This is a genomic window from Bradyrhizobium sp. SRS-191 (assembly GCF_024586915.1).
In the GTDB taxonomy this organism is placed as follows: Bacteria; Pseudomonadota; Alphaproteobacteria; order Rhizobiales; family Xanthobacteraceae; genus Bradyrhizobium.
This window is the reverse complement of record NZ_JANBVS010000006.1, coordinates 1-56,959: the sequence shown is the minus strand read 5'-3', so window position 1 is coordinate 56,959 and position 56,959 is coordinate 1. Positions and strand designations below refer to the sequence as shown.

At 65.9% G+C, this 56,959-nt stretch carries 53 protein-coding genes and 1 other RNA gene (1 of these 54 cut by a window edge); 36 read left to right on the top strand and 18 right to left on the bottom strand.

The annotated features are described in order from the left end of the window. Window positions 1–538 carry the final stretch of a thiamine pyrophosphate-binding protein gene (locus NLR35_RS12890; protein WP_257166908.1) on the top strand. It extends 1,175 nt beyond the left edge of the window, so the window shows 538 of its 1,713 coding nt (coding positions 1,176–1,713); its start codon lies off the left edge, out of view; it ends in the stop codon at window positions 536–538. Window positions 539–897: 359 nt separating this feature from the next. Here the strand turns inward: NLR35_RS12890 and NLR35_RS12885 are convergent, their stop codons facing one another. Next, entirely contained in the window at window positions 898–2,205 is a 1,308-nt protein-coding gene (locus NLR35_RS12885; protein WP_257166907.1) for an MFS transporter, read from the bottom strand. A gap of 151 nt (window positions 2,206–2,356) precedes the next feature. Between NLR35_RS12885 and cyoA the strand changes: the two genes are divergently transcribed. The 7 genes from cyoA to NLR35_RS12850 are packed head-to-tail and all read left to right on the top strand — an operon-like array spanning window position 2,357 to window position 9,310. Beyond that, window positions 2,357–3,532, top strand: coding sequence for a ubiquinol oxidase subunit II (cyoA, locus tag NLR35_RS12880; RefSeq protein ID WP_257166906.1), 1,176 nt, complete (start codon window positions 2,357–2,359; stop codon window positions 3,530–3,532). A 25-nt stretch (window positions 3,533–3,557) separates the two neighbouring features. Further along, on the top strand, window positions 3,558–5,567 hold the full coding sequence (gene cyoB / locus NLR35_RS12875) for a cytochrome o ubiquinol oxidase subunit I (protein ID WP_257166905.1): 2,010 nt from the start codon (window positions 3,558–3,560) through the stop codon (window positions 5,565–5,567). Continuing rightward, the gene (gene cyoC, locus NLR35_RS12870) at window positions 5,564–6,193 is read left to right on the top strand and encodes a cytochrome o ubiquinol oxidase subunit III (RefSeq protein ID WP_257166904.1); all 630 of its coding nucleotides are present in this window, start codon (window positions 5,564–5,566) and stop codon (window positions 6,191–6,193) included. The genes cyoB and cyoC overlap by 4 nt, the downstream gene beginning before the upstream one ends. Then, on the top strand, window positions 6,190–6,561 hold the full coding sequence (cyoD, locus tag NLR35_RS12865) for a cytochrome o ubiquinol oxidase subunit IV (protein WP_257166903.1): 372 nt from the start codon (window positions 6,190–6,192) through the stop codon (window positions 6,559–6,561). The genes cyoC and cyoD overlap by 4 nt, the downstream gene beginning before the upstream one ends. Beyond that, on the top strand, window positions 6,561–7,391 hold the full coding sequence (locus NLR35_RS12860; RefSeq protein ID WP_257166902.1) for an SURF1 family protein: 831 nt from the start codon (window positions 6,561–6,563) through the stop codon (window positions 7,389–7,391). Before cyoD ends, NLR35_RS12860 begins: the two co-directional genes overlap by 1 nt. A gap of 46 nt (window positions 7,392–7,437) precedes the next feature. Continuing rightward, window positions 7,438–8,787, top strand: a complete 1,350-nt coding sequence (locus NLR35_RS12855; protein ID WP_257167160.1) for an ATP-binding protein — start codon at window positions 7,438–7,440, stop codon at window positions 8,785–8,787. Further along, window positions 8,777–9,310: a response regulator transcription factor gene (locus NLR35_RS12850; protein ID WP_257166901.1), complete on the top strand. Its 534-nt coding sequence runs from the start codon at window positions 8,777–8,779 to the stop codon at window positions 9,308–9,310. The genes NLR35_RS12855 and NLR35_RS12850 overlap by 11 nt, the downstream gene beginning before the upstream one ends. Window positions 9,311–9,364: 54 nt before the next feature. On the opposite strand, the gene NLR35_RS12845 is transcribed toward NLR35_RS12850, so the two are convergent. From NLR35_RS12845 to NLR35_RS12830, 4 genes are all read right to left on the bottom strand, one after another. Next, entirely contained in the window at window positions 9,365–9,637 is a 273-nt protein-coding gene (locus NLR35_RS12845) for a GCG_CRPN prefix-to-repeats domain-containing protein (RefSeq protein WP_257166900.1), read from the bottom strand. Window positions 9,638–9,898: 261 nt separating this feature from the next. Beyond that, a complete protein-coding gene (locus NLR35_RS12840; protein WP_257166899.1) occupies window positions 9,899–10,144 on the bottom strand; it encodes a hypothetical protein in 246 nt (81 codons plus the stop codon). Between the two features lie 117 nt (window positions 10,145–10,261). Beyond that, window positions 10,262–11,947, bottom strand: coding sequence for a SulP family inorganic anion transporter (locus NLR35_RS12835; RefSeq protein ID WP_257166898.1), 1,686 nt, complete (start codon window positions 11,945–11,947; stop codon window positions 10,262–10,264). A gap of 34 nt (window positions 11,948–11,981) precedes the next feature. Then, entirely contained in the window at window positions 11,982–12,899 is a 918-nt protein-coding gene (locus tag NLR35_RS12830; protein WP_257166897.1) for a LysR family transcriptional regulator, read from the bottom strand. A gap of 102 nt (window positions 12,900–13,001) precedes the next feature. Here NLR35_RS12830 and NLR35_RS12825 point away from each other — a divergent pair, with 102 nt between their 5' ends. Both NLR35_RS12825 and NLR35_RS12820 read left to right on the top strand, forming a co-directional pair. Then, entirely contained in the window at window positions 13,002–13,436 is a 435-nt protein-coding gene (locus tag NLR35_RS12825; RefSeq protein ID WP_257166896.1) for a DoxX family protein, read from the top strand. Window positions 13,437–14,019: 583 nt separating this feature from the next. Then, a complete protein-coding gene (locus tag NLR35_RS12820) occupies window positions 14,020–14,832 on the top strand; it encodes a class III extradiol ring-cleavage dioxygenase (RefSeq protein WP_257166895.1) in 813 nt (270 codons plus the stop codon). A 51-nt stretch (window positions 14,833–14,883) separates the two neighbouring features. Here the strand turns inward: NLR35_RS12820 and NLR35_RS12815 are convergent, their stop codons facing one another. After that, window positions 14,884–15,519, bottom strand: a complete 636-nt coding sequence (locus NLR35_RS12815) for a hypothetical protein (RefSeq protein WP_257166894.1) — start codon at window positions 15,517–15,519, stop codon at window positions 14,884–14,886. A gap of 937 nt (window positions 15,520–16,456) precedes the next feature. Between NLR35_RS12815 and NLR35_RS12810 the strand changes: the two genes are divergently transcribed. The 11 genes from NLR35_RS12810 (at window position 16,457) to NLR35_RS12760 (ending at window position 31,508) form a co-directional block, all read left to right on the top strand. Further along, window positions 16,457–17,761 (top strand): MFS transporter, encoded by a 1,305-nt coding sequence (locus NLR35_RS12810; RefSeq protein WP_257167159.1) that lies wholly within the window; start codon window positions 16,457–16,459, stop codon window positions 17,759–17,761. 71 nt (window positions 17,762–17,832) lie between these two features. Beyond that, entirely contained in the window at window positions 17,833–19,065 is a 1,233-nt protein-coding gene (locus NLR35_RS12805; protein WP_257166893.1) for a cytochrome P450, read from the top strand. Between the two features lie 174 nt (window positions 19,066–19,239). Next, a complete protein-coding gene (locus NLR35_RS12800; RefSeq protein ID WP_257166892.1) occupies window positions 19,240–23,019 on the top strand; it encodes an AsmA-like C-terminal region-containing protein in 3,780 nt (1,259 codons plus the stop codon). Between the two features lie 25 nt (window positions 23,020–23,044). Beyond that, window positions 23,045–23,986 (top strand): LysR family transcriptional regulator, encoded by a 942-nt coding sequence (locus NLR35_RS12795; RefSeq protein WP_257166891.1) that lies wholly within the window; start codon window positions 23,045–23,047, stop codon window positions 23,984–23,986. Between the two features lie 122 nt (window positions 23,987–24,108). Next, window positions 24,109–24,990, top strand: coding sequence for a shikimate dehydrogenase (locus tag NLR35_RS12790; RefSeq protein WP_257166890.1), 882 nt, complete (start codon window positions 24,109–24,111; stop codon window positions 24,988–24,990). 79 nt (window positions 24,991–25,069) lie between these two features. Then, window positions 25,070–26,209: an ABC transporter substrate-binding protein gene (locus NLR35_RS12785; protein ID WP_257166889.1), complete on the top strand. Its 1,140-nt coding sequence runs from the start codon at window positions 25,070–25,072 to the stop codon at window positions 26,207–26,209. Window positions 26,210–26,280: 71 nt separating this feature from the next. Beyond that, a complete protein-coding gene (locus tag NLR35_RS12780) occupies window positions 26,281–27,156 on the top strand; it encodes a branched-chain amino acid ABC transporter permease (RefSeq protein WP_257166888.1) in 876 nt (291 codons plus the stop codon). Next, the gene (locus NLR35_RS12775; protein ID WP_257166887.1) at window positions 27,153–28,151 is read left to right on the top strand and encodes a branched-chain amino acid ABC transporter permease; all 999 of its coding nucleotides are present in this window, start codon (window positions 27,153–27,155) and stop codon (window positions 28,149–28,151) included. The genes NLR35_RS12780 and NLR35_RS12775 overlap by 4 nt, the downstream gene beginning before the upstream one ends. Further along, window positions 28,148–28,891 carry an ABC transporter ATP-binding protein gene (locus NLR35_RS12770; RefSeq protein ID WP_257166886.1) on the top strand — a complete coding sequence of 248 codons (744 nt, stop codon included), beginning with the start codon at window positions 28,148–28,150 and terminating at the stop codon, window positions 28,889–28,891. The genes NLR35_RS12775 and NLR35_RS12770 overlap by 4 nt, the downstream gene beginning before the upstream one ends. 11 nt (window positions 28,892–28,902) lie before the next feature. Next, window positions 28,903–29,640, top strand: coding sequence for an ABC transporter ATP-binding protein (locus NLR35_RS12765; RefSeq protein ID WP_257166885.1), 738 nt, complete (start codon window positions 28,903–28,905; stop codon window positions 29,638–29,640). Then, window positions 29,637–31,508 (top strand): bifunctional sugar phosphate isomerase/epimerase/4-hydroxyphenylpyruvate dioxygenase family protein, encoded by a 1,872-nt coding sequence (locus NLR35_RS12760; protein ID WP_257166884.1) that lies wholly within the window; start codon window positions 29,637–29,639, stop codon window positions 31,506–31,508. The genes NLR35_RS12765 and NLR35_RS12760 overlap by 4 nt, the downstream gene beginning before the upstream one ends. A gap of 1 nt (window position 31,509) precedes the next feature. Here NLR35_RS12760 and NLR35_RS12755 read toward each other — a convergent pair whose 3' ends face one another. After that, window positions 31,510–32,433: a LysR family transcriptional regulator gene (locus tag NLR35_RS12755; protein ID WP_257166883.1), complete on the bottom strand. Its 924-nt coding sequence runs from the start codon at window positions 32,431–32,433 to the stop codon at window positions 31,510–31,512. 88 nt (window positions 32,434–32,521) lie between these two features. On the opposite strand from NLR35_RS12755, the gene NLR35_RS12750 reads away from it, so the two are divergent. Then, the gene (locus tag NLR35_RS12750; RefSeq protein WP_257167158.1) at window positions 32,522–33,310 is read left to right on the top strand and encodes an NAD(P)H-dependent oxidoreductase; all 789 of its coding nucleotides are present in this window, start codon (window positions 32,522–32,524) and stop codon (window positions 33,308–33,310) included. Between the two features lie 21 nt (window positions 33,311–33,331). Here NLR35_RS12750 and feoB read toward each other — a convergent pair whose 3' ends face one another. From feoB to ssrA, 7 genes are all read right to left on the bottom strand, one after another. Further along, window positions 33,332–35,209, bottom strand: coding sequence for a ferrous iron transport protein B (gene feoB, locus NLR35_RS12745; RefSeq protein ID WP_257166882.1), 1,878 nt, complete (start codon window positions 35,207–35,209; stop codon window positions 33,332–33,334). Window positions 35,210–35,227: 18 nt separating this feature from the next. Further along, complete coding sequence (locus NLR35_RS12740) at window positions 35,228–35,503, bottom strand: FeoA domain-containing protein (protein WP_006615021.1); 276 nt, start codon at window positions 35,501–35,503, stop codon at window positions 35,228–35,230. Window positions 35,504–35,610: 107 nt separating this feature from the next. Further along, window positions 35,611–35,907 carry a ribbon-helix-helix domain-containing protein gene (locus tag NLR35_RS12735; RefSeq protein ID WP_006615022.1) on the bottom strand — a complete coding sequence of 99 codons (297 nt, stop codon included), beginning with the start codon at window positions 35,905–35,907 and terminating at the stop codon, window positions 35,611–35,613. Then, entirely contained in the window at window positions 35,907–36,092 is a 186-nt protein-coding gene (locus NLR35_RS12730) for a DUF4169 family protein (RefSeq protein ID WP_035648592.1), read from the bottom strand. Before NLR35_RS12730 ends, NLR35_RS12735 begins: the two co-directional genes overlap by 1 nt. A gap of 238 nt (window positions 36,093–36,330) precedes the next feature. Then, window positions 36,331–37,755, bottom strand: coding sequence for a class II fumarate hydratase (fumC, locus tag NLR35_RS12725; RefSeq protein WP_257166881.1), 1,425 nt, complete (start codon window positions 37,753–37,755; stop codon window positions 36,331–36,333). Between the two features lie 96 nt (window positions 37,756–37,851). Next, window positions 37,852–38,370: an SspB family protein gene (locus NLR35_RS12720; protein WP_257166880.1), complete on the bottom strand. Its 519-nt coding sequence runs from the start codon at window positions 38,368–38,370 to the stop codon at window positions 37,852–37,854. Between the two features lie 288 nt (window positions 38,371–38,658). Further along, window positions 38,659–39,027: a transfer-messenger RNA gene (ssrA, locus tag NLR35_RS12715) on the bottom strand. Window positions 39,028–39,121: 94 nt separating this feature from the next. Here ssrA and NLR35_RS12710 point away from each other — a divergent pair. The 12 genes from NLR35_RS12710 (at window position 39,122) to NLR35_RS12655 (ending at window position 50,116) form a co-directional block, all read left to right on the top strand. Next, window positions 39,122–39,718 (top strand): chromate transporter, encoded by a 597-nt coding sequence (locus NLR35_RS12710; RefSeq protein ID WP_257166879.1) that lies wholly within the window; start codon window positions 39,122–39,124, stop codon window positions 39,716–39,718. Next, window positions 39,715–40,248 carry a chromate transporter gene (locus tag NLR35_RS12705; protein WP_257166878.1) on the top strand — a complete coding sequence of 178 codons (534 nt, stop codon included), beginning with the start codon at window positions 39,715–39,717 and terminating at the stop codon, window positions 40,246–40,248. The genes NLR35_RS12710 and NLR35_RS12705 overlap by 4 nt, the downstream gene beginning before the upstream one ends. 96 nt (window positions 40,249–40,344) lie before the next feature. Further along, complete coding sequence (locus NLR35_RS12700) at window positions 40,345–41,124, top strand: tripartite tricarboxylate transporter TctB family protein (RefSeq protein ID WP_257166877.1); 780 nt, start codon at window positions 40,345–40,347, stop codon at window positions 41,122–41,124. A 7-nt stretch (window positions 41,125–41,131) separates the two neighbouring features. Then, window positions 41,132–42,646 carry a tripartite tricarboxylate transporter permease gene (locus NLR35_RS12695; protein ID WP_257166876.1) on the top strand — a complete coding sequence of 505 codons (1,515 nt, stop codon included), beginning with the start codon at window positions 41,132–41,134 and terminating at the stop codon, window positions 42,644–42,646. Between the two features lie 115 nt (window positions 42,647–42,761). Beyond that, window positions 42,762–43,754 (top strand): tripartite tricarboxylate transporter substrate-binding protein, encoded by a 993-nt coding sequence (locus NLR35_RS12690; RefSeq protein WP_257166875.1) that lies wholly within the window; start codon window positions 42,762–42,764, stop codon window positions 43,752–43,754. A gap of 176 nt (window positions 43,755–43,930) precedes the next feature. Continuing rightward, window positions 43,931–44,725 (top strand): thymidylate synthase, encoded by a 795-nt coding sequence (locus NLR35_RS12685; protein ID WP_257166874.1) that lies wholly within the window; start codon window positions 43,931–43,933, stop codon window positions 44,723–44,725. A gap of 3 nt (window positions 44,726–44,728) precedes the next feature. Beyond that, window positions 44,729–45,214 (top strand): GNAT family N-acetyltransferase, encoded by a 486-nt coding sequence (locus NLR35_RS12680; RefSeq protein WP_257166873.1) that lies wholly within the window; start codon window positions 44,729–44,731, stop codon window positions 45,212–45,214. Next, window positions 45,211–45,723 carry a dihydrofolate reductase gene (locus NLR35_RS12675; protein ID WP_257166872.1) on the top strand — a complete coding sequence of 171 codons (513 nt, stop codon included), beginning with the start codon at window positions 45,211–45,213 and terminating at the stop codon, window positions 45,721–45,723. The genes NLR35_RS12680 and NLR35_RS12675 overlap by 4 nt, the downstream gene beginning before the upstream one ends. A 241-nt stretch (window positions 45,724–45,964) precedes the next feature. After that, complete coding sequence (hflK, locus tag NLR35_RS12670; RefSeq protein ID WP_257166871.1) at window positions 45,965–47,092, top strand: FtsH protease activity modulator HflK; 1,128 nt, start codon at window positions 45,965–45,967, stop codon at window positions 47,090–47,092. Continuing rightward, on the top strand, window positions 47,089–48,042 hold the full coding sequence (gene hflC, locus NLR35_RS12665; protein WP_257166870.1) for a protease modulator HflC: 954 nt from the start codon (window positions 47,089–47,091) through the stop codon (window positions 48,040–48,042). Before hflK ends, hflC begins: the two co-directional genes overlap by 4 nt. A gap of 122 nt (window positions 48,043–48,164) precedes the next feature. Further along, window positions 48,165–48,371, top strand: a complete 207-nt coding sequence (locus NLR35_RS12660; RefSeq protein ID WP_257166869.1) for a DUF2065 domain-containing protein — start codon at window positions 48,165–48,167, stop codon at window positions 48,369–48,371. 239 nt (window positions 48,372–48,610) lie between these two features. Beyond that, window positions 48,611–50,116, top strand: a complete 1,506-nt coding sequence (locus NLR35_RS12655; protein ID WP_257166868.1) for a Do family serine endopeptidase — start codon at window positions 48,611–48,613, stop codon at window positions 50,114–50,116. Window positions 50,117–50,553: 437 nt separating this feature from the next. On the opposite strand, the gene arsH is transcribed toward NLR35_RS12655, so the two are convergent. From arsH to serB, 4 genes are all read right to left on the bottom strand, one after another. Beyond that, entirely contained in the window at window positions 50,554–51,255 is a 702-nt protein-coding gene (gene arsH, locus NLR35_RS12650; RefSeq protein ID WP_257167157.1) for an arsenical resistance protein ArsH, read from the bottom strand. Between the two features lie 185 nt (window positions 51,256–51,440). After that, window positions 51,441–51,992 (bottom strand): N-acetyltransferase, encoded by a 552-nt coding sequence (locus NLR35_RS12645; protein ID WP_257166867.1) that lies wholly within the window; start codon window positions 51,990–51,992, stop codon window positions 51,441–51,443. Window positions 51,993–52,060: 68 nt separating this feature from the next. Continuing rightward, window positions 52,061–52,333, bottom strand: a complete 273-nt coding sequence (locus NLR35_RS12640) for a hypothetical protein (RefSeq protein ID WP_257166866.1) — start codon at window positions 52,331–52,333, stop codon at window positions 52,061–52,063. Window positions 52,334–52,836: 503 nt separating this feature from the next. Beyond that, window positions 52,837–53,727, bottom strand: coding sequence for a phosphoserine phosphatase SerB (serB, locus tag NLR35_RS12635; protein WP_257166865.1), 891 nt, complete (start codon window positions 53,725–53,727; stop codon window positions 52,837–52,839). A gap of 3 nt (window positions 53,728–53,730) precedes the next feature. Here serB and miaA point away from each other — a divergent pair, with 3 nt between their 5' ends. Together miaA and NLR35_RS12625 are read left to right on the top strand one after the other, a co-directional pair. After that, window positions 53,731–54,648 carry a tRNA (adenosine(37)-N6)-dimethylallyltransferase MiaA gene (miaA, locus tag NLR35_RS12630; protein ID WP_257166864.1) on the top strand — a complete coding sequence of 306 codons (918 nt, stop codon included), beginning with the start codon at window positions 53,731–53,733 and terminating at the stop codon, window positions 54,646–54,648. 522 nt (window positions 54,649–55,170) lie between these two features. Then, window positions 55,171–56,940, top strand: coding sequence for an acetolactate synthase 3 large subunit (locus NLR35_RS12625; protein WP_257166863.1), 1,770 nt, complete (start codon window positions 55,171–55,173; stop codon window positions 56,938–56,940). The last annotated feature ends 19 nt before the right edge of the window (window positions 56,941–56,959 follow it).

Here is a 56,959-nt window from a genome sequence, read left to right as displayed (position 1 = left end):
CGGTGATTTCCTGTCCTTTGCACGCGTCGGCCTCAGCGCGCCCCTGATGCTCGATCCCGGCCCGTTCGGCTGTATCGGCATCGGCGTGCCCTATGGCATCGCCGCCAGTCTCGCCTATCCCGACAAGCCGGTGGTGGTCGCGACCGGCGACGGCGCGTTCGGCTTCAACGCGATCGAGGTCGACACCGCCGTGCGCCACAAGGCGCCGGTGCTGATCGTGGTCGCCAACAACGGCGCCTGGCAGATCGAGGTCCACGACCAGACCGTGACGCACGGCAAGGTCGTCGGCACCAAGCTGCAATTCGCCGACCACGCCGCGATGGCCCGCGCCTTCGGCATGCATGCCGAGCGCGTCGAGACCGCGGAGCAGCTTGGGCCTGCGATTGAGCGTGCGCTGGCCAATCGCCCGGCGCTACTCGACATGGTGGTGACGCCGGAGGCGGTGTCGTCGGATGCGAAGACAGGACTTGCGTGGGTGCCGGACCTGCAGCCGCTGGCGGCGTGGGACGAGGCGGAACGGAAGTGGCGGGGGACTTGATGGCAGAGGGCCGAGCGACTGTTACTCGTTCGGTGCTGCCAGCAAGTATAGCCAATCCTTGTAGGCGCTCACAGCAGCCGCAGCGGCGGTGCACCCTCTCCCCTTGTGGGAGAGGGTGGTATGAGCGCGCAAAGCGCGATCATACCGGGTGAGGGGTCTCTCTCCGCAGACGCAGTCTTGCGTGCGGAGACAAACCCCTCACCCGAGCGAGTTTGACGCGCTTCCCTACATGCCCTCTCCCACAAGGGGAGAGGGCGCAATTACTGGCACTGCCGAGTGAACTCATTTCCTTCTTGGTGAGCGGTCGCCGAGCGCGGGGCTCGTAGCGAACCTTATCGAGGCATCACCTCGCGCGACGACTACGCCTGCTGCAGCTGCCGCGGCGCGCTGAGCCACAGCGCGAGCAGCGTGCACACCGCGCCCGACAGCAGATAGCCGCCGGCCGACAGCAGGCCGAAATACGACGCCAGCAACAGTGCCGCCAGCGGTGCGAATCCCGCACCGAACAGCCACGCGAGGTCCGCCGTCAGCGCCGATGCCGTGTAGCGATAGGTGCGGGCGAAGTTCGCGGCAATTGCGCCTGACGACTGGCCGAACGACAGGCCGAGCAGGATGAAGCCGAGCACCATGTAGATGGTCTCGCCGACCGGGCCGGCGTCGAGCAGCTGCGGGGCGAAGCCGGAGAACACTGCGATCGCGATCGCCGAGCCGATCAGCAGCGATTTGCGGCCGATTCGGTCGGCGAGCATGCCCGATGCGATGATCGCGATCACGCCGAACACCGCGCCGACGGCCTCGATGATCAGGAAGCGCGCCGGCGTCTCTTTGGTGAACAGGAACACCCAGGACAGCGGAAACACCGTCACCATGTGGAACAGGGCGAAGCTCGCCAGCGGCGCGAACGCGCCGATGACGATGTTGCGGCCCTCGTGACGGATGGTGTTGGCGACGCTGGCCGGCTGCAGTTCACGCGACTGGAACAGCTCGTCATATTCGGGCGTCACCACCATGCGCAGCCGCGCGAACAGCGCCACGACGTTGATGGCAAACGCCACGAAGAACGGATAGCGCCAGCCCCAGTCGAAGAAGTCGGCCGCCGAGAGATGGCCGACGAAGAAGGCAAACAGCGTGCTGGCGACGATCAGCCCGAGCGGCGCGCCGAGCTGCGGGATCATCGCATACCAGCCACGCTGATGCTCCGGCGCGTTCATCGCGAGCAGCGACGCGAGACCATCCCAGGCGCCGCCCCAGGCGAGGCCCTGGCCGATGCGCGCGAGCGCCAGCAGCCAGATCGCGCCGGCGCCGACGGTGTAGTAGCTTGGCAGGAAGGCGATCGCGACGGTGGAGGTGCCCAACAGGAACAGCGCGATGATCAGCTTGGCGCTCTTGCCGTAGCGGCGGTCGATCGCCATGAAGATCACGCTGCCGAACGGGCGCGCGATGAAGGCGAGCGCGAACAGCCCGAACGAATACAGCGTCTGCGTCAGCTCGTCGGCGAACGGGAAGACCAGGCGCGGAAACACGATCACGGAAGCGATGGCGTAGACGAAGAAGTCGAAGAACTCCGACGTGCGGCCGATGATGACCCCGATCGCGATCTCGCCCGGATTCGCCTCATGCCTGCGGGAGAGATCGGTCTCGCCGTCCATGGCCGCTGCCTGTGTCATCGCTGCTCGCAGTCCTCTCGCACTCTATCTCCGCCCGTAGATGTCTGCCCAGGCGTCGGTCCGGTATTGGACAAATTGTCCAATGTTGGGCGTGACGTCCGATCGCTACGTGAGGCCTCGTTCAGAGATCCGCGCTTCGACGAGGTTAATCGTGCGTTACTGGAAAACGTTGGCTTTGCTACCGCTAGGGTTTGCGCTCGGCGGCTGCAATCTGGTGGTGCTCGCGCCGTCAGGTGATGTCGCGGCCCAGCAGCGCGATCTCGTGATCATCGCCACCGTGCTGATGCTGCTGATCGTGGTGCCGGTGATGGTGGCCACCGCCATGATCGCATGGCGCTACCGCCAGTCCAACCAGGCGGCGACCTACACGCCCGATTGGGACCACTCGACTCAGCTCGAGCTCCTGATCTGGGCCGCCCCGCTGCTGATCATCATCTGCCTTGGCGCCGTGACGTGGATGGGCACGCATCTGCTCGATCCCTACCGCACGCTCGGGCGCATCTCGGCCGATCGCGCGGTCACGCCGCAGGACAAGCCGCTCGAGGTCAACGTCGTCGCGCTCGATTGGAAGTGGCTGTTCATCTATCCCGAATACGGCGTCGCCAGCCTCAACGAGCTTGCTGCTCCCGTGAATCGGCCGCTCGATTTCCGGATCACCTCGTCCTCGGTGATGAACTCGTTCTATATTCCGGCACTCGCCGGCCAGATCTACGCGATGCCGGGCATGCAGAGCCGGCTGCACGCGGTCATCAACAAGCCCGGCGTCTATCGCGGCTTCTCGGCGAACTACAGCGGCGCAGGCTTCTCCGGCATGCGCTTCGCCTTCCATGGCCTGTCGGATGCGGAGTTTTCGAGCTGGGTCGAGAAGGCCAAGGCCAGCGGCAATCAGCTCGGCAAGCCGGAATACCTGACCTTGGAGCGCCCGAGCGCCAACGAGCCGGTGCGGTACTACGCGTCCGTCGATAGCGACCTGTTCCGCGCCATTCTCAACATGTGCGTCGAGACCGGCAAGATGTGCATGAGTGAGATGATGGCGATCGACGCTCGGGGCGGCATGGGCATGGCTGGTATCAGCAACACGCTGCCGCTCGCCTATGACAAGTTCGCCGGCCGCGGCGCCGTGTTCGGCGCCGAGCCCAGCTTCGTGGCCGGCGGCGTTTGCCTGCCAGGCGACCAGGTCACGCGCATGGCCGAGGACTCCTCGCCGACCGTCCTGGCGCCGCTCGACTGGACTCCGTTGCAGGGACGCGGGTTGGACCGGCCCGGCCTGATGCGGCCGTCCAAGGCGTCGTTCATCCCGTTGCCGACCTCCAAGTCGAATTCCTGACGTTCGGATTCGTGAGGATCATACCATGTTCGACACTGCCAATCTCACCAAGCTCATCTTCGGCCGGCTGACCCTGGAGTCGCTGCCCCTGCATGAGCCGATCATCGTCGGCACCTTCGCGATGGTCGCTCTCGGCGGCCTCGCGCTGTTCGGCGCACTGACCTATTTCCGTCTCTGGGGCTATCTCTGGAAGGAGTGGTTCACCACCGTCGACCACAAGCGCATCGGCATCATGTACATGGTGCTCGGCATCGTCATGCTGCTGCGCGGCTTCGCCGACGCTTTGATGATGCGGCTGCAGCAGGCGATCGCGTTCAACGGCTCCGAGGGCTATCTCAATTCGCACCATTACGATCAGGTGTTCACGGCGCATGGCGTGATCATGATCTTCTTCGTGGCGATGCCGCTGGTCACCGGCTTGATGAACTATGTCGTGCCGCTGCAGATCGGCGCCCGCGACGTGTCGTTTCCGTTTCTCAACAATTTCAGCTTCTGGATGACCACGTCAGGCGCCGTGCTGGTGATGTGCTCGCTGTTCGTCGGCGAGTTCGCCCGCACCGGCTGGCTGGCCTATCCGCCGCTGTCGAACCTGTCCTATAGTCCTGACGTCGGCGTCGACTATTACATCTGGGCGCTGCAGGTCGCGGGCGTGGGCACCTTGCTGTCGGGCGTCAACCTGATCTGCACCATCGTCAAGATGCGGGCGCCCGGCATGACCATGATGAAGATGCCTGTCTTCACCTGGACCTCGCTGTGCACCAACGTGCTGATCGTCGCCTCCTTTCCGGTGCTAACGGCGGTGCTGGCGCTGCTGTCGCTCGACCGCTACGTCGGCACCAACTTCTTCACCAATGATTTCGGTGGCGATCCGATGATGTATGTCAACCTCATCTGGATCTGGGGCCATCCGGAGGTCTACATCCTCATCCTGCCGGCGTTCGGCATCTTCTCCGAGGTCACCTCGACGTTCTCGGGCAAGCGGCTGTTCGGCTACACCTCGATGGTCTACGCCACCGTCGTCATCACCATCCTCTCTTATCTGGTCTGGCTGCACCACTTCTTCACCATGGGCTCCGGCGCCAGCGTGAACTCGTTCTTCGGCATCACCACGATGATCATCTCGATCCCGACGGGCGCGAAGATGTTCAACTGGCTGTTCACGATGTATCGCGGCCGCATCCGCTTCGAGCTGCCGATGATGTGGACGGTCGCCTTCATGCTGACCTTCGTGATCGGCGGCATGACCGGCGTTCTGCTCGCGGTGCCGCCGGCCGACTTCGTGCTGCACAACAGCCTGTTCCTGGTCGCGCACTTCCACAACGTCATCATCGGCGGCGTGCTGTTCGGCCTGTTCGCCGGCATCGCCTACTGGTTCCCGAAGGCGTTCGGCTTCAAGCTCGATCCGTTCTGGGGCAAGATGTCGTTCTGGTTCTGGACCGTCGGTTTCTACTTCGCCTTCATGCCGCTCTACGTGCTCGGCCTGATGGGTGTGACCCGTCGCCTGCGCACCTTCGATGATCCGAGCCTGCAGATCTGGTTCATCATCGCCGGCATCGGCGCTTTCATGATCCTGTTGGGCATCGCGAGCTTCCTGATCCAGATCGCCGTCAGCGTGCTGCGTCGGGAGCAGCTCGTCGACACCACGGGCGATCCCTGGGATGCGCGCACCCTTGAATGGGCGACGTCGTCGCCACCGCCGGCCTACAATTTCGCTTTCACGCCCGTCATTCACGACAATGACGCGTGGTGGGACATGAAGCGTCGCTTCTATGCCCGTCCGTTGACAGGTTTCAAGGCGATCCACATGCCGAGCAACACCGGCACCGGCGTGATCCTGGCGGGGCTCAGCACCACCATGGCGTTCGGCTTGATCTGGTACATGTGGTGGATGGCGGCCGGCAGTTTCGTCGCGCTGCTGGCGGTCGCGATCGGCCACACCTTCAACTATCACCGCAGCTTCCACATTCCGGCCGATGAGGTCGTGAGCGTCGAGCGCGCCCGCACCGAGCTGCTCGCGGCAGGAGCCAAGTCATGACGATCGCAGCAGGCACCATGAAGGCCGGCGAGCCGGTCTTCTACGTCGTCGACGAGCACGATCATCCGGAAGGCAGCAGCACGATGCTCGGCTTCTGGATCTATCTGATGAGCGACTGTCTCATCTTCGCGATCCTGTTCGCCGTCTATGGCGTGCTCGGCGCCAAATATGCCGCCGGTCCGGCGCCGAAGGATCTGTTCGACCTGTCGCTGGTCGCGGTGAACACCTCGTTCCTGCTGCTGTCGTCGCTCACCTACGGCTTCGCGATGCTGTCGATGCAGCAGAACCGGCTCGGCGCGATGCAGGGATGGCTGGTGATCACCGGCCTGTTCGGACTCGCCTTTCTCGGCATCGAGCTGACCGAGTTCGCGCACATGATCCACGAGGGCGCGACGCCGCAGCGCAGCGCGTTCCTGTCGTCGTTCTTCACGCTTGTGGGAACTCACGGCCTGCACGTGACGTTCGGTCTGGTCTGGCTGGTCACGCTGATGGTGCAGGTCAAGCGCTTCGGCCTGATCGAGGCCAATCGCCGCCGGCTGGTCTGCCTCAGCCTGTTCTGGCACTTCCTCGACGTGATCTGGATCGGGGTCTTCACCTTCGTCTATCTGATGGGGATGCTGCGATGAGCTCGGAAGTCCACGCCCACGCGGATGCGCACCACGCGGCCGATGATCATGCCGGCACGCGGCAGGGGCAGCTGATCGGCTTCGGCCTCTCGGTCGTCCTGACCGCGATCCCGTTCCTGCTGGTCATGAACGGCTCGCTCGACAAGCAGGTCACGGCGCTGATCATCATGGCGTTCGCGGCCGTGCAGGTCGTCGTCCACATGATCTTCTTCCTGCACATGAACACCAAGGCCGAGGGCGGCTGGAGCATGATGGCGTTGATCTTCACCATCATCATGGTGGTGATCGCGCTTTCCGGTTCGCTCTGGGTTATGCATCATCTGACCACCAACATGATGCCGGTGCACGAGATGGGTTCGACGCCGTGATGCCATCTCCTGCCGATGGGGCAGGGGGACGTGAGGCGCCGGCTGCATGGCGGCCGGCGACGCTGGTGATCGGCGCGGCGTGGGTCGCGTGCGTCGCGATCCTGCTGGCGCTCGGCGTCTGGCAGGTCGAGCGCCGCGCCTGGAAGCTCGATCTGATCGACCGGGTCGACCGTCGTATCCACGCTGAGCCGGTGGCGGTCCCGGATCGTGCTAGGTGGCTGGCGATCAATCGCAGCGACGACGAATACAAGCGGGTGACTCTGAGTGGCCGCTTCCTCAACGACCGTGAGACGCTGGTCCAGGCGGTGACAGTCGAGGGGCCGGGCTATTGGGTCGTGACGCCGCTGCAGACGGCGGACGGCCTCGTGCTGGTGAACCGCGGCTTCGTGCCGCCCGAACGCCGCGAGCCGGCGAGCCGCAGCGAGGGGAACCCGGATGGTCCGGTCATCGTGACCGGATTGCTGCGCATCTCCGAGCCCGGCGGCGGCTTCCTGCGGCACAACGATCCCCAGGCCAATCGCTGGTATTCACGTGACGTCTCGGCGATTGCAGCCGCACGCGGCCTGTCCGAGGTCGCACCCTTCTTCGTCGATGCCGACGCAACGCCCAACCCGGGCGGCTATCCGGTCGGTGGCCTGACCGTGATCGCGTTTCCGAACAACCATCTGGTTTACGCGCTGACGTGGTTTACATTGGCGCTGATGCTGGCAGGCGCCGGCGTGCAGCGGCTCCGCCGCGCGCGCCACGACGCCGGCGCAGCGGTGGTGCAGGACGCGGAATGGGATCATCGGCAGCAGAGCATGCGTGGACACGAGGCCTCGCCATCATGAGCGGACGCGGCTTGCCGACATCGGCGCCGGCCTCGGACGCCGCGGCATGAACGAGGCCCCGAACCTGCCGATCGGCGCCGTCGCGGCGATCGCCACGCCCGAGATCCACGCGCCCGTCCCGACCAAGGACGCGACCAACCGCAAGAACATGGTGCTGCTGATCCAGCTGCGCTGGATCGCCGTGGTCGGGCAGATCGTCACCATCGCCTTCGTCACCTATTGGTTCGGCATCGCGCTGCCGGTGTTGCCGATGGCCGCGATCATCTGCGCGCTGGTGGTGCTCAATGTCGCGAGCCATATCTGGCTGCGCAGGCGCGACGACGTCGGCAACCGCCATCTGCTGATCGCGCTGATGCTCGACGTCGTGGCGCTGACGTCGGAGCTCTATCTCACCGGCGGCGCGTCGAACCCGTTCACCTGTCTCTATCTGCTTCAGGTCACGCTCGGTGCCGTGCTGCTCGATGCGCGCTCGTCCTGGTCGCTGGTCGCGCTCACCGTGCTGAGCTTCATCTGGCTCACCATCGAATACCGGCCGCTGGATTTGCCGCAGCATCACGTCAGCGACGCCTTCACCCTGCACATCACCGGCATGTTCGTCGGCTTCGTGCTCGATGCCGTGCTGCTCGTCGTGTTCGTCACCCGCATCAACCGGAATCTGCGCGAGCGCGACGCCAAACTGGCTGATCTGCGCCAGCATGCCGCCGAGCAGGACCACATCATTCGCATGGGCCTCTTGGCCTCGGGCGCCGCGCACGAGCTCGGGACGCCGCTCGCCTCGATCTCCGTCATCCTCAACGACTGGCGGCGCATGACGGCCATCTCGGCCGACCCGGCGCTGGCGGAAGATTTCACCGAGATGGAAGCGGCGGTGCAGCGCTGCAAGTCGATCGTCACCGACATTCTGGTCTCCGCGGGGCAGGCGCGCGGCGAGGGCTCGGCGCCGACGACCTTGAAGACGTTCCTGACGGCGCTGGTCGCCGAATGGACCGCGGCCCGCTCGGCCCGCAACCTGATGGTCCGCAACGAGTTCGGCTCCGATCCCACGATCGTCTCCGACGTCGCTTTGAAACAGGCCATCGTCAACGTGCTCGACAACGCCTTCGAGGTGTCGCGCGAATGGGTCGAGTTCGTCGTCGAACGTGACGGCGACATGCTGCTGCTCAGCGTCAGCGACCGTGGCCCCGGCTTCGATCCCGCGATGCTGGCGCAGCTCGGGCGTCCCTATCAGTCGAGCAAGGGCCGTCCGGGCCGCGGCCTCGGCCTGTTCCTGGTGGTCAATGTGATCCGCAAGCTCGGCGGCGGCGTTTCGGCCTGGAACCACCGGGGGCGCGGAGCGACCGTGCGGCTGTCACTGCCGCTGTCGATGCTTGCGATTGGAGAGCCCAGTGGAGATTGAACGTTCTCTCCTGATTGTCGAGGACGACGACGGCTTTGCGCGCACCCTGAAGCGCTCGTTCGAACGGCGCGGCTACGAGCCCGTCATCGCAGCCTCGCTCGAACAGGTTGACGAGATCCTGAAGGACAAGACCTTCGGCTACGCCGTCGTCGACCTCAAGCTCGGCGGCGCCTCGGGCCTCGTCTGCGTCGAGAAGCTGCACGCGCATGATCCGGAGATGCTGATCGTCGTCCTCACCGGCTTCGCCAGCATCGCCACCGCGGTCGAGGCGATCAAGCTCGGCGCGTGCCACTATCTGGCCAAGCCTTCCAACACCGACGACATCGAGGAAGCCTTCCGCAAGGCCCAGGGCAATGCGCAAGTCGCGCTCGCTGAACGCGCCACCTCGATCAAGACGCTGGAATGGGAGCGCATCCACCAGACCCTGATCGACACCGACTTCAACATCTCCGAAGCCGCGCGGCGGCTCGGCATGCATCGCCGCACGCTCGCGCGCAAGCTCGAGAAGCGGCCGGTGAAGTAACGAACAACGCCGCCGCAACTGAATGCGGCGGCGTGTCTCGATCAAGTCCAGAGATCAGCGGCAGACGCGGCGGGGGCCCCACGGCGTCGGGCGCACCCAGCAGCGCGGGCCGTAGCCGTAGCCGCCGCCATAGCCGTAATAGGCGCGCGGAGCGGGACGGCAGCGGCCCCAGCGATCCGGGAACCAGCCCGGACCGCAGCCGCCGGCGACGCGCTCCACATTGCTGTCCGGAGCAGCCGGCTGGGACGGCAGCGTGAAGGCCTGCGCGGCTGACGCGCCCAGCGTGACGGTCGCGGCGAGCAGGGCGGAGGTGAACAGATTGCGCATGTGAGTTGCGGTCCTCTCGTTGGTTTCTAACAGTGCAGTCCTTAGACGTCGTCGGACACGATTTGGTTTCGCAATTTTTGAGGAGTCGCGAAACCTCTCCATCATACCATAATGCCTGGTGCGGTGCCGATCCTGCACTGCAGCTCTGCTGATCATGCGTTGCATCGCTGCAGGTCGTTGCGGCCGTGCCTGGTGACAGCAGAGTGCCGGAAGGAACATGAACGGCGGCTGAGTTCTCCGGCATCGCAACCGTCCGCGGCATCATTTGCCGCCCTGTTGCGCCTTTGCGTCCTTGATCGCGGTCCTGCAGCCGTCGGAGAGCTTGTCGAACTTCTCGATCATGCACTGCTTGATGCGGCCGCCGCCCGGCATGATTCCCGCGCACAGCGTGCGCACCTCGTCCCCGCAGGCCTTGCGCACGGCGGCCGTGTCCTGGGCCTGCGCGGCGGCAATCGGTCCGACCACGATCGAGCCGGATATGAACAGCAACGGGAGCAGCTTGCGCATCAATCATCATCCTTCGCGTGTGCGCGGCCATGGGCCGGGCGTCATGAAGCGAGGACTTGTGGTCGCCGAACTTTGCCGGGCTGTGTCATGCCGCGCTGCGATTCGTAACGAATTGTATCACGCGCTGCCCTGCAGCTTCTGCAGCGCGAGATCGACACTGTGGAACACGTGGTCGCGCGGTAGCACGTCGTAAAGGCCGAAGCGCTCGAACGCCGCCTGCGCCCGCAGCGATTCCAGCCGCGCGACGGCAAACACGATGCCGTCCTCGTTGCACTGCCGGATCACCTCGCGCAGCGCCTGCGCGGCGGTAAAGTCGATCTCGATGATCGCGCTGGCCTCGAACACCACGAGCCGCGGCCGGCGTCGCTGCAGCAAATGCTGCAGATCGGCGCGGAAGGTCGCGGCGTTGAGGAAGCTCAGCGGCGCCTGGAAGCCGACCACGGCGATGTCGGACAGCTTCTCGCCAGGGATGTGCGGATGGGCCGGCCACCAGATCGTGGTGTCCGGCACGCGCTCGAAGCTGATGAGATGCGCCCGCGTCGTGCTCCAGATGCCGTGCAGCAGCGACAGCGAAATGCCGAGCGCGACACCCTGCTCGATCGGCAGCACGACGATGGCGGCGGCGGTGGCGACGATCAGGAGGAACTCACCCTTGGAGGCGTGGTAGACCTGAACGATCTGCGTGACGCGGATGATGCGCAGCGCGACGAACAGCAGCACGCCGCCGAGCGCCGCTTCCGGCACATGCGCCAATAGCTGCGCGCCGAACAGCACGAGCAGCAACACGATGATCGCGGCCAGCAGGCCTGCGACCTGCGAGCGGCCGCCGGTCTCGACCACGATCCCGGTGCGCGGCGGACTCGCATTCACCGGAAAGGTACCGAACAGCCCGGCCAGCAGGCTGCCGGCACCGGCGCCGAGAAAGTCGCGGTCGATGTCGGCCGGACGATCCGGCTCGGACGGAAACGAGCGTGTCGTGGCCGCGGTCTGCATCATCACCACGACGGCGATCAGGAACGCCAGCGGCACCAGCTTCACCCATTGCTCCGGACCGATCAGCGGGACGGACGGCATCGGCACGGCACCGGAGACGGCGCCGATGACCGGCACGCCGTGCGCATCGAGATGCGCCGCGATCACGAACAGCGTCGCCGCGACCAGCGCGATCAGCGCGCCGGGAATGCGGGCGCTGATCCGCTCGCAGACCGTGACGGTGGCGAGCACGCCGAAGCCGATCACCAGCGTGTAGATGTTGGTGTTGCCGAGTTCGCCGGTGATAGTCGCGATCCGCGCCACGGTCGGTCCGCCCGGCGAGGGCAGGCCGAGCACGCTGGGGAGTTGCGAGACGATGATGTGCACGGAGATGCCGGCGAGGAAGCCGACCGTGACCGGCACCGACAGGAGGTTGGCGATGCCGCCGAGCCGGAAGCCGCCGGCCAGCACCAGCATGATTCCGACCAGCAGCGCCAGCGCTGCGGCGATGCTGCCATATTCCGGCGTGCCGCTGGCCGCGAGCAGCGCCAGCCCGCCGGCGAAGATCGGCGTGATCGTGGAATCGGCGCCGCAGGACAGGAAGCGGTTGGCGCCGAACAGCGCGAAGCCGAGCGAGCCTGCCATGAAGGCGAAGAACCCGGTCTCCGGCGTGAAGCCGCCGAGCTTGGCGGTCGCCATCTGCTCGGGGATCGCGATCGCGGCGAGCGTCAGCCCCGCCGCGAGATCGGCGGGCAGGGCGCTGAGCCGCCAGCCCCGCAGCGAGCGCAGCATCGGCCAATGATGATTGCCGTCGTGAGATTGCTCAGTCATGTCGATCTCTCCGAGCATTGCGCTCGTTGTGTGGTCATGCGAGGCCGCGATCCCAGGGCGGCTGCGGCGCGAAGGCCGCGGCGAGGTAGTCGATGAAGGCGCGCACCTTGGCGGAGGGCGAGCGGTCCGGCAGGTAGACGGCGTGCACGGCCAGCAGATCCGACGGCGGCACGTCGAGCACCACCGGCACCAGCCGCCCGGCGCGCAACTCATCGCCGACGATGAAGGTCGGCTGGTAGATCACGCCTTGCCCGGCGAGCGCAGCGGCCAGCAGCGCATCGCCATTGTTGGCGCGCAGATTGCCGCTCACGGTCACATCGACGGCGGCCTTGCCGCCCAAGCGCCAGCGGGAAGGACCGGCAGCGGCCAGCGTATAGCCCAGGCAATTGTGCTCGGCGAGATCGGCTGTGGTGCGGGGAGTGCCGCGCGCGGCGAGATAGGACGGCGCGGCGCAGATCATCATCCGGCACGGCGCCAGTCGCCGCGCTACCAGCGTCGAATCCTTCAGCGTGCCGATCCGGATCGCGAGATCCCAGCCTTCCTCGATCAGGTCGACCAGCCGGTCGTTGAGGCCGAGCTCGACGCTGACGCCGGGATAGAGCGCGGCGAAGCCGGCGAGCAGCGGCGCGATCTGGCGGGTGCCGAAGGCGAGCGGGACGTTGAGCCGGAGCAGCCCGCGCGGCTCGACGCGATCGGCGGCGATCGCGCTTTCGGCGGCCTCGAAATCGCCGAGCACGCGCTCGGCGAGATCGAGATAGCGCCGCCCAGCCTCGGTGATGGTCAGCCGCCGCGTGGTACGATGGAACAGCTTCGTCCCCAGCCGCGTCTCCAGCGCCGCGAGATGCTTGGTCACCATGGTCGGCGACATCCCGAGCACGCGCGCCGCCCCGGACAGGCTGCCGGAGCTTGCGACCTTGGACAGAACTTCAAGACCGGTCAGGCGGTCGAGCAAGGATTCGATCTCGCTCTCGGAGTGTGAACTGAATTTCCCTTGTATCGGATTATCGACTGAGGGGGAATGATCCATATCCGAGGGGTCCCCACGGAGGTTTTGATGATCGATTCCCGCACTGCGCCCTATGCTGCGCTCCTGCTCCGCCTCACCCTCGGCGGCCTCTTCCTGGTCCATGCCGGCCTGAAACTGTTCGTGTTCACCCCTGCCGGCACGGCCAAATTCTTCGGCAGCATCGGCCTACCGCCCGAACTCGCTTACGTCACGATCACCGCCGAGATTCTCGCCGGCATCGCCCTCATCCTCGGCGTTTACACCCGCTGGGTCGCGCTTGCGGCGGTGCCGATCCTGCTCGGCGCCATCTTCACGGTGCACGGCTCGGCCGGCTTCTTCTTCAACAACCCGAAGGGCGGCTGGGAGTATCCGGCATTCTGGGCGGTCACCCTGGTCATCCAGGCCCTGCTCGGCGACGGCGCCTACGCCCTCGGCGCTCTCCGCGGCAATCTCGCCGGCGGCCAGCTGCGCAGCGCGCACTGACGCTCAGCCAGGTCTGCTGGCGTCTCCACACCTTCGGTGTCATCCCGGCGAAGGCCGGGATCCAGAGCCACCGGCGGGACTGAGTTGAGCACGCTGGTCGACGCCCAACCTGCCTCAAACCCCGATCATGCGGTATGGGTCCCTGCGTTCGCAGGGACGACAGCGGAGTGAGTGGCGGGCGCCACGGTTGGACATCGATCGCGACGTTGCCACACCCTCCGCCGTCATCCCCGCGAACGCGGGGATCCATAGCCACCGGCGGGACTGAGTTGAGCAAGCTGGTCGATGTCCAGCCTGCCTCAAACCACGATCACGCGGTATGGGTCCCTGCGTTCGCAGGGACGACAGCGGAGTGGGTGGCGGGCGCCACGGTTGGACATTGATCGCGACGCCGCCACACACTCCGCCGTCATCCCCGCGAACGCCGGGATCCATAACCACCGGCGGGACTAAGTTGGGCAAGCTGGTCGACGCCCAGCCTGCCTCAAATCGCGATCACGCGGTATGGGTCCCGGCTCAAGGCCGGGACGACCGTTGTGGTCGCCGCGCGACCTGAGATACCAATCGAACGAGGAGCCATGCCATGACCATGCCCAGCATCTTCCTGTCGCACGGCTCGCCGATGCTGCCGCTGACGGCGTCGGCGGCGCGTGACTTCCTCACCGGCCTCGGCCACAGCCTGCCGCGACCGAAGGCCATCCTCGTGATCTCGGCGCATTGGGAGACCGACATCCCCGCCGTCAACGTGGTCGCGCAGAACGAGACGATCTACGATTTCTACGGCTTCCCACCCGAGCTCTATCAGTTGCGCTATCCCGCGCCGGGCGCGCCCGATCTCGCCCGCGCCGTCGCGGAGCGCCTGCAGGCCGCCGGTCTCCCCGTCGGCGTCGACCGCGAGCGCGGTCTCGATCACGGCGCCTGGGTGCCGCTGCTGCTGATGTACCCGCAGGCCGACATTCCCGTCATGCAGCTGTCGGTCCAGACCGAGCAGGGCCCGGCGCATCATCTCGCGCTCGGCCGCGCGCTGGCGCCGCTCCGCGATGAGGGCGTGCTGATCATCGGCAGTGGCAGCTTCACTCACAATCTCGGCGAGTTTCGCAAGCGCCGGCTCGACATCGACGATCCCGCGCCGTCCTGGGTCGTCGACTTCGCCGACTGGGTGCACGAGGCCGCGATCGAAGGCCGCGTCGACGATCTCGTCGACTACCGCCGCCTCGCGCCGCATGCGCGCGAGAACCATCCGACCGACGAGCACTTCCTGCCGCTGTTCGCAGCCTTGGGCGCTGCCGGCGAGGGCGCCCGTGTGGAGCGCCTGCACAACAGCGCGAACTACGGTGTGCTGCGCATGGACGTGTATGCGTTCCACGCGGAACGCCAGGATGATGTCGCTGCGTGAAAACGCGAACACGATGGCTCGGCCGGCTGAGGCGCTGATCGCGCTCGCCGGCTAATCAGCTGCGGGGCGGGGCAGCCAAACGAAGCGCTTCCGTTTGCTGTTCCATTTCAGATTGGCGAAATCATCGCAATCCATGCAGGACCAGACACTGATCGTCTTATCCTCCCCAAGCGACAATGCGCTGAACTGGTGCTCCGTTCGCATGGCTTCGAGCAGACGAATCCTTGGTTTGCCGCTGGTGGGGAGGTCCAGGATCATGACGAAGCTGCCCTTGGTGCCCTTGCACTCCTCGTAGACGCCGACGAGCGCGACTTGCCGCGTGGTGGACCCGTCGAAATTGCCCTCGAGTGCAAAGGACCGATTGCTCGCCTCCATGGCATCTGCGCCGCCTTGGAAGAGATATTCTTTCGGGATGAGGTCCTTGCGAAACTCGGTTGCCTTGCACCAGCCCTTTCGGATCTGATCCACCGGCATTCCGCGAACCTCTGTCGTGAACGGATGAAAATCGGCGAGCACCCACCAGGCGGTGCTTCGGGTGTCCCCCTTGATCGTCATGAAGGTCTGTTCGGCGTGGGCGACAACCGCGCTCGATAGCAAAACGCAGCACAGTGCTGCGATCAGTCGTTGCCATCCACGGATCAGCTGACCACGGATCAACTGACGAAAATCAGGCCGATCATGCATCATCACTGTCTTCTGTGTATCTGCCGGTCGAAGTTGCGCCAGCGTATGGGGCGCTCGTGTCTAGCGTCAAGGTGGCCTGATCCTCCAGCACGTCACTCTCGTTGAAACCGGTTGCTGTCCGCGACGTCGAAGCACGGCGGTCGATGGCAGTGGCGCCTTGTTTGCCCGTCGGGTTACTTTGTCGCAGCCGTTTTCCCTTGCGTCGTCGGGCAAATCACCACGATCTTTCAGCACATCCCGCCTCACTCTGAAGGGGCGTTGCGCGCGATCGTCACGACACGCGAGGCGGGGAGCGGTGGCCGCGAGAGCTCGCAGCATGTCGTCGATGTGCGGACGAACGATGCTCTGGCGGACGTGAAGTTGCAGGGTTCTGATACCTCGACGCTGGTATCACCGCGCAGCGCGTGAAACGCGTTGCCGCGCATGGCGGCCAACAAGCCCGAGCGCCAGGAAGCCTGCATATAAGCGTTAAGACCATCGCGCAGGGAGGGCCGGGCGTTTCTCGGCCACACCTGTGGTACCTGCCGCCTGCATTTGTTTGAGCAGGCGGGCCACGGGCGCGGCCAGCGCCCGGCCTTCCCTGCGCCCTTCTGCTTTCGAGGGCGATCACTAGCAGAGCTCGGACGCCGCAGGCGCCGCGGGGAGCGTGCAGCCATGACCCACGATGCGCGCCACACATTCGCTGTCGTCCCGGCCTTGAGCCGGGACCCATAACCACAGGATGGTGTTTGGGGCACGCGCGATAACCAGTGTTTTCTCACCGTGAGATCACAAGGTATGGGTCCCGGCGCGGAGGCCGGGACGACACCGAGGATGAGGATGGTGCGCCGCACGCATGACCTCGGAGGTAACTGACATCAACCTCGCGAGCAGCAGAAAATCCTTGACCCCTCCGCAGGCAAATGATGCGAAGGATGCACAGGGAGTGAAAACAACACCAATGCGCCTGCCGTTGTATTATGGCTGGGTCATCGTCGCCGTGACCTTCGTGACGATGGCGATCGGCGTCAATGCGCGCACCGCGTTCTCGCTGTTCTATCCGCCCATCCTCGCGGAGTTCGGCTGGGACCGCGGCGTCACCGCTGGCGCCTTCTCGTTCGGCTTCGTTGCGTCGGGCATCGTCAGTCCGCTGATCGGACGGCTGATGGACCGCACCGGCCCGCGTGCGGTGATGGAACTCGGCGTCGCGCTGATGGCCGGCGGCCTGCTGCTGGCGCCGCTGACCACGCAGCCCTGGCATCTCTATCTCACCATCGGCGTGATGGTCGGCGCCGGCAGCGTCTGCCTCGGCTATTCCGGACAATCGCTGTTCCTGCCGAACTGGTTCATCCGCCGCCGCGGGCTCGCGATCGGCATCGCCTTCGCCGGTGTCGGCATCGGCTCGATGACCCTGCTGCCCTGGGTGCAGCACATGATCGCGCAGACCAATTGGCGCACCGCCTGCACCGCGATGGGCATCGTCGTGCTGGTCGTGCTCGCGCCGATCAATCTGCTGCTGCGCAAGAAGCCGGAGGAGATGGGTCTCCGCCCGGACGGCGACGCGGCACCGCTCGCCAATGCCGCAAAGCCGATCTCCAACATCGTCGATACCGCCTGGGCCGGCATCGACTGGACGCTCTCGCGCGCGCTGAGAACCACGCGGTTCTGGTGGCTCGCGCTCGGCTACTTCTTCGGCCTCTATGTCTGGTACGCCGTCCAGGTGCATCAGACGAAATACCTGCTCGAGATCGGCTTCAGCTCGAACGTCGCGGTGTGGGCGCTCGGCGCCGTCAGCCTGCTCGGCATTCCCGGCCAGATCGCGCTCGGCCATCTCTCCGATCGTCTCGGACGCGAGGCCGTGTGGGGGCTTGGCTGTCTCGGTTTCGCGATCTGCTTCGCCGCGCTGATCGCGCTGAAGGCCTCGCCCTCGCTCGCACTGATCTACGTGATGGTCGCAACCCAGGGCGCGCTCGGCTACGGCCTGACCTCGGTGATGGGCGCGGTCGCGCTCGAGATCTTCCAGGGCGCGCATTTCGGCAGCATCTTCGGCACGCTGATGCTGATCGGGTTGTGCGGCGGTGCCGCGGGTCCCTGGGTCACCGGTGTGCTCTATGATCTCACCAACAGCTACACGCCTGGCTTTGCGATCGCCTTCGTGGGCGCCTTCGTCTCGGCGGCCGCGATCTGGATCGCGGCGCCGCGCCGGGTGCGGGTGGTGGCCGGACAGTTACATAGGTTGAAGACCACGGCGGAAGTTGCGGCATGATGTGTGAGCCTGCGGGCTTGCCATGACGCTGCGGCCGTGAACCAATCGGCAAACTCTGGGAGAGGGACCACATGAACGAGCATGTCCAGGCTGCCAAGGCCGCGCCGCTGTTCAATCCGCTGTCGCCGGAGTTCATCCGCGATCCCTATCCGTTCTATCAGCAGCTCCGCGACAATGATCCGGTGCATGTCACGCCGTTCGGTTCGTTCCTCGCCAGCCGGCACGCGGAGTCCAGCCTCGTGCTGCGCGACAAGCGGTTCGGCAAGGATTTCGTCGCCCGTTCGATCCGCCGCTACGGCCCGGAGATCATGAACGAGCCGATCTTCCGCAGCATGAGCCATTGGATGCTGCAGCAGGATCCGCCGGATCACACGCGCTTGCGCGGTCTCGTGGTGAAGGCCTTCACGGCGCGGCGCGTCGAGGACATGCGGCCGCGCATCCAGGCGATCGTCGATTCCACGCTCGACGAGATCATCCCGAACGGCAAAATGGACCTGATCGAGGACTTCGCCTTCAAGCTGCCGGTCACGGTGATCTGCGACATGCTGGGAATCCCCGAGGAGCATCGCGAGGCGTTCTACAAGAGCTCGCGCGAGGGCGGGCGGCTGCTCGAGCCGGTGCCGCTGTCGAAGGCCGAGATCGCCGAGGGCAATGCCGGCAATGCGGTGTCCAGGGCGTATTTCCAGCACCTGTTCGAACTCCGCCGGAAAAATCCCGGCGACGATTTGACGACGCAGCTGCTGCAGGCGGAGGAGGACGGCGCCAAGCTCTCCCATGAGGAGCTCACCGCCAACATCATCCTGCTGTTCGGCGCCGGGCATGAGACCACGGTCAATCTGATCGGCAACGGCCTGCTGGCGCTGTATCGTCATCCCGAGCAGCTGGCGCTGTTGAAAGCGCGTCCCGAGCTGATCACCAACGCGATCGAGGAGTTCCTGCGCTACGATTCCTCGGTGCAGCTCACCGGGCGCGTGGCGCTGGAGGACATCGAGGATCTCGGCGGCCGTCGCATCCCGGCGGGCGAGACCGTGCTGTGCCTGCTCGGCTCGGCCAACCGCGACCCCGCGGTCTATCCGGACCATCCGGAGCAACTCGACATCACCAGGCCCAATGTAAAGCCGCTGTCGTTCGGCGGCGGCATCCACCATTGTCTGGGGGCGCAACTCGCCCGGATCGAGGCCGAGGTCGCGATCGGAACCCTGCTGCGGCGTCTGCCGGAGTTGAAGCTGGACGATCCGGACAACCCGGACTGGCGGCCGACCTTCGTGCTGCGCGGCCTGAAGCGGCTGCCGGCGCACTGGTAACCATCTTCGTTAACGGAGTTGTTGTGCAACGCCCCCGGAAAGCCCGACAGCGCTGTGACTTCGCCATACTTAATCCTATATGATGCAGCGCTCCGGTATCGACGTCCGTGGGGCCGCGCCCGCATGGGCTGAAGGCTTTGCGACACCGGAGCGTTGTCCTTTGAGGGAGACCCCGTGCAGACGACCCTGCTCGGCTTGGCGATTGCCTTCATCCTTGCGCTCCTTGCTGCGCTGATCGGCCCGTACTTCGTCGACTGGAACCAGTTCCGGCCGCAGTTCGAGGCCGAGGCGGGCAAGATCATCGGCGTGCCCGTGCGGGTCGCCGGTGCGCTGGACGCACGGCTGTTGCCGACGCCGACCCTGCGGCTGCGTCAGGTCACCTTCGGCGGCGCCAACCATCTCGGCAAGCTGCGCGCCGACAAGCTGGACGTCGAGTTCAGCCTCGGCGACCTCATGCGCGGCGAGTGGCGGGCGAACGAGCTCACCATCGGCGGCATGGCCGCCGATCTCGGCCTCGACGGCAAGGGGCAGGTCGATCTCCCCGCTGCCTCCGGCCGCTTCAACCTGGCCGCGCTTGCCATCGACCGCTTCAACCTGACCGGCCGCGTCGCCCTGCACGACGCCGCCAGCCGTTCGACCCTGGAGCTGACCGACATCGTGTTCTCCGGCGACGTCCGTTCGCTGGCCGGTTCGCTGCGCGGCGACGGTGCGGTGTCGATCCGCGGCGGGCGCTATCCGTTCAGGCTGTCGTCGAGCCAGGACAAGGATTCCAACGGCCTGCGTGTCCATCTCAACGTCGATCCGGGCGAACGCCCCGTGGTGGCGGACCTCGAGGGGCTGATCAGCTTTCCCAACCGCTCGCCCAAGTTCGAGGGCGCGCTGACGCTGTCATCGCCGCCGAAGGAGCCTGCCGCCGACAAGGACAAGCCGGCCAAGGATCAAACGAAGGAGCCGTCCGCCAAGGCGGCCCCGACCGCGAGCCTTGCGGCCGGCGCGACGCCGTGGCGTATCGCCACCAAGATCGTCGGCGACCAGGCCGCGGCCAAGCTCGACCAGATCGAGGTCAGCTTCGGCCAGGAGGATCGCTCGCTGAAATTCGCCGGAAATGGCGACGTCCGATTCGGCGCCACGCCGACGCTGAAGGCTGCGCTCTCCGCGCGGCAGCTCGATGCCGACAAGCTCCTGTCCGGCGGCGACGAGGTGAAGGATCGGCGCGCCATCGCGCCTGCGCTGGTGCTGCCGGCGCTGCGCAACTGGATCGCGCAGCTGCCGACGCTGCCGATGCCGGCCAACGTGCAGTTCTCGACCGAGCAGATCATGCTCTCCGGCCGGCCGGTGCAGAACTTCACCGCCGACCTGCACAACGAGCCGACGGCCTGGAGCCTCGAGAAGGTCGACCTGCGGGCGCCGGGCTCCACGCGCCTGACGTTCCGGACCATCGGAATCTCGACCTCGGTCACGGCAGGTTTCACCGGCGCGCTCGATCTCGATTCCTCCGAGCCCGACGCGCTGGTCGCCTGGCTGCAGGGGCGGACCGACAACAGCTACCGCACCCAGCGTCCGCTGCGCGTGCGTGGCGACCTCAACGTCGCGCCGGAGCGGATCGCGATCGATGGCCTGAAAGCCGACATCGACGGCGGCTCGGTCGATGGCCGCGTGGCTCTGATCAACCGGACAGCCGGCGCCGGCTCGCGCTTCGAGGCGGTGCTGAAGGGCGACCGGCTCGATCTCGATGCGGCGATGGCCGTCACGCGCTCGCTGGTCGGCGTCACCGGCGAGTGGCCGGCGGAGGCCAGCGTCGCGCTGGATGTCGGGCGCGCCAAGCTGAGTGGCCAGGAGCTGCATCCGCTCACCGCGCGCCTGTCCTACGATGCCAAGACGGTCGCCGTCGACCAGATCAGGTTCGGCCAGAGCGGCGGCGTGACGACCGAGGGGGCCGGCCGCTTCGACCGCGCTGATGCCACCGGGCGGCTGACGCTGACCTCGATGGCCGGCTCGCTCAAGGAGATCACCGCGCTGGTGCAGCCGTTCGCGCCGCAGATATCGGCGCGCTTCGATTCGCTCGCCACGCCGCCCGGCGCCTCCCGTCTCAAGCTCACGCTGGACCTCGCCCGGGATCCCGGCAGTGCCGATCGCAGCCAGGCCAAGGCGGTCCTCGATCTCGACGCGCCGCAATTGAAGGGATCCGCGACGCTGACTGCCAAGCCATCGGCCGCGGCGCTGCGCAGCTTCGAGGTCGATGCGATCGACCGCACCGAGCTCGGCGTTGAGAGCCGCATCTCGGCCGAGCAGGGCAATGTGGTGCTGGCGCTGCTCGGGCTCGATCGGATCGCGGCCGTCGGCAACGGCCCGGCTGAATTCCAGTCGAGCGTGACCGGCGGCTGGCGCACGCCGCTGCGGGTGACCGCCAAACTGTCCGGCGTGGGCCTCGACGGCGACGCGCAGGGCACGGTCGAACCGTGGGGCGATGCCACCAAGGCGAACGTCAATCTGCGGCTGCGCAATGCCAATCTGGCGCCGCTGTTGGGCGTGAAGCCGCAGGACACTGCGGCGCAGAATATCCGCCTGTTCGGCAAGCTCGGATTGTCGGGCGGCCGCCTCACGCTGGAGGATATCGACAGCACGGTCGGCGGCTCGCGGCTGCGCGGCCGGCTCGCGGTCAATCTCGACGACGACAAGCAGGTCGATGGCGAGGTTGGACTCGACGCGCTCGACGTGCCGCAAGTGTTCGCCGTGCTCGTCGGCGCGGCCGGCCGCGAGCAGGCCGAGCCGTTGGGCGCCGGCCTCGTGAAGGGCTGGCGCGGCCGCGTCGCATTCCAGGCTCTCAGCGGCGCCGTCTGGAACGGCACCGACCTGCGGCCGCTCGCCGGTGCCATCAAGAGCGACGGCCAGTCGGTGACCATCGAGAGTCTCAAGGGCAAGCTCGGTGGCGGCGACGTCATCGCCACCGTCGAGGCGCGGCCGAATCCGAACGGCCTGGTGCTGAACGGGCGCGTCGAGTTCGCCGGCATCGACGGCAATGCGCTGCGCTATCGCAATCTGAAGATGCCTGCGGGCAAGATCTCGGCGCAGATGACGCTCGCCGCCGAAGGCCGCAGCGTGCAGGGCCTGGTCAATGCGCTCTCCGGCAACGGCACCGTGACGCTCGATAATGCCTCGATCGCCAATCTCAATCCGCGCACGTTCGATGCCGCCTTGCGCGCCGCCGATGCGGGGCAGGTGACGGATGACGCCAAGCTGCGGCAGGTGGTCGAGCCGGCGCTGGCGTCGGGCACGTTGTCGGTCGCATCCGCTCAGATCCCGTTCATCATCCGCGACGGCCGCGTCCGTGTCGGCGCCACCACGTTGGAGGCGCAGGGCGCGCGCGCCATCGTCTCGGGCGGCTTCGACATTCCGGCCGACCAGGCGGACATCCGCGCCAGCCTGAGTTCGAACACCGTCGGCAATGCGAATAGCCGGCCGGAGGTGCAGCTGTTCGTGATGGGCACCCCCGATGCGCTGACGCGCGTGGTCGACGTGACCTCGCTGTCGTCCTGGCTGGCGGTCCGCGCGATCGATCGCGAAACGCGCCGCCTCGACGCGATCGCGCGTGGCGAGGTGCCGCCGGCCTATCCGTCGTCGACGGCGTCGCTGCCGGGCTCGGAGGCGGCGCCGGCGACGCCCAATGCTGCCGAGGTGCCGATGCCGGGACGTGACCCGCGGCGCGATCCGCGCGCCAAGATTGGCGGCCCGCGCCCGGCCGTGCCGCCGCTCGCGACGCCGCAATCTGCTCCCGCCGCGCCGCCGGCAGCGGCTCCGCAGGCGTCGACCGTGCCGCCCGTCGCGGCGAGCCAATCTCAGCTCGCGCCGCTCCCGCCACCGGTCGAGATCAGGCCCGCGCCGGGCGTGCTGCCGCCGCGGCCGCGGCCCGTTCCGCGTCCCCCGGTCGTGCTGACGCCGCCGGGCAGTCCGTGACCTCCGGCCTGCGGGAGCCGCGCCGATGATGACGCTGCGCCAGGTCGAGGTCATCCGCGCGGTCATGGTGACCGGCACCATCAACGGCGCCGCGCGGCTGCTCAAGGTCTCGGCCCCGGGTGTCAGCCGGCTCGTGAAATACACCGAGCGCTCGCTCGGCATCCGCTTCTTCCAGCGCCAGAACGGCCGCTACTTCCCGACACCGGAAGCGCAGAACATCTTCGAGCAGATCAACAGCGTCTACGAGAAGGTCGACGATCTCAGCTACATCATCTCCAACATCGGCCGCGGCGCATTGTCGGAACTCCGCGTCGGCTCGGTGCCGAGCATTTCCCAGGTGATGGTGCCGCGCGCGATCGAGCGCGTCCGCCGCCGTTATCCTGACTTGGGCATCGACATCAACATCCTCAAGATCGAGGAGGCGATCGACTACCTGATGCTGGGCAAGGGCGAGTGCGTGGCGATGAGCTACCGGCTCGACCATTCGGGTCTCGAATTCATGCCGCTGGCCTCCGGCGAGCTGTTCTGCATCGTGCCTGAGGGCCACGAACTGGCAGGCCGTAAGCAGGTGTCGGCGGCGGAGATGACGCGCTATCCGCTGATCGGCATCGATCCGAACGACCCCTATGGCCGTATCATGGCCGAGATTTTTGCGCGCAACAAACTCAGCTACAACATCTCGATCAAGGCGCGCTTCGGCACCACGGTGTGTGCGTTGGTGAAAGCCGGGCTCGGCATCGCCGTCATCGACCAGTTCACCGTCGCGCATGGCGGCTATCCGGGCATCGAGCTGATCAAGATCGCCGAGCCGACGCGGTTCGACACCTACATCGCCGTCAAGCGCGGCACGCCGCTGTCGCTGTACGCCGAGCACTTCATCGACTGCCTGCGCACGGAGATGCGCGCGCTCGAGCCCGGCCGCCGTCAGGCTGCGAAGGCTGCAAAAGCAGCCGCGGGCAAAAGATAACATGATGTTAGGTTCGGCGGATATTTGGGTAATTGTGTTAGGCGGTGGACGCGCTATCGTCCGCGGCGACATTCATCGCTCCCGCGGCGATCGCGCGAGCTGCAGACGAGACTGAAGCGAACGTGCCTGATCTTTCCGCGCTCAAAGCCCGCAAATTCCTGACCGGCCTGATCGGTGCGCCGATCGCGCATTCGGCTTCTCCCGCGATGCACGAACATGCGGCCGCGGCGCTGGGCGTGCGCTGCCATTACCAGCTGATCGAGGTGGCCGGTGCCGACCGTGCAGGCCTCAAGATGCTGCTGGAGGGCGTGCGCCGGCTCGGGTTTGCTGGGGTCAACGTGACCTATCCCTACAAGGAAGCTGTGGTCGAACTGCTCGACGAGCTCGCGCCGAAGGCGGCCGCGATGGGGGCCGTCAATACCGTCATCGTGCGCGACGGCCGGCTGATTGGGCACAACACCGATACGACCGGTTTCGAGCGCGCGGTGGCGCCGCTGGTCGGCCAGACCGGTCGCGGCGTGGTGGCGCTGATCGGCGCGGGCGGTGTCGGAAAGGCGATCGCCTTCGCACTTGCGAACCTCGGCGTTGCCGGCCTGCGCATCTACGACACCGAGCGCGCCCGCGCCGAGAAGCTGGCGAGCCTGCTCCCGGCCGGTACGAATATCATGGTGGCCGGCAGCGTCGAAGAGGCGCTGCAGGGCGCGGTCGGTGTCGTCAACGGCACGCCGATCGGGATGCTGCCGAACCGCGGCACGCCGGTGCCGGACGATTTGCTACGCGCCGACCTGTGGGTCGCCGACGCCGTCTACTCGCCGCTATGGACCCCGCTTCTGAAGGCTGCGAAGGCCAGGGGTGCGCAGGTGCTGCTGGGGCGCGAGCTCGCGATCTACCAGGCGGCCGACGCGTTCGAGCTGTTCACCGGCTTCGCGCCCTCCACCGAGGCGATGGGCGCGGCCTTCGACAATCATATGGCGGAGAGATATGCGGCGGTTGACGCCGCCTGAGCCGACCGCCAATACGCGGCGGAACAAGTCGTTCAAGCAAGAAACGCAAACAAGCGTTTAGAGCAGAGGAGGAAACAACGTGAGATCGATCATCCTGGCTGGGCTGTGCTCGGCCGTCCTGCTGTCCGGATCCGCTTACGCGCAGTCCGGCGCCCCCATCAAGATCGCCAACGTCGCCGAGCTCTCGGGCGGCGGCGCCACCGTCGGCACCAACTGGAAGAACGGCATCGACCTCGCCGTCGAGGAGATCAACGCCAAGGGCGGCATCCTCGGCCGCAAGATCGAGGTCAGCCACGCCGACTCGCAGTCGAACCCAGGCGTCGCGCGCGCGCAGGTGCAGAAGGCGCTCGACGGCGAGCCCTACGTGCTGCTCGGGCCCGGCTATTCCGGTTCGGTGAAGGTGACCGCGCCGCTGGCCGCCGAGGCCGGCATCACCCAGATCATGGGCGGCGAAGCCGCCGAGCTGACGCAGTCCGGCAACAAATTTCTGTTCCGCACCTCGTTCGGCCAGCAGTCCTCGATGCCGAAGGTCGCCAAGTACATCAATGACGAGCTGAAGGCGAAGTCGGTCGCGGTGGTCTGGGTTAACAACGACTTCGGCCGAGGCGGACGCGACGTCATCACCAAGGAGTTCAACCGCCTCGGCATCAAGGTCGCTGCTGATCTTTCGACCGAAGCGGGCCAGGCGGACTTCGCCGCCGACGTCAGCAAGATCAAGGCGGCGGCGCCGGACGCGGTCTTCATCTACGTCAACGAGGAAGAGAGCGCGCGCATCCTGAAGGAGATCAAGCGCCAGGGCGTGACCGCGCCGCTGATCGGCGAGACCACGCTGGTAGGCCAGAAGGTCATCGAGCTCGCCGGCGACGCCGCCAACGGCGCCCGTGGCCATGTCGGCCTCACCACCGATGCGCCGGTCGAAGCCATCAAGGCGTTCCGCGACCGCTTCGTGAAGAAGTACAACTACGTGCCCGACCACAACGGTCTGAAGGGCTATCTCGCCATCTACATGGTCAAGGCCACGACCGAGAAGATGGGCAAGGTGGACTCCAAGGCGTTCGCGGACACGCTGCACGGCCTCACCATCAAGACCTCGACCGAGCCGAACATCCTGATGGATGTCACCTTCGACCAGAACGGCGATATCGACCGTCAGGGTTTCCTGGTCGAGGTCGTCGAAGGCAAGCAGGTCGTGAAGCAGGTGCTGCCGAAGCTCAACTGAGACAACGGTGTATCGGCGGCGCAGGAAGGGATGTCCAGCGCCGCCGTCACACAAGGGCTCACGGGGAAACGATGTCCAATCTGCTCGACCTGATCGTGGCGGGCCTCGCCACCGGCGCAATCTACGCGCTCGTCGCCGTCGGCTTCACGCTGCTCTGGCAGACCTCGCAGACCATCAACTTCGCGCAAGGCGAGTTCGTGATGCTGCCGGCCTTCCTGATGCTCGCCGTCATGCATCTCGGTGCGCCGTTCTGGCTCGCGGTGCTCGTCGGCGTGCTGCTGTCGACGCTGCTGCTCGGTCTCGCCTTCAAGATGCTGCTAGTCGATCCGATGCTGCGGCACGGCGTGCTGCCGCTGGCGATCGCGACCATGGCGCTGGCCATCGGGATCAAGGAGGCCGTGAAGCAGTTCTTCAGCGCCGAGGCCTCGCCGTTTCCTTCGATCGTTCCGGTCGGCGACGTCTCCATCCTTGGCCGCGCAATTTCGCTGCAGAGCCTCGGCGTGCTCGCCGTGGCAATCCTCGCCGTCGTCGGCCTGACGACACTCTTGAACCGCACCTCGCTCGGTCACCAGATGCAGGCCGCGGCGCAGAACCCGACCGTTGCGCGCATCATCGGCGTGCCGGTCGAGCGCATGATCCTGCTGACCTTCCTGATCAACGCGGTGTTGGTGGCGCTGGCCTCGCTGCTCATCACGCCGATCTATCTGGCGAAATTCTCCAGCGGTGAGGTGCTGGGGCAGGCCGCCTTCATCGCGGCCATCGTCGGCGGCTTCAACCAGGTGCGCGGCGCGATTGCCGGTGGTCTGTTGATCGGCGTCGTCGACAATCTCGCAGCCGCCTACGTCTCCACCCAGTATCGCGCGGCCGTTCCGATGGTGCTGCTGATCCTGGTGATCCTGTTCCGGCCGCAGGGCCTGCTCGGACGTGCCGAGGAGCGCACGGTATGAGCAAGAACAGCAGACTGCTTCTCGCCGCGCTGGCCGTCGTCGTCATCGCCGGCCTGATCGTCATCCCGATGAACTTCAACCGCTATGGTCTGTATATTCTCAGCCAGTGGGCGGTGATGACCATCGCGGCCATGGGCCTGAACCTCACGCTCGGCTATGCGGGGCAGGTGTCGCTGGCGCAGGGCGCCTTCGTCGGCATCGGGGCGTATGGCGCGGCGATCCTGACCAGTCATGGCTGGCCGCTGATCGCGGCGCTTGGCTTGGTGATCGTCATCTGCTTCATCGTCGGCTGGCTGCTCGGTTATCCCGCGCTGCGCGTGCAGCACCACTATCTCGCCTTCGTCACGCTGGCGTTCTCGACTCTGGCGTTCCTCGTGTTCCGCAACGAGAGCTGGATGACCAACGGCATCTACGGCATCAGCAACATCCCGCGGCCCGAGATCTTCGGCTTCCCGACCCGCAAGCCGCTGCCGTTCTATTATCTCTGCCTCGGCTCGCTCGCGCTGGTGACGCTCGCGATGTGGTGGCTGATCCGCTCGCCCTGGGGCCGTGCCTTCATGGCACTGCGCGAGAACCCGATCCGCGCGCAGTCGCTCGGCATTGATACCCGACGCTACACCTTGATGGCATTCGCGATCGGCTCGGTGCTCGGCGGCATCGCAGGCGTGCTCTATGCGCCGCTGACGCAATATGTCGATCCCGTGCCGTTCAACCTGCAGCTTTCGCTCGATCTCCTGATGATGGTCATCGTCGGCGGCGCCGGCTTCATGCTCGGGCCGTTCCTCGGCGCGATGATCGCGGTGCTGCTGCCGGAATGGCTGCGCGTCGCGGAAGGCTACTACCTGATGCTCTACGCGCTCGCTGTGATCGCGCTGTTGATCTACTCGCCGACCGGCATTCTCGGCATCCTCGATCGCTATCTCAGCTCACGCCGGACCCAGGCCGCGTCGGCGCTGCGCGCGGCGGCTCAATCCAAGCTGGAGGCGGCACAATGACCGCGGTCCTCGACGTTCGCGACGTCAAGAAGAGCTTTGGCGGCATCACCGCGGTCGACGGCGTCAGCTTCGACGTGCAGGAGGGCGAGATCCTCGGCCTGATCGGCCCCAATGGATGCGGCAAGTCGACCCTGTTCAACTGCATCCTTGGGCAGCTCGTTCCGAGCGCGGGCGAGGTGCGGGTCGACGGCAAGCTCGTCACCGGGCAGCGGCCGGCCGAGCTCAATCGTCTCGGCGTCAGCCGCACCTTCCAGCTGCTGCAGGTGTTTCCGAAACTGTCGGTGCGCGACAATCTCATCCTCGCCGGCCAGGAGCATCGCGGCAGCATGATGTCGCGCCTGTTCGGGCCGTCCGATGCGGGCCTCACCGAAACCGCCGATCAGATGATCGGATTCTTCAAGCTGGAGCATCTCGCCGACGAGCCGGCAGGTGGATTGTCCTATGGCCAGCAGAAGCTGCTCGATGCCGCCATGGCCTTCATGGGGGGCCCGCGCCTGGTGCTGCTCGACGAGCCCGCCGGCGGCGTCAACCCGACCATGCTGGGCGACCTCAAGGAGCGTCTGATCGCGATCAATCGCGAGCGCCGCGCCACCTTCGTCGTGATCGAGCACAACATGGAATTCGTGATGTCGCTGTGCTCGCGCGTGATGGTGATGGCGGAAGGCAAGGTGCTGGCGATCGGCAAGCCCGACGAGATCAGGGCCAATCCGGCCGTGGTCGAAGCCTATCTCGGACACTGACGGAGGCGGCCGTGAGCGAACCCATTCTCGACGTCCAGAACCTCGTCGGCGGCTACGGCAAGATGACGATCCTCAACGGCACGACCTTCTCGGTGCCGAAGGGATCGATCACCACCGTGATCGGCCCGAACGGCGCCGGCAAGTCGACCGTGTTCAAGGCGATCTTCGGCCTGCTCAAGTTGCGCGACGGCAAGGTCATCTTCAAGGGCCGCGATGTCACGGGCTTGAGCCAGCGCGCGCTGCTCGGCGCCGGCATCTGCTACATTCCGCAAGGGCGCAACATCTTCGGCGAGCTGTCGGTGCGTCACAATATCGAGCTCGGCGGCGTCGCCGCCCCGGCCAACATCGATCTGCCCTCTCGCGTCGAGGCGGCGCTGGACGTCTTCCCGGTGCTGCGCAAGAAGGCCGACCGGCAGGCCTCGACGCTGTCTGGCGGCGAGCAGAAGCAGCTCGAGATCGCGCGCGGGCTGTTGCTGGAGCCCCAGCTGGTGCTGATCGACGAGCCGTCGATCGGCCTGTCGCCGCTGATGGTGCAGCAGACCTTCGACATGCTGAAGCAACTGCGCGACCGCGGCGTCTCGGTCCTCCTGATCGAGCAGAACGCGCGCTCGGCGCTGGAGATTTCCGACTACGGCATCGTGCTCGAGCTCGGCCGCACCCGGATCATCGACAAGGCCGACCGCGTGCTCGCCGATCCCCGCATCGGCCAGCTGTTCCTGGGCGGCGCGATGGAGGAGACGGCGGCATGAACCAGCGCTCGATCGCAACGGTCTCCATCTCAGGCGCACTCGACGAGAAGTTCAAGGCGATCGCGGCCGCCGGCTTCGAGATGGTCGAGATCTTCGAGAACGATCTCGTCGCCTTCGGCATGCGGCCGCGCGAGATCGGGCAGATGTGCCGCGACCTCGGGCTTTCGATCTGCGCCTATCAGCCGTTCCGCGATTTCGAGGGCATGCCGGAGCCGCAGCGCGCGCGCACCTTCATCCGTGCCGAGCGCAAGTTCGACCTGATGCAGGAGCTCGGCACCGACCTGCTGCTGATCTGCAGCAGCGTCTCGCCGCTCTCGCTGGGCGGTATCGATCGCGCCGCCGCCGATTTTCACGAGCTCGGCGAGCGTGCGGCCAAGCGGGGCCTGCGCGTCGGCTATGAGGCGCTGGCCTGGGGCCGCCATGTGCACGATTATCGCGATGCCTGGGAGATCGTGCGCCGCGCCGATCACAAGGCGATCGGCGTCATTCTCGACAGCTTCCACGCGCTGGCGCCGGGGCTGCCGACCAACGCGATCCGCGCCATTCCGGCCGACAAGATCTTCCTGGTGCAGCTCGCCGACGCGCCGAAGCTCGAGCTCGACGTGCTGTCCTGGAGCCGGCACTTCCGCAGCTTCCCGGGGCAGGGCGATCTGCCCGTGGGCGAGTTCATGGAGGCGGTTGCCGCCACCGGCTATTCCGGACCGCTGTCGCTGGAGATCTTCAACGACCAGTTCCGCGCCGGCTCGGCGCCGCGCACCGCGCTCGACGGCATGCGCTCGCTGCTGCTGTTGCAGGATGATCTCGCCGGAAAAATGCCGGCCGCGTCCGAGCCGCGGTTCGAGCCTCGGGTGAAAAGCCACGGCATCGGCTTCGTCGAATTCGCCGTCAGCGAGGACAAGGCCGAGACGCTCGCCACGCTGTTCGGCCAACTCGGCTTCCGCAACACCGGGCGGCATCGCAGCAAGGCGGTGCAGCGCTGGTCACAGGGCAAGATCGAGCTGGTGATCAATTGCGAGCCGGCGAGCTTCGCGCATTCGCACTATGTCACGCACGGTGCCGGCGTCTGCGCGCTCGCACTCGACGTCGACAGCGCCGATCGCGCCATGGCGCGGGCGCAATCCTTGAAGACGCGCACCTTCACGCAGCCGGTCGGGCCGGGGGAGCTCGAGATTCCCGCGATCCATGGCGTCGGAGGCAGCCTGCTGTATTTCCTGGATACGCACGGCCGGCACTGGGACGTCGATTTCGAATCGGTCCCCAACGACAAGGCGACCGATCGTCTCCTCGCCGTCGATCACATCGCCCAGTCGATGCCGCACGAAGAGATGCTGTCCTGGCTGTTGTTCTACGCCGGCATCATCGATTTCGCGCGCCTGCCGCAGATGGAGATCGCAGACCCCAGAGGCCTCGTGCAGAGCCAGGCGATCGTCAACGGCGATCGCAGCCTGCGCTTCATCCTCAACGGCTCCACGGCGACGCGAACGCTGTCGTCGCGCTTCATCTCGGAGTTCTTCGGCTCCGGTGTCCAGCATATCGCGTTTGCCTGCGACGACATCTTTGCAGCCGTGGCCGAGATGCGCGCCCGCGGCGCCGGCTTCCTGGACATTCCCGACAACTACTACGACGATCTCGAAGCCAAATACGATCTCGCCCCCGAGACCATCGCCGCGCTACGCGCCAATGAGATCCTGTACGACCGCGACGGCGACGCCGAGTTCTTCCAGGTCTACACCCACCTCTTCGATGAGCGCTTCTTCTTCGAGATCGTGCAGCGGCGCAACTACCAAGGCTTTGGCGCGCCCAACGCGTCGATCCGGCTGGCCGCGCAGGCGCGCGAGGTGCGGCCGGACACGATGCCGCGGCTGTAGCTCACGGCTCCGGTCTGATGCCCGGCAAGCGAGCGATCTCCTCGGCGAGATAGTCGATCAGCAGGCGCACGCGTGCGATGCCGGCCCGCTCCGGCACGATCAGCATGTTGAGAGGCGTCGATGACAGACGGTGGTCGGGCAGGATGACCGTCAGCCTGCCCGTCGCAATGAGATCGTCGACCAGCCAGGCATGGCTCGCCCCGATGCCGCGGCCAGCCAGCACGGCCTCTCGAATCCCCAATCCGTGATTGGTGCGGAAGCAGCTTCTGAACGGCACCTCGTGACGTGCTCCGTCCGGTCCCATGAGGACGAGCAACTCGCTGCCCGCGACGTTGGTCATGCGGATGCCGTCATGCCCGATCAGCTCCTGCGGCGCGCGCGGCGTGCCGCGCTTCGCCAGATAATCGGGCGATGCGACCAGCAGCCGGTGCGAGTGGCCGAGCGACCGCAGCTTCAGGGAGCTGTCCGTGAGCGGCGCCAGACGCAGCGCGATGTCGACACCCTCGCGCACGAGGTCGATGCGTTCGTCGGTCAGATTGAGGTCGATCGCGATGTCCGGGTAGCGATCCTGGAAGGCGAACACCAGCCGCGTGATGTGCAGGATGCCGAACGCCGCCGTGCAGGAGATCCGGATCGTGCCGCTCGCAGCGCCGCGCGCGCCACGCGCCTCGTCACCGGCCTGCTCGATCAGGCGCAGGATCTGCACGCAGTTGGCGTAATAGCGGCTGCCTTCGTCGGTCAGCGTCACGCGCCGGGTGGTGCGGCTGAGCAGCGGAACGCCGATCGTGTCTTCCAGCTCCTGAAGGTGTCGCGAGACGGTGGACTGGCCTATCCCGAGCTCGCGCGCGACCGCTGACAGGCTCCCGCGCTCCGCCACCCGGACAAAGCTGCGCATGTTGACGGTGCTGACGTCCGACTTATCCATAAAACGGCATAATGTTATCGATAATCGCTGTATAGTGGATAAGTGGGCGGGCGTCTATGTCTGGGCAAGTTCCACAGAGGATCCTGCCATGAACGTCCTGCTCGTCTTCGCCCACCCCGAATCGCGCTCGCTCAACGGCGCCCTGCGCGACGTCGCCGTCGCCGAGCTCCAGGCCCAAGGTCATCAGGTGAAGGTCTCAGACCTCTATGCGATGGGTTGGAAGCCGGCCGCTGACCGGGCCGACTTCCCACATGTGCCGCCGGATGCCCGTCTGAACGTCGCCGTCGCATCGGGGGAGGCCTTCAAGACGCAGACGCTCACCGACGATGTCCGGGCCGAGCAGGACAAGCTGCTGTGGGCTGACGCGGTCATCCTGCAATTTCCGCTGTGGTGGTTCACGATGCCGGCGATCCTCAAGGGCTGGGTCGACCGGGTCTATTCCTATGGCTTCACCTATGGTGTCGGCGAGCACAGCGACAAGCGCTGGGGCAACCGCTACGGCGAAGGTGTGTTCGCCGGCAAACGCGCGATGCTGATCGTGACCACGGGAGGCTGGGAAGAGCACTATTCGGAGCGCGGCATCAACGGGCCCATCGACGACCTGCTGTTTCCGATCAATCACGGCGTCCTGTTCTATCCGGGCTTCGATGTGCTGCCGGCCTTCGTGGCGCATAAGGCGAGCCGGATCGATGAGGCTGGTTTCGCTGATATCGCTGACCGCCTGCGCGCGCGCATGCGGTCGCTGTTCACGGATCAGCCGATCCCGTACCGGCGGCAGAACCACGGCGACTATCTGATCCCGTCGATGCAGCTGCGGCCGGAGCTCGGTGATGCGGATGCGCGCGGCTTTGCGCTGCATGTGGAGGCATCGCGGTGACGCTCAAGGGCGCGGGAAATCTCAGCCCGCGCCCATCGCCACGGCGATATGATAGGTGGCGAACGCCGCGGCGTAGGCGAGCGCGAACATGTAGACGAACGTCACGGCCATCCAGCGCCAGCTGCCGGTTTCGCGGCGGATGACCGCCAGCGTCGAGGCGCATTGCGGGGCGAAGATGTACCAGGCGAGCAGCGCCAGCGCGGTGGCGAGGCTCCATTTGCTCGCCAGCACCTGGCCGATCTGCTCGGCGGCTTCCTTGCCACCTTCGATCGCATAGACCGTGCCGAGCGCAGCGACGGCGACCTCGCGGGCGGCCATGCCGGGCACCAGCGCCACCGCGATCTGCCAGTTGAAGCCGACCGGCGTCAGCAGCGGCGCGATCGCCTGGCCGATCATCGCCGCCAGGCTGTAATTGATCGCCGGCTCCGTCGCGCCTTCCGGCGGCTGCGGGAACGAGGCCAGGAACCAGATCAGCACCATCATCGCGAAGATCGTGGTGCCGGCGCGCTGCAGGAACATCTTGGCGCGGGTGTAGACGCCGATCGCGATGCCGCGCAGCCGCGGCATCTTGTAGTCGGGCAGCTCGAGCATGAACGGCGCCGGCTGGTAGTCGCGCATCAGGAAGAACTTGACCAGGAACGACACCAGCAGCGCGCTGACGATGCCCGCGGCATAGAGCCCGAACATCACGAGGCCCTGGAGGTTGACGAGGCCCCACACCTTGGTCGGCGGGATGAAGGCCGAGATGATCAGCGTATAGACCGGGATCCGCGCCGAGCAGGTCATCAGCGGCGCGATCAGGATGGTCGTCAGACGGTCACGGCGGTTGTCGATCACGCGCGTCGCCATGATGCCGGGGATGGCGCAGGCGAAGCTGGAGAGCAGCGGGATGAAGGCGCGGCCATGCAGCCCGGCGCCGCCCATGATGCGGTCCATCAGGAACGCCGCGCGCGCCATATAGCCGAAATCTTCCAGGAGCAGGATGAACAGGAAGATGATGATGATCTGCGGCAGGAAGACGATCACGCTGCCGACGCCGGAGATCACGCCGTTCTGCAGGAAGCTCTGCAGCAGACCCTCAGGCAGCTGATCATGCACGAGTCCGCCAAGCGCGTCGAACGCCGCCGACAGCAGCTGCATCAAAGGCTGGGCCCATGCGAACACCGCCTGGAACATCACGAACAGGATCGCGAGCAGGATGAACAGGCCGCCGACCGGATGCAGCGCGACCGCGTCGATGCGGGCGGTCCAGGTGTCCGGACGCTCGGGCAGGCTGACGGTCGCCGCGATGATGCGGTCGGCCTCGCGCTGGGTGGCGCGCAGCTCCGGCACGGTGAGCGGACGCCAGGTGTTGGCGCGATCGCCCGCGGCCGCATCTGCCTGTGACAACAGCTGGTCGGTCAGCTGCAGCAAATCATCGGTGCCGCCTTTGCGGACCGCGATCGAGGTCACGACCGGCACGCCCAACGCCTGCGACAGGGCGGCGACGTCCACCGTCACGCCGCGCCGTTTGGCGATGTCGAACATGTTGAGCACCAGCGCCAGCGGCCGGCCGGTGCTCTTGAGCTCGAGAAGAAGACGGATTGTCAACCGAAGGTTGGTGGAGTCGGCGACGCACAACACCAGGTCGGGCAGAACCTCGCCGGTGGCGCGTCCCAGCACGAAATCCCGGGTGATTTCCTCGTCCGGGCTGCGGCCGCGAAGCGAGTAGGTGCCGGGCAGGTCGACCAGCGAGACCTGACGCCCTTGCGGCGTCACGAACGCGCCCTCTTTGCGCTCGACAGTGACGCCAGGATAGTTCGCGACCTTCTGGCGGCTTCCCGTCAGCGCGTTGAACAGGGAGGTCTTGCCACTGTTGGGTGTCCCCACCAGGGCCAGATGCAGCAGAGGGCTTTCCATGACGACGCTTTCCGCGGCCTATGCCACGATGACGGCCATGGCCTCGCGCCGGCGGACCGCGACGGTGATGTTGTCGACACGGACGGCGATCGGGTCGCGCCCGACGATGCCTTCATGCAGAATCTCGACCCGGGCGCCCTCGACGAAGCCCAGTTCGATGAGCCGGCTCTCCAGCTCGACATCCGGCAGGGACGACGTCGTGCCCCCAGCCGCAAGATGCTGAATGGTTCCGGTATAGCCCCGCCGGGCCAGACCAAGCGGCAGAGGCGGCCGTGTCTCGCAGATTTCGCTCATAGCCTGTATTTTCAATCGCGTGCCAAGAGGTCAAGCGCGGCATGTGCAATGCCGCGGCATCTTAGAGCGATTTTAAACAGACCGGGCCGGCCGCCCTCTGATCTGCCTCAAGGAGCCGCAGCGGAGGCCGCGTGCCGGCTGTCCACCGCCGCCTTGGGCTCGATCCCCGAAGAGGCCGAGGATGCCGCGGCACGGCTCTTGAAATGATCGAGCACGAACAGACGGATCGCCGACGACAGGTTGCCCTGCTGGCGATTGTTGTCGATCTCGCCGACCAGCTCCGACAGGGTCATGTTCCGGAGACCCGAAATCTCCTTCATGCCATTCCAGAAGGCTTCTTCGAGACTGACGCTGGTCTTGTGACCTGCGACCACGATTGAACGTTTTACGACGGGCGACTTCATCACGCGTCCTCGCCATTGATACGATGTTGATCGAGTAATTCGTTCGCGCGCTTGTCGCGTTGTGCGTCAGTTGCGCGTTCGGACTTCGTCCTGCCAAAGCGAGCGCGGTTGCTTTCGGCGACCTTTGCTGCCTGATCGCGCTCTACGCGCTTTCTGAAACGCTTCAAATTGATGACGTCCCCCATGCTTGCTCCAATCATCTAAGGCATCGAACATCGTAGTGAGAGAACGTGCGCGTCGCGCAGATGAACCTAGGCGTTCTCCAGACAATCACGTCGTTGCTCCCTGATAGTTCGATAGCCGTTCGCGTCGTTGCGAGCTGGTGTCGTACTCACCAAACGCAGCAGAACTTGTAGTCGAGACTAACCTTTAGGGGTTAACAGCGAGAATTGCATCACCCCCCGTAGTACTACGGGACTACCGTCACGCTCGCCCGGGGCGCGTCATGTTCTCGGGCTTCACGAGCATGTCGAACTCGTCGTCAGAGACGAAGCCGAGCCGTACAGCTTCCTGTTTCAGCGTGGTGCCGCGCTGATGCGCTGTCTTCGCCACTTTTGCCGCGTTGTCGTAGCCGATCTTCGGCGCAAGTGCCGTGACCAGCATCAGAGAACGCTCCATCAGTTCGCGAATCCGCGTCTCGTCGGCCTCAATGCCGACCACGCAATGTTCGCTGAATGAACGGGCGGCGTCGCCTAGTAATTGTATGGACTGTATCATGCAATGTGTGAGTAATGGTTTATAGACGTTCAATTCGAAATGGCCCTGGCTGCCGGCCAGAGTAATTGCGGTGTGATTCCCAAACACTTGGCAGCATACCATAGTCAGGGCTTCGCACTGAGTCGGATTTACCTTGCCGGGCATGATCGAGGAGCCCGGCTCGTTTTCGGGCAGGATGAGTTCGCCGAGCCCCGAGCGCGGGCCCGATCCCAGCAGGCGGATGTCGTTGGCGATCTTGAACAGGCCGGTCGCGGCCGCATTGATCGCGCCGTGCGCATAGACATAGGCGTCGTTCGACGCCAGAGCCTCGAACTTGTTCGCAGCGCTGGTGAAGGCAAGGCCCGTGATGTCGGCCACATGCCTCGCGAACAGGGCTGCGAATTTCGGATCGGCATTGAGGCCGGTGCCGACAGCGGTGCCCCCTTGCGCCAGCGGCAACAGGTCGCGCGCGGCCGTCTCGATCCTCGTGATGGCGCTCTCGACCTGCGCGGCATAGCCGGAGAACTCCTGGCCGAGCGTGAGCGGGGTTGCGTCCTGGGTGTGGGTGCGGCCGATCTTGACGATGTCCTTGAACGCCTCCTGCTTGGCGCGCAACGCCGCCAGCAGCTCCGACAAAGCCGGTACGAGATGGCCGGAAATTCCCCGCGCTGCGGCGATATGCATCGCCGTGGGGAACGAGTCGTTGGACGACTGGCTCATGTTGACGTGATCGTTCGGGTGGACGGGCTTCTTGGTCCCGCGCGCACCGCCCATCAGCTCGCTGGCGCGATTGGCGATCACCTCGTTGAGGTTCATGTTGGTCTGCGTGCCGGAGCCGGTCTGCCAGACGACGAGCGGAAAATGGTCGTCGAGCTTGCCCTCGATGATCTCCTGGGCGGCCTGGATGATGGCGTCAGCCATCACAGGCTCGAGCAGTCCCAGCTCGCGGTTGGTGCGTGCCGCGGCCAGCTTCACCAGCGCGAGCGCGTGCACCAGGCCCAGCGGCATGCGGTCATGGCCGATGCGGAAATTCTGCCGGCTGCGCTCGGTCTGCGCGCCCCAATAGCGGTCAGCTGCGACCTCGATCGGACCGAAGCTGTCTGTCTCGGTGCGCGTCGGCGCTGATGATGATGAACTGGCTGATTTTGTCATGAAGCATGCCCACAATTGGTCGCGAACCGGTTTTGACCGGTTCAAGCATGCTCAATCTATGGCTTCGCCAGCCGTTCCGGGCGCGGCGAATGCGCACTATTTCTTGCGGAAGCGGTCGAGGCGGACGACTTCGGCGCCTTCGCTCGGGCCGGCCGGAGGCTCAGGCTTGTCGTCGCTCGACTCGGCCGCCGGTGCCGGCAGCGGAGCAACGACCGCCGGGGCGGGAAGCTTCGGGCTCGCCGGCGTTTCCGCGATCGCTTCCGACGGCTCGAACTGCAGTCCGAACTGGACCGAAGGATCGAAGAAGCTCTTGATGGCGTGGAAGGGGACCACCAGCCGCTCCGGGACGCCCCCGAACGACAGGCCGACCTCGAACCGGTCCTCCGTCACCACCAGATCCCAGAACTGGTGTTGCAGGATGATCGTCATCTCCTCGGGATACTGCGCCAGCAGCCGCGGCGACAGCTTCACGCCGTCGGCCTTGGAGATGAAGGTGATGAAGAAATGATGCTCACCGGGGAGGCCGTGGGCGGCAGCGTCGGTCAACACCCGGCGCAAAACCCCGCGCAGCGCGTCGCGCGCCAGCACATCGTATCGAATATGATCGGTCGCCATGATCGGTCCTGGTTCGTGTGGGCCGCGCTCCGCCCGCGTCGGATCGCCGCGCCGTGACGGCAGCAGCATTCCCGACTCGTATCCGGCCCATCGTACCCCGCCTTGTCGCGGAGGTCAGCAGCGAAGCCGGCCCGCGGCAACATATGGGAACGGGTAGAAGCCGACGGAAGTCGGGTCAATGGAGGAATGAACGGGAAGGGGGATATCACAAAGTTGGGGGAAACGGCCGGTCTGAGCCGTTTGCGCTCACGAGCAGGGAACATGAGCAAAGAAAGAGGGCAAAGGTAAAGTGGAGGCTTCTGTTGCCAGGTGCCTCCGAACCCCGCCTAACGGAGCTTAACCCGTTAGGACTTTAAGGTGGTCTTTCAAACTGCGTTACGCAGCCTGAGCAACCGGAGCAAAGTTGTCGTTGGCAACTATTGCAGTAGCCCGATAACGGCGGAACAATACCGGGAAAAAGCTCGCCCTTTACGCCCTCGTCGATCCTATTTCGCCCCCGCCAAAACCCGTCTCTCGGATGGTGGTCCAGGACGGGCTTTGGTGGAGGCGCCGGGTACCGCCCCCGGGTCCGAATGGTTTATTTCGACGGCGATTTATTTCCATAGCCGGCAAGCCGGCACCTCCTATATAGGCCGCCCGCCGGCGGATGCACAGGGCTCAAACGCCACGGGGCGCGACAAAAATGTGGGCCGGTGTGGGGAACCGTCGGTCCGCCCTTGGCAGGCGCGATTCCGTCCTCCTAGAGTGCCGCATGTCCTCCGAGATTGCGCCGGCGGCCCCGTCTGCAGCCGACATCGCCAAGATTCCACCCAGCCTTCGCACGCTCTTCTTCGCATTTGCGAAAATGTCGCTGTCAGGCTTCGGCGGCGTGTTGGTGTTTGCGCGGCGGGCGATCGTCGACGAGCACCGCTGGATGACGGCGGAGGAGTTCAACGAGACCTTCGCGCTCTGCCATTTCCTGCCCGGACCCAACATCGTCAATCTCGCGATGGTGTTCGGCGCCCGCTTGCGCGGGATCACGGGCGGCCTTGCGGCCTTCGCCGGCCTGCTCGTACCGCCGATGCTGTTGATCACGACGCTCGGAGCCATCTACGGGCACTTCGGACAGGCCGAGGCGCTGCGGCAAGGGCTTGCGGGCGTGTCCTGCGTGGCTGTCGGGCTGCTGGCGTCGGTGGTGTTCCGGATGCTGACGCCGCTGCTGAAGAAGAGCGACATCGTGGGCCTTCTCGTCATGGCCGCCGTCTTCGTCGCGATCGGGCTGGCGCGGCTGCCGCTGCAGGAGGTGCTGCTGGTGGCCGTGCCGCTCAGCCTCGCCATCACCTATGCCAGGATACGGTGGGCGCGATGAGCGGGGACGACAATCCGCTCGCGCAGCTGTTCTGGACCTTCGCGCTGATCTCGCTGTTTGCTGTCGGCGGCGCCGTCGCCGCCATTCCCGAACTGCATCGTGTCGCGGTCGAGGTCCGGCACTGGATGACCGACAAGCAGTTCGCAGATGTCTTCGCGCTCTCCCAATTGTCGCCGGGCCCGAATGTCCTGATCGTGACCCTGATCGGCTATTCTGTCGCAGGCGTTGCGGGCGCGGCGGTTGCGACCCTCGCGATGTGCGGTCCGACGGCCGTTCTCTCTTACGTCGTCAGCCGCTGGCTCTCGAACGCGCGAGGCGCGCGCTGGCCTGCTCTCGTGCAAGCGGCCTTGGTGCCGCTGTCGATCGGCTTGATGGCTGCGAGCACATGGATTCTCGGTCTGGCCTCCGATCAGACCTGGCGGGCGTTCGCGCTGACGGTCGTCGCTGCCGTCATTGCATCGACGACGCGCCTCAATCCGCTCTGGCTGTTGGCCGCGGGCGGCTGCCTTGGTTTCGCTGGCCTTCTCTAGGGAAAGTCGCTAGCAAAACAGAAGCGGGGCCGATTGCTTCGGATCGCCGAACGAAAACAGTACCGGCCATCAAGGCCGATCGGGGAGGGCGAGGGCATGGCCGAAACCACGGGCCAATTGTCGGGCGGCGTGGCACGCGAGCCCGCTGCGCGCAGCGTGACGGGCGCATCGATCATTCTGGTTCTTGCCTTCGCGCCGCAACTCATCGAATTGCTGATCGCCTTGGCCGGCCTTGTCGGTCCACTATCCGGACGCGGCCCGCTTCAGGTCATAGGGGCACATGCGTCGGCCTTGTCGACCGCGCTCCCGAGCCTGGCGCAGCAATATGCCGCAGGCAGCAAGGCCTCGCTCTCCTCCGACGTCCTGCTGGCGCTCATCTACACCTATCCTCTGATCGCCGTCGCGGTGTTCACCTTCATGGTGCGCCCGCGCGGCCCGCAGGATTATTTCGGCGGCGTCGTGCTGATGGCGATCGCGCTATTCGCGCTATGGGCGTCCAGCGATCTGCAGGGCATGCGCGGCTTCTCGTTCGGGGCCGGAACCGCACCACGGATGTTCGGTCTTCTCCTGCTCGGGCTCGGAGCCGCCATCGCCGTGATCGGCGTCGTCAACTCAGGGGCGCAGCTCGCGACCTATCACTGGCGCGGACCTCTGTTCGTATCCCTGGCGATCTTGACCTTCGCCGTCTCCATCCGCCCGCTCGGACTTCTGATCACCGGGCTTGCGAGCTTCCTCATCGCCGCGATCGGCAGTCCGGAAACGCGCTGGCGCGAGGCTGTGATCGTCGGTGTCTGCCTGACCGCCGGCTGCGCATTGCTGTTCCCGTACGTGCTCGGGCTTGCCATGCCGCTGTGGCCGCGTTTCCTTCTGCAGTGAGGGCGTGATGGATCTGTTTGCAAATCTCGCTCACGGCTTCGGCGTCGCGCTGTCGCCGATCAATCTTCTGATGTGCCTGATCGGCGCGCTGGTCGGCACACTGGTTGGCGTCCTGCCGGGCATCGGCACCATCGCCACGGTGGCGATGCTGCTGCCGATCACCTTCGGCCTGCAACCGGTCGGCGCCCTGATCATGCTGGCCGGCATCTATTACGGCGCCCAGTATGGCGGCTCGACCACCTCGATCCTGGTCAATATTCCCGGCGAGGCGACATCCGTCGTCACCGCACTCGACGGTTTCCAGATGGCCAAGCAGGGCCGTGCCGGCCCGGCGCTGGCGATCGCCGCCATCGGCTCGTTCTTCGCCGGCTGCGTCGCCACGGTGCTGATCGCGATCCTCGGCGCGCCGCTGACCAAGCTGGCGCTGGCGTTCGGCCCGGCCGAATATTTCTCGCTGATGGTGCTCGGCCTGATCTTCGCGGTCGTGCTGGCGAAAGGCTCGGTGCTGAAGGCGATCGCCATGATCGTGCTCGGCCTGTTGATGTCGATGGTCGGCTCGGACATCGAGACCGGCGTGTCGCGCATGGCCTTCAACATCCCCGAGCTCGCCGACGGCCTCGGCTTCGCCACCGTCGCGATGGGCGTGTTCGGCTTCGCCGAGATCATTCGCAACCTCGATGCCGGCGCGGAGATGGACCGCGATCTCGTGCAGAAGAAGATCACGGGCCTGATGCCGACGCGCAAGGATCTGAAGGATTCCACGCCGGCGATCCTGCGCGGCACGGTGCTCGGCTCGATCCTCGGCATCCTGCCGGGCGGCGGCGCCGTCATCGCCTCGTTCGCGGCCTATACGCTCGAGAAGAAGCTCGCCAAGGATCCGTCGCGGTTCGGCCGCGGCGCGATCGAGGGCGTCGCGGCGCCGGAGAGCGCCAACAACGCGGCGGCGCAGACCTCCTTCATTCCGCTGCTGACGCTCGGCATCCCGCCGAATGCGGTCATGGCGCTGATGGTCGGCGCGATGACCATTCACGGCATCGTGCCGGGCCCGCAGGTGATGCAGAAGCAGCCTGACCTGGTCTGGGGAATGATCGCCTCGATGTGGATCGGCAATCTCATGCTGATCATCATCAACCTGCCGCTGGTCGGCATCTGGGTGCGGCTGCTCCGCGTGCCCTACAGGCTGATGTTCCCATCGATCGTGATCTTCTGCGCGATCGGCATCTACTCGGTCAACAATGCGCCTGTCGACGTGGTCCTGGCCGGCGCGTTCGGCCTCGTCGGCTATTGGCTGATCAAGCACGATTTCGAGCCGGCGCCATTGCTGCTCGGCATGGTGCTGGGTCCGCTGATGGAAGAGAACCTGCGCCGGGCGCTGCTGATCTCGCGCGGCGACTGGTCGGTGTTCCTGACCCGGCCGCTGTCCGCCGTGCTGCTGGCGATCGCCGCGGGACTCCTCGTGCTTGCGGTCTTGCCGACGCTGCGCCGCAAGCGCGACGAGGTGTTCGTCGAGAGCGAGGGCTGACCTGCGTCGGCGCGCCGCAGGCGGAAGTCGAATCGACCTCGGACAAGGCGCTGTGATGTAGCTATCACAGCGAAAAGGCCTGCATCGGAGCGGGCCCCGAGGGAGGATGAATTCGATGAGCTGGTGCAGTCGTGCACGTTCGATCGGTTGGCTGGCGGCGGTCGCCGGCATCGTTGGGCTCGGTGTGTCGACGACACCCGCCGCAGCGCAGAACTATCCGACACGCAGCATCACGATGATCGTCCCGTTCGCGGCCGGTGGTCCGACCGACGTCATCGCGCGCATCGTCACCGCGCACATGGCTCAGACGCTGGGACAAAGTATCATCATCGAGAACGTCGTCGGCGCCGGCGGGACCACCGCCACCGCGCGCGCGGCGCGCGCCGCCAATGACGGCTACACGCTGATCACCGGGCACATGGGCACCCATGCCGCCGCGGTGCCGCTCTATCCCAAACTCGCCTATCACCCGGAGCGGGATTTCGAACCGGTCGCGCTGCTCGCGGGCACGCCGATCCTGATCCTGGCGCGCAAGGATTTCGCGCCGAAGGATACGAAGGAGTTCGTCGACTACATCAAGGCCAATAGCGAGAAGGTCAACGCCGCTCATGCCGGCGTCGGCTCCGTCTCGCATGTCTCGTGCGAACTCCTGAACTCCATCCTCGACGTCAAGCCCGTCGGCGTGCCCTTCAACGGCACGGGACCTGCGATGAATGCGCTGGTCGCCGGCCAAGTCGACTACATGTGCGACCAGATCGTCAACGCCGTGCCGCAGATCAACGCCGGCACCATCAAGGCCTATGCGATCGCGACGCCCGAACGCAATCCGGCGCTGCCCAACGTCCCGACCACGACCGAGGCGGGCTTGCCGAAGTTCCAGGCGCAGGCCTGGAACGCGATCTTCGCGCCCAAGGGCACGCCGGCCCCGATCCTGGCCAAGCTCAATGCCGCGGCGGCCAAGGCGCTCGACGACGAGGGCGTCCGCAAGCGCCTGCTCGAGCTCGGCAGCGTCATCCCGGCGCCGGCGGACCGGACGCCGGAGGCGCTGGCGGCGCTGGTGAAGGGCGAGGTCGCCAAATGGAGCGCGGTGCTGAAGCCGGCAAGCTAGCCTGGGCGGATGACAGAGCAGGGCGCGGGGCCGCAGGGTTCCGCCCCTTGTCATTTGTGGCGCGGCCACCGACATTTTTCAGGGTATAATCGGCTGATGGCCCGAGTCGAGGCTAGGGCTCGGCGACCCCCGCCGTTAAATTCGCCGCCTTCTGCGAAAGGCCGCCGGCACGAACCATGCATCAGTATCACGACCTGCTCGAACGCATCCTGTCCGACGGCGCGGAGAAGCACGACCGTACCGGCACCGGCACGTATTCCGTGTTCGGCCACCAGATGCGCTTCAATCTCGCCGCCGGCTTCCCGATGGTCACCACCAAGCGGCTGCCGCTGAAAGCGATCGTGCATGAGCTGCTGTGGTTCCTGAAAGGCGACACCAACATCAAATATCTGCACGACCACGGCGTCACCATCTGGGACGAGTGGGCCGACGCCCATGGCGATCTCGGTCCGGTCTATGGCTACCAGTGGCGCTCCTGGCCGACGCCGGACGGCGGCCACATCGACCAGATCAGCAATGTCATCGACGTGATCAAGCGCAATCCGGATTCGCGCCGGCTGATCGTGACCGCGTGGAATCCGGCCGACGTGGAGAAAATGGCGCTGCCGCCATGCCACTGCCTGTTCCAGTTCTACGTGGCGAACGGCAAGCTGTCGTGCCAGCTTTATCAGCGCTCGGCGGACGTCTTCCTGGGCGTGCCCTTCAACATCGCCTCCTATGCGCTGTTGACGATGATGGTCGCGCAGGTCACCGGCCTGAAGCTCGGCGACTTCGTGCACTCGTTCGGCGACGTGCATCTCTACTCCAACCATATCGAGCAGGCCCGCCTGCAACTGACCCGCGAGCCCCGGCCGCTGCCGACCATGACGCTCAATCCCGACGTGAAGGACATCTTCGCCTTCCGCTACGAGGATTTTGCGCTCGCCGGCTACGACCCGCATCCGCACATCAAGGCCGAGGTCGCGGTCTGACGCATGCCTCTGTCGATCCGTCCTGCCAGGCCTGATGACATCGGCACCGTGCTGGCGCTGATCAGCGAGCTTGCCGACTACGAGAAGCTAGCGCACGAGGTCGTGGCGACCGAGGCCGACATTGCCGGGGCGCTGTTCTGCGAGCACCCGACGCTGTTCTGCGATCTCGCGGAATGGAACGGTGCCGTGGCGGGCTTCGCGGTCTGGTTCGTCAACTTCTCGACCTTCGCGGGCAAGCCCGGCGTCTATCTCGAGGACCTGTTCGTGCGGCCGGTGTTCCGCCGCAACGGCATCGGGCAGGCGCTGCTCGGCCATCTCGCGAAAACCTGCGTCGAGCGCGACTACGCGCGGCTGCAATGGTCGGTGCTCGACTGGAATGCGCCGTCGATCACCTTCTACAAATCGCTCGGCGCCGAGCTGATGGACGACTGGACGCTGTGCAAGGTCACGGGCCCTGCGCTGGCGCAGCTTGCGGAGAAGGCGCCGTGATCGAGATCGTGTTCGTCGTCGCCATGGCCGAGAACCGCGTCATCGGCGCTGATGGCGCGATCCCGTGGCGGCAGAAGAGCGACATGCAGCGCTTCAAGGCGATGACGATGGGACGGCCGATCGTGATGGGGCGCAAGACCTTCACGTCGTTCCCGCGCCGTCCGCTGCCCGGCCGGACCAACATCGTGATCACCCGCGATACCGCCTTCCGCGCGCCCGGCGCGATCGTGACCCACGGGGTCGACGAGGCTCTCAGCATCGCGCGCGGGGATGCGCTGCGGCGTTCAGCCGCGGAAATCGCCATCATTGGCGGCGCCGAAATCTATGCCGCGACCCTGCCGCTCGCCGACCGCCTGGAGATCACCGAGGTTCATGCGCTTCCACCGGGGGATACCCTGTTTCCGGCGATCGACCCGATCCAATGGGAGGAGGTGGCGCGCGAGCGTCATGCCTCCGGCCCGGACGATCAAGCCGATTTCTCCTATGTGACCTACCGACGCAAGCGCTGATGTCGGGAGCAGGCGAGGCTGCCCTTCAAGACCATCCGTTAATGATGACCTCGCCTTGTCTGGCGGTGTGGCGGTTTCGGGGCCGCGGCAAACGGGCGCTTCCGGCCCTGTTTACATTGACAAAACCCGGTTCGGGCTTAGCTGGAGCGCTACGTTGTAAGGGGCGGGGCCGTCCCTTATAACCCGGCCACCGTCGGGGCCGGCGTTGGTGCACACTCAGCCTCTCGGAGGAGATCGATCGATGGCGTGGAAGAATCAGGGCGGAGGCCCGTGGGGCCCGGGTCCGAAGGGGCCCTGGGGCTCGGGACCGCAACCGGTCGGTCCAAGGCCGCCCGACCTTGAAGATCTTCTGCGGCGCGGTCAGGACCGGCTGCAGCAATTCGTGCCGGGCGGCGGCTTCGGTACCGCGGGCGTTCTCCTGGTCGTGCTCGGCGCGATCATCATCTGGCTCGCCTCCGGCATCTACCGCGTGCAGTCCGAGGAGCTCGGCGTCGTCTTGCGCTTCGGCAAGTATGTTCGCGATGAGCAGCCCGGCCTGCGCTACCATTTGCCTTACCCGATCGAGACCGTGCTGCTGCCCAAGGCGCTGCGCGTCAACTCGATCTCCATCGGCATCACCGCCAATGACGATCCCGGCCGGCGCAGCCGCGGCGGTCGCGACGTGCCGGAGGAGAGCCTGATGCTGACCGGCGACGAGAACATCGTCGACGTCGACGTCACCGTTCTCTGGCGCATCAAGCCGAAGGGCGCGGCCGACTTCCTGTTCAACATCCAGAACCCCGAGGGCACCGTGAAGGCGGTGGCCGAGAGCGCGATGCGCGAGGTGATCGGCCGTTCGAACATCCAGCCGATCCTGACCGGCGCCCGCACCGTGATCGAGCAGAACGTGCAGGAGCTGATGCAGAAGACGCTCGATAATTACGGCTCCGGCATCCAGATCACGCAGGTGCAGATGCAGAAGGTCGATCCGCCCTCGCAGGTGATCGAGGCCTTCCGCGACGTCCAGGCGGCGCGCGCCGACCTCGAGCGTCTGCAGAACGAAGCCCAGACCTACGCCAACAAGATCGTGCCGGATGCACGCGGCCGCGCCGCGCAGATCCTGCAGGTCGCCGAAGGCTACAAGGAGCAGGCGATCGCCGAGGCCAAGGGCCAGAGCGCCCGCTTCCTGAAGGTCTATGACGAGTACAAGAAAGCGCCCGACGTGACCCGCGAACGCATCTATCTCGAGACCATGGAGCGCGTGCTCGGTGGCTCCGAGAAGCTCGTGCTCGACAGTGGCGCCTCCGGCGGTCCCGTGCCGCTGCTGCCGCTCGGCGATCTCGCGCCGCGCCGCCAGGCGCCGGCCGCTGCGCAGGGAGGCGTCCGATGAGGTCCCCCGTCGCAGGTATCGTCGCTCTCGTCGCCGTGCTCGTCATCGTCGTCGTCGGCTACAGCTCGCTGTTCACCGTAAGCCAGACCGAGCAGGCGCTGGTGGTGCGGTTCGGTAAGCCGGTCGACGTCGTCACCCAGCCGGGCCTGAACTTCAAGGCACCGTTCATCGACAACGTGATCTCGATCGACAAGCGCATCCTCGACCTCGAGAATCCCTCGCAGGAAGTGATCGCGTTCGACCAGAAGCGGCTCGTGGTCGACGCCTTCGCGCGCTACAAGATCAAGAACGCGCTGCAGTTCTACCAGAGCGTCGGCTCGATCCAGACCGCCAACGTCCAGCTTGGCACATTGCTGAACGCGGCTCTCCGCCGCGTGCTGGGCGAGGTCACCTTCACGCAAGTCGTCCGCGACGAGCGCGAGGCGCTGATGCGCAAGATCCGCGATCAGCTCGACAAGGAAGCCGACGCCTACGGCATCCAGGTGGTGGACGTCCGTATCCGCCGCGCCGACCTGCCGGAGGCCAACAGCCAGGCTGTCTACAAGCGCATGATGACCGAGCGGCAACGCGAGGCGGAGGAGTTCCGGGCGCTCGGCGGCCAGAAGGCGCAGGAGATCAGGTCCAAGGCTGACCGCGAAGCCACCGTGATCGTCGCCGAGGCCAACTCGACGGCGGAGCAGACCCGCGGTGCCGGCGATGCCGAGCGCAACCGGCTGTTCGCCGAGGCCTATGGCAAGGACCGCGACTTCTTCGCCTTCTACCGCTCGATGACGGCGTATGAGAACGGCCTGAAGTCCGGCGAGACCCGCTTCCTGCTGCGGCCCGATTCGGAGTTCTTCCGCTACTTCGCCAACCCCTCGGGGAAGGTCGGTGCGGAGACGCCGTCGTCGACCGCCAGTACGGCAGCAGCCAACGCCACGGCGGCTGCGGCGCAGGCGCCCAAGCCTTGACGCCCAAGCCCTGAGGCTGCTGGCCCGGTTGATCCCGGCGAATAAGAGTTGACATGGACGGGGCGAAGCCGTTGCTTCGCCCCGTCTGATATCAAGAAGGTCGAACGGGAGGTCCGGGTCCGATGAGGTCCATTGCGTTTTCCGATTTCCTCATCGGATTAGGTATCCTGTTCGTGCTCGAAGGCCTGATGTTCGCGGCCAGTCCGGACTGGATGCGCCGGGCGATGAAGACCGCCATGGCCACGCCCGACCACGTGCTGCGCGCCGTAGGGATCGCCTCGGCGGTGGCTGGTCTGGTCCTCATCTGGGTCATCCGCCGCCCGATCTGAACCGGCCTCAGTCCCCCGGCGCCCCTCCCTGACAACGGCATGACAGGAACCGCGGTCGGTCGCGGTGATTGCCGTTTGCCGCCGGCCAAACGCCTTTGTGAGGCGCTGGCTGCGCCATTTTGCCGTATTAGGTCGCCTTCAATGATGATTGGGCGTCCTGCGCCAGCGCGCTTGCGTCCTCGCCCGGTTCCGGCGCACTGTAACCGTTGAATTTGCCGCTTTTTCTGGAGATCCGCCCGATGACCGCAACCCTTGCTTTCCGCCATCGCCTGCGTCCGATCCTGACCGCGGCCGTGCTCGCCGCGGGCTGGGCGCTGGCGCCGGCGCCGGCCTCGGCGCGCGGACCCGAGGGCATCGCCGACGTCGCCGAGAAGGTGATCGACGCCGTCGTCAACATCTCGACCTCGCAGACCGTCGAGGCCAAGGGCGGCGGTTCCTCCGAGGGCCGCAACGCCAATCCCCAGGTGCCGCCGGGCTCGCCGTTCGAGGAGTTCTTCGACGACTTCTTCAAGAATCGCCGCGGCGGTCCGGGCGGACGGGGCGGCGCCGACAACTCGCCGCGCCGCACCAACTCGCTCGGCTCCGGCTTCATCGTCGACGACTCGGGCATCGTGGTCACCAACAACCACGTCATCGCCGATGCCGACGAGATCAACGTCATCATGAACGACGGCACCAAGATCAAGGCCGAGCTGGTCGGCGTCGACAAGAAGACCGACCTCGCGGTGCTCAAGTTCAAGCCGCCGCGGCAGCTCACGGTCGTCAAGTTCGGCGATTCCGACAAGCTGCGGCTCGGCGACTGGGTGGTCGCGATCGGCAACCCGTTCAGCCTCGGCGGCACCGTCACCGCCGGCATCGTCTCGGCCAAGAACCGCGACATCTCGTCGGGGCCCTATGACAGCTACATCCAGACCGACGCCGCCATCAACCGCGGCAATTCCGGCGGCCCGCTGTTCAACCTCGACGGCGAGGTCATCGGCGTCAACACCCTGATCATCTCGCCCTCCGGCGGCTCGATCGGCATCGGCTTCGCCGTGCCGTCGAAGACCGTCGCCGGCGTCGTCGACCAGCTGCGCCAGTTCGGCGAGCTGCGCCGCGGCTGGCTCGGCGTGCGCATCCAGGGCGTCACCGACGAGATTGCCGAGAGCCTCAACATCAAGCCGGCCCGCGGCGCGCTGGTTGCCGGCGTCGACGACAAGGGCCCGGCGAAGCCCGCCGGCATCGAGCCGGGCGACGTCGTCGTCAAGTTCGACGGCCGCGACATCAAGGAGCCGAAGGACCTGTCGCGCATCGTCGCCGATACGGCGGTCGGCAAGGAGGTCGATGTCATCGTCATCCGCAAGGGCCAGGAGCAGACGCTCAAGGTCAAGCTCGGCCGGCTCGAGGACAATGAGAAGGTCCAGCAGGCGGCGATCAAGAAGGACGAGCCGGCCGAGAAGCCGGTGACCCAGAAGGCGCTCGGCCTCGATCTCGCCGCGCTCTCGAAAGATCTGCGCACGCGCTACAAGATCAAGGATAGCGTCAAGGGCGTCGTCGTCACCGGCGTCGATCAGTCTTCCGATGCGGCCGAGAAGCGGCTGTCGGCCGGCGACGTCATCGTCGAGGTCGCGCAGGAGGCAGTGACCTCCGGCGCCGACATCAAGAAGCGCGTCGACCAGCTCAAGAAGGACGGCAAGAAGTCGGTCTTGTTGCTGGTCTCGAATGCCGACGGCGAGCTGCGGTTCGTGGCGCTGAGTCTGCAGTAAAGCGAGATGCGGTAGGGCGGGCAAAGGCGCGCCACCGCTGTGTGCTTGATGCGCGGAGCTATCGCGCGCCGTGCCCACCATCGCCGTCCGCAATCGCGGATTGACGGTGGGCACGCGTCCGCCCTTCGGGCGTCCTCTTTGCCCACCCTACGCAACAGCGCTTGCAGCCCGACCGCATCGACTCACTCCGCCGTCGTCCCGGCGTTGAGCCGGGACCCATACCCCAGGGAGCGGTTTGAGGCAGACCGGTCATTGGCATCTTACCCATCACACGCGCCGCGGAGTATGGGTCCCGGATCGGCGCCGCGCAGCGCTGACGCGCGTCACGGCTTGTCCGGGATGACACTGGGGGGACCACCCGATGCACATCTCAAACAGCCCAGGCGAAGCTGGGCGTCGCAGCAGAAGCGCCGCCTAGGCTCTTCGCGCATTGCCGCTCACAGCGATGTCTGATTGACCCGCTTCGAGAGCTCCTCGGCGCTCTCCTTGCGCTCGGAATAGCGGTCGACCAGATAGTCCGCCCGGTCGCGCGTCAGCAGCGTGAACTTCACGAGCTCCTCCATGACGTCGACGACGCGGTCGTAATAGGCTGACGGCTTCATGCGGTCGTCGTCGTCGAACTCCGCAAACGCCTTGGGTACCGAGGACTGGTTCGGGATCGTGATCAGGCGCATCCAGCGCCCGAGCACACGCAGCTGGTTCACCGCGTTGAACGACTGAGAGCCGCCGCTGACCTGCATCACCGCCAGCGTCTTGCCCTGCGTCGGCCTGACGGCGCCGAGCGAGAGCGGGATCCAGTCGATCTGGGTCTTCATCACCCCGGTCATCGCGCCGTGGCGCTCCGGCGAGCACCACACCATGCCTTCGCACCAGGTGACGAGCGCGTGCAGCTCTCCGACCTTGGGATGGTCAGGCCAGGCGTCGTCGACCAGCGGCAGCCCGTGCGGATCGAAACTGCGCGTCTCGGCGCCGAAGCGGGTGAGAATGCGCGCCGCCTCTTCGGTCAGCAGCCGGCTGAAGGAGCGCTGCCGCAGCGATCCATAGAGCAGCAGGATGCGCGGCGGATGGGAGGAGAGCGAAGGCTCCAGCAGCTTGGTGCGGTCGATCGGACGGAAGGAGGCTTCGTCCAGCTGCGGCATATCATCGGGCAACGCGGCACCTCGGCGGTGATCGGCCGTCGACCATTCCTGTGCAAACAAGGCCGGGCCGATCGCCGTGGAACGGCTCGATGCAACATGGCGGCCGGGACCAAGGCGGTCAACTCTGGATCGCTCGCCGGCCCAACGGAGCGCGATCGCGGGCAGGCCTCTCGCAGGCGAGACGATCAGGCCAGCTGTGCGATGTCCAGCCAGTGCATCCGCAGAATGGTCTTGCCGCCGGCAGCTGGAATCTCGGAGCGGCTGGTCTCGACGATGCGGCCGCCGAGCCGCGTATAAAAGCGCAGACCGGCCGTGTTCGCCTCGAATACCCAGAGGTGCAGGCCGCGGCTCGCACCGCTTGCCGCCAACCGGCGCGCCGCATCGCGGAGCAGCCGCTCGCCGAGGCCGGAGCCACGCCCATCCGGGCAAACATGAAGATTGTCGACCAGGCTTCCCCAGACCGGATCGGCATTGCGATAGCAGCAGATGAAGCCGCGCATGGGCCCGGTCGGGTCGGAGGCGATGATGACGATCTGATGAGCCGCCGGCTCGCGGAGCCGCTGCGTCCAGACGCTCAGCCGGTCGGCCTCGATGGCGCCGGCGAGAAACTCCGGCGCCAGAATGTTGGCATAGGCATCGCGCCAGCTCGCCGCGTGGAGTGAAGCGATCGCAGGCGCGTCTTCATCGGTGGCTGCACGGATGATGATGTTATCCGGCATCTTGATGGCGCTCGACACCACCCATGATCCGCAGAGGCAGCGCGGCCTCGCTTTGCGAGACGCGCGCTGTCTATCTGACGCGTTGCTTAGTTGCGCGCGCTGCCCACGGTGGTCGGGACGACGAGCGCGGCACTGCGGCGATGCTGGGCGAGGACGGCGAGCTGATGCGGCGAGGCCGAGCTGTCGGCATTGATCGCAACGGTCTGCTCGGTAGCCGACGACGCGCCGACGACGGTGAGCTGATGCGGGGTCGCCGGCAGTGCGCCGACTGCGTAGCTCGGCAGCTCGCCGGCCATGGCCGCGCCGGTCAGCAGCGCGAGGGCAACGAAGGAGCCGGGAATGATGTGCTTGATGGTCATTGGAAGAGTCCTTTTGTGACGATGATCGATTGCATCACGTGCAACCGTTTTCGTTTCCTTGGACGCTCCCTAGCGTTGTGAGTGTTATATGCGCTGCAGCATGATTTGACAATTCATGGATTTGTGACGCGGTTAAAATGGCGGCGATTTACCTCATGTGATGCGGGATGCGAATGATCTGATTTGTGATCTTGATGGACATTGGAATGGAGTTGCGCCGCAGCATGCAAGATTGAAACAAAAGCCTGAGCTGCCTCTTCGGTGAGCGAGCGGCCTCTGGCGGCGAATCGTTCTTGCAGTTGCGACAAGCGCAGAGGGATCGCGCTGCGCGCCCCGGAATGACGAAGCAGAGAGGTGTTCGGATTAACGGCGCGGTAACGCTATTTGTCGTGGACGCGCGCGCTGTGCTCACCGCCTCTCTGAGCGCGGATGGACGGTGGGCACGCGACCGCGCCCTGCGGGCGGCTGCTTTGCCCACCCTACGTCACGATCGCTACGCCCCGTCAATCCACGAACTGATCGCGGGTGTAGCCCTGGGCGTAGAGCAAAGCAGTGAGGTCGCCGTGGTCGATGCGGGCTGATGCGGCGGCGGAGACGGCGGGCTTGGCGTGATAGGCGACGCCGAGGCCGGCGGCCTCGATCATGCCGAGGTCGTTGGCGCCGTCGCCGACGGCCAGCGTGTCGATCTCGTCGAGGTCGAACGACTCGCGCAGCTCGACCAGGGTGGCGAGCTTGGCGTCGCGGCCGATGATCGGCTCGCGGACCTCGCCGGTGAGCTTGCCGGCGTCGATCACGAGCTCGTTGGCGCGGTTCTCCTGGAAGCCGATCTTGGCCGCGATGGCGCTGGTGAACAAGGTGAAGCCGCCGGAGATCAGGCAGGTATAGGCGCCGTTGGCGCGCATCGTCATGACCAGCTGGCGGCCGCCCGGCGTCAGCTTGATGCGCTTGGCCAGCACCTCGTCGACGACGCTGATCGGCAGGTCCTTCAGCAATGCGACGCGTTCGCGCAGCGCCGGCTCGAAGGCGATCTCACCGCGCATCGCGCGCTCGGTGATGGCGGCGACCTTCGGCTTCAGCCCGGCAAAATCGGCCAGCTCGTCGATACATTCCTGGCCGATCATGGTGCTATCCATGTCCGCCAGAAAAAGCTTCTTGCGCCTGACTGCCTCAGGCTGCACGACGATGTCGATCGGCATGTCGCCGCGCAGATCGCGCAGCCGCGCCTCGAGCTTGTGGATCTCGCCATCGTGCGAGAACGGGATGTCGATGGCGACCTCGTCGAACAGCCAGCGCGGCGTGCCCGGCTGTGGCAGCACGGCCAGGAAGGCCTCCACGATCGTGGTATCAAGCGCGGGGTCGGCGGGATTGCAGATGAAGGTGGCGACGAGAGACATCAGGTGACTTCGCTAAGCGACAACAAAGCGGTGCTTATCGCAGGGCCGACCGCCAGCGGCAAGTCGGCCCTGGCCATGGAACTTGCGCAAAAAGCGGGCGGGGTCGTCATCAATACCGATTCCATGCAGGTCTATCGCGATCTCCGGGTGCTGACGGCGCGGCCGACAGCCGAGGAAGAAGCTGCCGTCCCGCATCGGCTCTACGGCCATGTCGATGCCGCCGTGAACTACTCGGCCGGCCATTATGTCCGTGATGCCAAAGCGGTTCTCGATGATGCCAGGCGCGACGGGCGGATGCCGCTCTTCATCGGCGGGACGGGACTGTACTTCAAGGCGCTGGTGCGGGGGTTGTCGGCCGTGCCGCCGGTGCCGGACGAGGTGCGTGAAGCCGTGCGCGAGAGGCTCGAGCGAGATGGTGTCGAGGCGCTGCATGCCAAGCTGGCGCAGCGCGATCCAGGGGCGGCCGCGCGGCTGAATGTGCGTGATCGTACGCGCGTGGCCAGGGCGCTGGAGGTCATCGAGGCGACTGGTCGGCCATTGGCCGACTGGCACGCGGAGACGACGCCACCGCTATTGCCGGAGCGGAGCTACCAGGGGGTGTTCATCGCGCCGGAGCGGGAGACGCTTTATGCGCGGATCGATGCGCGGTTCGAAGTGATGCTGGAGGCGGGTGCCCTGGCGGAGGTCGAGCGGCTCGCCGCCCGCAGGCTGGATCCGCTGCTCCCGGCGATGAAGGCCCACGGCGTGCCGGCGCTGATCCGCTATATCCGCGGCGAGATCACGCGGGAGGAGGCGGCCACCATCGGCAAGGCCGACACCCGTCACTACGCCAAGCGGCAGTTCACCTGGTTTCGGCACCAGCTGCCGGAGTTCGAGTGGATGAGTCCGGAGGCGGCGCGGGCGTGGGTGGCCAATCTCTAGCCGCATCGTCATTCCGGACATCGCGAAGCGATGGGCCCGGAATCCATAACCACGATCGTGAGTGTGGATTCCGGGCTCGCCCTCCGGGCGCCCCGGAATGACGGCCTCGGTTTGTGGTGGCGCCTGTACTCTCCATCACGGCGTCTTGCCCTGGTTGGAGGGGCAACGGCTAAATTACCGCTCGCCGAACCCCAAAATCCGCGCTACCTTGACAAAATCGCGCTGACGGGCCTCGCTTTGCCTTGACATCAAGGTCGCCATGGTTATGTTCGCGCAACCTTTGGGAAGCCAGCTCGCCGTCATGCGCAATTTTATTGCCATTCTCCTTATCGTAGTCGTACCCAGGCGCATCGCCGGGGATGGCTAGCGGCCGTCCAAAATCCGAGCGGTGCGCAGGGCCTTCCAGGGCCCTTTTTTATTGCCCGGAAGCCACCACCGACACTGAAGCAAGCCACTTGAGCCATTCGACCGAACCGACCGACCAAACGACCAGCCGCTGAGACCAGCGATCCGGAGCCTGCCATGACCGACAAGAGCCACGATCCGAACCAGATGACCGGCGCCGCGATGATCGTGCGCGCGCTCATCGACCACGGCGTGCAGCACCTCTTCGGCTATCCCGGCGGCGCGGTGCTTCCGATCTATGACGAGATCTTCCAGCAGAGCGAGGTCGAACACATCCTGGTCCGCCACGAGCAGGGCGCCGGCCACGCCGCCGAAGGCTATGCGCGCTCGACCGGCAAGCCCGGTGTCGTGCTGGTGACCTCGGGTCCGGGCGCCACCAACATGGTGACGCCGCTGGCGGATGCGATGATGGATTCGATCCCGCTGGTCTGCATCACCGGCCAGGTGCCGACGCATCTGATCGGCAACGACGCCTTCCAGGAGTGCGACACCGTCGGCATCACCCGGCCCTGCACCAAGCACAATTGGCTGGTCCGCAACGTCAACGATCTCGCCAAGGTGCTGCACGAGGCGTTCTATGTCGCCACGTCAGGCCGGCCGGGCCCGGTCGTCGTCGACGTGCCGAAGGACGTGCAGTTCGCCACCGGCACCTATCATCCGCCGCGCAAGTCGGACGTCCACATCTCCTACGCGCCGCGCGTCAAGGGCGACGCGATGCAGATCCGCAAGGCCGTCGCGCTGCTGGCCTCGGCCAAGCGGCCGGTGATCTATTCCGGCGGCGGCGTCATCAATTCCGGACCTGAGGCGTCGCGGCTGCTGCGCGAGCTGGTCGAGGTCACGGGCTTTCCGATCACCTCGACCCTGATGGGCCTGGGCGCCTATCCGGCGTCGGGCCCCAATTGGCTGGGCATGCTCGGCATGCACGGCACCTACGAGGCCAACATGACGATGCATGATTGCGACGTCATGCTGTGCGTCGGCGCGCGCTTCGACGACCGCATCACCGGCCGCACCGACGCGTTCTCGCCGAACTCGAAGAAGATCCACATCGACATCGATCCGTCTTCGATCAACAAGAACATCCGCGTCGACGTGCCGATCATCGGCGATTGCGGCGACGTGCTCGCCGACATCCTGCAGGTGTTCAAGGCAGAGGCGAAGAAGCCGGACATCAAGTCGTGGTGGCAGGAGATCGCCGTCTGGCGCGCCCGCAACTCGCTCGCCTACAAGCCGAACCGCGACGTCATCATGCCGCAATATGCGATCCAGCGGCTGTTCGAGCTGACGCGGAGCCGCGACACCTACATCACGACCGAGGTCGGCCAGCACCAGATGTGGGCGGCGCAGTTCTTCGGCTTCGAGGAGCCGCACCGCTGGATGACCTCGGGCGGTCTCGGCACCATGGGCTACGGCCTGCCGGCGGCGATCGGAGTCCAGGTCGCCCATCCCGACAGTCTCGTCATCGACATCGGCGGCGATGCCTCGGTGCAGATGACGATGCAGGAGATGTCGACGGCCGTGCAGTACGAACTGCCGGTCAAGATCTTCATCCTCAACAACCAGTACATGGGCATGGTGCGGCAGTGGCAGCAGCTGCTGCACGGCAACCGCCTGTCGCATTCCTACTCGGAGGCGCTGCCGGACTTCGTCAAGCTGGCCGAGGCCTATGGCGGCGTCGGCTTGCAGGTCAGCAAGCCGGGCGATCTCGACGGCGCGATCAAGGAGATGATCTCGGTCAAGAAGCCGGTGCTGTTCGACTGCCGCGTCGCGGCGCTGGAAAACTGCTTCCCGATGATCCCGTCGGGCAAGGCGCATAACGAGATGATCCTGCCGGCCGAGGCGTCCGACCCGGCCGCCGCGTTCGCGGGCGGCAAGGCGCTGGTGTGAGTTGATTGGGTGATGGTGC

What these genes read in the sequence shown, in the direction of transcription:
- NLR35_RS12885 (WP_257166907.1), bottom strand. Translation starts at nt 2,205, where the DNA reads ATGACACAGGCAGCGGCCATGGACGGCGAGACCGATCTCTCCCGCAGG.
- cyoB (WP_257166905.1), top strand. Translation starts at nt 3,558, where the DNA reads ATGTTCGACACTGCCAATCTCACCAAGCTCATCTTCGGCCGGCTGACC.
- cyoC (WP_257166904.1), top strand. Translation starts at nt 5,564, where the DNA reads ATGACGATCGCAGCAGGCACCATGAAGGCCGGCGAGCCGGTCTTCTAC.
- cyoD (WP_257166903.1), top strand. Translation starts at nt 6,190, where the DNA reads ATGAGCTCGGAAGTCCACGCCCACGCGGATGCGCACCACGCGGCCGAT.
- NLR35_RS12860 (WP_257166902.1), top strand. Translation starts at nt 6,561, where the DNA reads ATGCCATCTCCTGCCGATGGGGCAGGGGGACGTGAGGCGCCGGCTGCA.
- NLR35_RS12855 (WP_257167160.1), top strand. Translation starts at nt 7,438, where the DNA reads ATGAACGAGGCCCCGAACCTGCCGATCGGCGCCGTCGCGGCGATCGCC.
- NLR35_RS12845 (WP_257166900.1), bottom strand. Translation starts at nt 9,637, where the DNA reads ATGCGCAATCTGTTCACCTCCGCCCTGCTCGCCGCGACCGTCACGCTG.
- NLR35_RS12840 (WP_257166899.1), bottom strand. Translation starts at nt 10,144, where the DNA reads ATGCGCAAGCTGCTCCCGTTGCTGTTCATATCCGGCTCGATCGTGGTC.
- NLR35_RS12835 (WP_257166898.1), bottom strand. Translation starts at nt 11,947, where the DNA reads ATGACTGAGCAATCTCACGACGGCAATCATCATTGGCCGATGCTGCGC.
- NLR35_RS12825 (WP_257166896.1), top strand. Translation starts at nt 13,002, where the DNA reads ATGATCGATTCCCGCACTGCGCCCTATGCTGCGCTCCTGCTCCGCCTC.
- NLR35_RS12820 (WP_257166895.1), top strand. Translation starts at nt 14,020, where the DNA reads ATGACCATGCCCAGCATCTTCCTGTCGCACGGCTCGCCGATGCTGCCG.
- NLR35_RS12815 (WP_257166894.1), bottom strand. Translation starts at nt 15,519, where the DNA reads ATGATGCATGATCGGCCTGATTTTCGTCAGTTGATCCGTGGTCAGCTG.
- NLR35_RS12810 (WP_257167159.1), top strand. Translation starts at nt 16,457, where the DNA reads ATGCGCCTGCCGTTGTATTATGGCTGGGTCATCGTCGCCGTGACCTTC.
- NLR35_RS12805 (WP_257166893.1), top strand. Translation starts at nt 17,833, where the DNA reads ATGAACGAGCATGTCCAGGCTGCCAAGGCCGCGCCGCTGTTCAATCCG.
- NLR35_RS12795 (WP_257166891.1), top strand. Translation starts at nt 23,045, where the DNA reads ATGATGACGCTGCGCCAGGTCGAGGTCATCCGCGCGGTCATGGTGACC.
- NLR35_RS12780 (WP_257166888.1), top strand. Translation starts at nt 26,281, where the DNA reads ATGTCCAATCTGCTCGACCTGATCGTGGCGGGCCTCGCCACCGGCGCA.
- NLR35_RS12775 (WP_257166887.1), top strand. Translation starts at nt 27,153, where the DNA reads ATGAGCAAGAACAGCAGACTGCTTCTCGCCGCGCTGGCCGTCGTCGTC.
- NLR35_RS12770 (WP_257166886.1), top strand. Translation starts at nt 28,148, where the DNA reads ATGACCGCGGTCCTCGACGTTCGCGACGTCAAGAAGAGCTTTGGCGGC.
- NLR35_RS12760 (WP_257166884.1), top strand. Translation starts at nt 29,637, where the DNA reads ATGAACCAGCGCTCGATCGCAACGGTCTCCATCTCAGGCGCACTCGAC.
- NLR35_RS12755 (WP_257166883.1), bottom strand. Translation starts at nt 32,433, where the DNA reads ATGGATAAGTCGGACGTCAGCACCGTCAACATGCGCAGCTTTGTCCGG.
- NLR35_RS12750 (WP_257167158.1), top strand. Translation starts at nt 32,522, where the DNA reads ATGAACGTCCTGCTCGTCTTCGCCCACCCCGAATCGCGCTCGCTCAAC.
- feoB (WP_257166882.1), bottom strand. Translation starts at nt 35,209, where the DNA reads ATGGAAAGCCCTCTGCTGCATCTGGCCCTGGTGGGGACACCCAACAGT.
- NLR35_RS12740 (WP_006615021.1), bottom strand. Translation starts at nt 35,503, where the DNA reads ATGAGCGAAATCTGCGAGACACGGCCGCCTCTGCCGCTTGGTCTGGCC.
- NLR35_RS12735 (WP_006615022.1), bottom strand. Translation starts at nt 35,907, where the DNA reads ATGAAGTCGCCCGTCGTAAAACGTTCAATCGTGGTCGCAGGTCACAAG.
- NLR35_RS12730 (WP_035648592.1), bottom strand. Translation starts at nt 36,092, where the DNA reads ATGGGGGACGTCATCAATTTGAAGCGTTTCAGAAAGCGCGTAGAGCGC.
- fumC (WP_257166881.1), bottom strand. Translation starts at nt 37,755, where the DNA reads ATGACAAAATCAGCCAGTTCATCATCATCAGCGCCGACGCGCACCGAG.
- NLR35_RS12720 (WP_257166880.1), bottom strand. Translation starts at nt 38,370, where the DNA reads ATGGCGACCGATCATATTCGATACGATGTGCTGGCGCGCGACGCGCTG.
- NLR35_RS12710 (WP_257166879.1), top strand. Translation starts at nt 39,122, where the DNA reads ATGTCCTCCGAGATTGCGCCGGCGGCCCCGTCTGCAGCCGACATCGCC.
- NLR35_RS12705 (WP_257166878.1), top strand. Translation starts at nt 39,715, where the DNA reads ATGAGCGGGGACGACAATCCGCTCGCGCAGCTGTTCTGGACCTTCGCG.
- NLR35_RS12700 (WP_257166877.1), top strand. Translation starts at nt 40,345, where the DNA reads ATGGCCGAAACCACGGGCCAATTGTCGGGCGGCGTGGCACGCGAGCCC.
- NLR35_RS12695 (WP_257166876.1), top strand. Translation starts at nt 41,132, where the DNA reads ATGGATCTGTTTGCAAATCTCGCTCACGGCTTCGGCGTCGCGCTGTCG.
- NLR35_RS12690 (WP_257166875.1), top strand. Translation starts at nt 42,762, where the DNA reads ATGAGCTGGTGCAGTCGTGCACGTTCGATCGGTTGGCTGGCGGCGGTC.
- NLR35_RS12685 (WP_257166874.1), top strand. Translation starts at nt 43,931, where the DNA reads ATGCATCAGTATCACGACCTGCTCGAACGCATCCTGTCCGACGGCGCG.
- NLR35_RS12680 (WP_257166873.1), top strand. Translation starts at nt 44,729, where the DNA reads ATGCCTCTGTCGATCCGTCCTGCCAGGCCTGATGACATCGGCACCGTG.
- hflK (WP_257166871.1), top strand. Translation starts at nt 45,965, where the DNA reads ATGGCGTGGAAGAATCAGGGCGGAGGCCCGTGGGGCCCGGGTCCGAAG.
- hflC (WP_257166870.1), top strand. Translation starts at nt 47,089, where the DNA reads ATGAGGTCCCCCGTCGCAGGTATCGTCGCTCTCGTCGCCGTGCTCGTC.
- NLR35_RS12660 (WP_257166869.1), top strand. Translation starts at nt 48,165, where the DNA reads ATGAGGTCCATTGCGTTTTCCGATTTCCTCATCGGATTAGGTATCCTG.
- NLR35_RS12655 (WP_257166868.1), top strand. Translation starts at nt 48,611, where the DNA reads ATGACCGCAACCCTTGCTTTCCGCCATCGCCTGCGTCCGATCCTGACC.
- arsH (WP_257167157.1), bottom strand. Translation starts at nt 51,255, where the DNA reads ATGCCGCAGCTGGACGAAGCCTCCTTCCGTCCGATCGACCGCACCAAG.
- NLR35_RS12640 (WP_257166866.1), bottom strand. Translation starts at nt 52,333, where the DNA reads ATGACCATCAAGCACATCATTCCCGGCTCCTTCGTTGCCCTCGCGCTG.
- serB (WP_257166865.1), bottom strand. Translation starts at nt 53,727, where the DNA reads ATGTCTCTCGTCGCCACCTTCATCTGCAATCCCGCCGACCCCGCGCTT.
- NLR35_RS12625 (WP_257166863.1), top strand. Translation starts at nt 55,171, where the DNA reads ATGACCGACAAGAGCCACGATCCGAACCAGATGACCGGCGCCGCGATG.